Raw genomic sequence first — 56,965 nt, 5'->3', positions numbered from 1 at the left:
CGCCGTCAATCGCAGCAGTCGTGCCGCTATGTGATGACATCAATTTGACGTTGAGATTAGGGTAGCAAACGAAACTTCGAACGCTTTCCAGTGCTCTCATTGTTAGGAACACACCATATCCAGCGACGACGACAGGTCGACCGTTCGCTGCCATGCCTGCAGCCGATGCCATCATACCGAACTCAGCAATGCCCATTTGAAAGTATCGATTGGGGTACTTTTCATTAAACAAATAAGAATTGGTTGAATAGCCAATATCGGCCTCAAAAACGGCAAAATCTTGGTTTATCTCCCCGTACTCAACCATTCTTTCTGCAAAGGCTAATCGAGTAGGCTTAGAGGATTTGGTTACGTTAATCATTGAGTTTTCCTCGTGGTTATTACGCGACAAGCTCAGCACGAGCAGCGTGGAATTCTTGGTCACTAGGGGCCTTACCATGCCAATTGCGAACATCTTCCATAAAACTTACCCCTTTTCCTTTGACGGTGTTCGCCACGATACACGTGGGCTTGCCTTTAAAGGCGCGAGCAGAATCCAGAGCCTGCAAAATTTGTTCAATGTTGTGCCCATCAATTGTGATAACGTGCCAACCAAAAGAAAGAAACTTATCTTCAATGCTAAGCAATGGCATGATTTCGTCGCTTGTTCCGTCCATTTGCAGGTTGTTTTTATCAACAAAGTACACGAGGTTGTCGAGTTGATGTTTGGCTGCCGCCATCGTGGTTTCCCAAACCACACCCTCATTGAGTTCGCCATCACCAAGCACCGAGTAAACGCGGCGGCCGTCTTGCGCCATTTTGCCTTCCAGGGCCATACCTGTTGCTGCTGCGCAACCATGACCTAAAGAGCCGGTTGTAATATCAACGCCTGGGGTACTTTTCATATCGGGATGACCTTGCAACACGCTATTGATTTGTCTTAGTGTCGCGAGGTGTTCTTTGTCAAAGAAACCAAGTCGAGACAAGCAGGAATACCAAACAGGGCAGGCGTGGCCTTTGGATAAAACAAAGCGATCTCGGTTGCTCTTTCTTGGATTCATTGGGTCGAGATTCTGCATCTCATTAAAATACAAAGTTGTGACTATTTCTGCGGCTGAAAAAGAACCACCAATATGTCCTGATTGAGCTTTGTAAACCATGTCAAGAATATCAATGCGTACTTCTTTTGCTAATTGATAAAGTTCATGGACACTTAATTTGGGCATAAGTGTACCTCCTCTATTAGGATTAAAATTTAAATGTAATAATTAGTATGTGTCTAATTATCTAAAAAATGATAATTATCTAAGAACTCAATAAATTGTTTGGAAATTTGTTCCCAGTGTATCAAGTGCATTTCTCTTGCTTCATTTATATTTCTAGATTCCAAGTTGTCGATCAGCTTGTTGTGTTCAATGATCGAATCCCATGGTAGTGGTCTAAGCTTTATAACGATATCCTTGCATCGTTTATTTTGTTCGTTATATTTTCTAGCAGTTTCAATTAGTCTTGAGTTTTTAGTGAACTGAAATATTTGATCATGAAATGCAAAATCATGAATGGCCCATTGCTGTATATCATTTTGGTCCAGAGCTTCAGCCATTTTATAAGTATAGTCTCGTAATATATCTAACTGTTCACTTGTTAGCCCATTTGACATGCAGATATCGAGTGCTATTACTTCAAGATGAGCGATTAACTCGTAAAGCTCTTCTACGTCACGTCTTGACAAGGCGCATATCTTTAGGCCATGTCTAGGGTGCAATGTAATCAAACCATCTTGTTGTAACCGGAGCAGAGCTTCACGGACAGGCGTTCTACTAAAACCACAGATCTCGACCGCTTCATCAACGAGAAGTTGTTGATTTATTCGAAATTTGTTCTCAAGTATCATGCACTTAAGTTTATTATATGCCTGCTCAGATAACTTCATAATTTGCTTTTTCTCTCCTTGTGAATGCAAGTTAGTAATTGGTGTTAACTAATTTACTACCGCATCCAATAACAAATTTATTAAAACATCCGTTAATTGCTATTGAGTATAAAATAACCATCGTATCTCAAACGCGATCTGAGTCACGCAAATAGACTAAATATAATGTATTTCAATAAGCTATTAAGGTACAAAAAAAGAATATTATTTTTTTAAAAAAGGTAGTAAGTATTCAAGATTAGATTATAAATATACTTTTAAAGTTTAATAATGTACTTAAATAATTAAAAATAAGTTAATAAATTCTTTGTGACTAAACTCAAATATATAGTTGATAAAATGAAGTACCTTTTATTGTGTTTTGTAAGTTAAATTGATTTTTTCAATTTCGGAGGTCTATATGGTTATTGCAATAGGTTGTGATGATGCTGCGGTTAATTTAAAGGTGGAATTGTGCAAGCATTTAGAAATTCTTGGTTATAAATATATTGATTACAGTCAATCACCGTCAGGAGGTACGAATTTATATGCGGATGTTGCTGAGAGGGTTGCGCAAAAAATAGTAGATAATACCCATGAGCGCGGGATTATTATTTGTGGTACTGGAATCGGCGTATCAATTGTAGCAAATAAAGTTCCGGGCATTAGAGCTGCGCTTTGCCATGATGTTTTTTCCGCCACGCGGGCACGAAAAAGTAACGGTGCTCAAATTATTACAATGGGCGAGCGCGTTATTGGTGTTGAGTTGGCGAAAACGGTCCTTGATGCATGGCTGGAAGCTGAAGATATTGACGAGGCATCTAAACCCAAAGTTCAGCGGATCTGCGACATCGAAGCCGAATTGCTAGCACATTAACGTTTAAGGATCATCAAATGAGAAAGCCTAAGAAGTTAATTAATAATAGAAACGACGTTGCTAGGGAGCAGTTTGATGGCTTCATCGCAGCGACACAATTCGATCTTGAGCCGGTGGGTCACTATACCTGTGCAATAAGAAAATCGCCCATTGAGAACAAAGTCGCTGTGCTGACGGGAGGAGGCGCAGGTCATGAACCTATGTATGGCGGGTACGTTGGTGAAGGTTTAGCTGACGCCGTCGCCGTTGGTGATGTTTTTGCCGCGCCCACACCTGATGCCATCTTCGAAACCGCTAAGGCGTTGAACCCTGCCAACGGAGTCGTTTTTGTTTATGGAAACTATGCTGGCGACAATATGAACTTTGATATCGCCGCAGAGCTACTCGAAGATGAAGGGATAAACAGCCATACCATTCGTATTAACGACGATGTTATTTCTGCTTGCAAGGAAAACGAGCAAGAGAGAAGAGGCATCGCCGGCGCTTTGTTTGTATTAAAAATAGCAGGTGCATCAGCAACAAGAGGCGATAGCTTTGAGCATGTCGTTGCTATGACTGAAAAAGCAAGACAAAACACGAGTTCAATTGGTGTGGCATTGGGTCCTTGCGCTATACCTCGCAATGACGATTTTAATTTCCATATCGCAGACGATCAAATTGAAATTGGTATGGGGCTGCATGGTGAGCCGGGTGTGGGAAAGACACCGCTAGTATCCGCCGACACTGTTGTAACTCAAGTCATGGACACGCTTTTTACTGAAGCTGGTTTGGCCGAAGGTGATGAAGTGGCCTTACTTATCAACAATTTAGGAGCCTCCACTCAAATGGAGCTACTTATTGCTAATCGCGCTGTGCATCACTACTTATCGCAGCGTGGCGTGGCGGTGTTCGATAATCTAATTGGCAGTTACTGTACATCCTTGGAGATGTCAGGGTGGTCAATCTCAGTTTTAAAACTCGATTCGGAACTTAAAGCACTCTATCAAGCGCCTTGTCAATCACTCGCACTAAGGAGATAACGATGAACAGTGTTGAATTAAAACAAATGTTGAAGTACATGTCTCAGCAATTGGTGAAAAGTGAACCTTTGTTAACGCGTGTCGACCAAGCTATTGGTGATGGTGACCACGGGCTTGGCATTGAGCGTGGTTTTCAAAATACTTATGATTACCTTGAACAAGGTTTTGAAGCTAATGATGTTGGCACTGTGTTTTCAAAAGTTGGTACTAAGCTATTGACCACTATGGGCGGGGCATCTGGTGCCATCTTTGGTACCTTATTCCGTAATGGAGGCAAAGCGGTCGTTGGAGAAACGGAGCTCACAACGAAGGTCCTAGCGACGTTTTTAGCAGTAGGGTTGGCTGGCATAAAGCAAAGAGGAGGGGCGGATGAAGGCGCGAAAACTATGATAGACGCCCTTGCTCCTGCGGCGAGAAAAGCCCAAGAACTAAGTGATCTTCCTCTGGAACAGGCACTTCCCTCAATTGTACAGGCAGCGCAGCAAGGAGTTGAAGATACCAAAGATATGATCGCGACCACGGGCAAAGCAAAAACTCTTGGCGAACGCTCACTAGGTTATCCGGATCCGGGGGCTATCTCGATGTCTTTGATGTTGCAGTTTATGGATGACTACATCGAAGAGGGAGCCACCGTATGAAAAAAGTCTGGTTGGGCTCTAGCTGGAAAATGAACAAAACGGGCAAAGAGATCGAGCACTATTGTCGTGAGGTAAAACCGGCGCTGCTAACATCAGACTTGCCTATACAGACCTTTTTGATTCCACCATTTCCCTACGTGGAACAAGTGACGCGTTTCATGTCTGAAACACCTTGCCTTACCGGTGTACAAAACATCGGATGGGCAGAATGTGGGGCGTATACCGGAGAGGTGTCTGCAGCGATGGCCAAAGACATCGGTGCAACGCTGGTTGAGATCGGCCATTCGGAACGCCGTCAATGGTTTGGGGAAACCGACGATACCGTGAACCAAAAAGTGCGCTTGGCATTAAAGAGCGGACTTAAGCCACTTGTTTGTGTTGGTGACACGCTAGAAGAGAAACAGTGGGGCGTCTCTAAAGAGTCCATTATTCGTCAGGTTAAGATTGCGCTTTATCAAGTTTCAGGCGCGCAAGCGTCTAACCTTCTTATCGCCTATGAGCCCGTTTGGGCTATCGGTGATACGGGTATTCCAGCGACGACACAGCAAGCGGAGGAAGGCATTGCAGCAATAAGGTCAGCGTTAGTTGAACTTTATGGCAGCGAGTTGGCATCACAAATGGTGTTGCTCTATGGAGGCAGCGTTAATCAAGAAAACGCCCGTTCTCTCATTAATCAACCTAACATCGACGGGCTATTTGTTGGGCGGGCAGCATGGACACCAGAAGGGTACCTCGCACTGGTAACCATCGTGAGCGAGCAGGTAAAAGGAGAGGAATATGCATTATGATTTCTCTATTAGTACGGTGGCCTATGCGGGGTATGACCTTGATCAAGCTCTTGATTCGATAGCGAACATTGGGGTTAGAAACATTGAACTGGCCTTCATTCAAGGCGCAGTTTATGACTTACTTGAAGGTGACCTCTCACCTGAGATGGCTAAGCGGATTAGAGAACTGTTGGCAAACAAACAGATGAGATGTACATCACTGGCAGCACATTGTGAGTTGAATTTAGATAATTGCGCTGAGCGACTTCTTAAGCGTGTTCAGTTCTGCGCAGAATTACCGTGTCCAAGGCTTATCTTATACGCGCCCCGAGATGCGAGCTTGAGGCAATTCCAAGAGGCTGCAAAACAAGCATTTGATTTAGCGCGGCTATCAGGAATCAAGATACTACTCGAAAACGTCGGTGACACTCAGCCTTATGTGCTTAACGATGCAGATGATGGTAAATCGATTGTCGTAGAGTGGGGGGCGGAGGGGATGGGCATAAACTTTGACCCTGGTAACTTCCTATCTCATCGGCCCAATTTAGACGTGTTAGAGCATGCCGTTAAGAGCTTGGACTTTGCCGAGCATATTCATCTGAAAGATCTAACTCAACGCAATAACGTTTGGTGTTGTTGCGAGCTGGGTGAAGGCAGTGGAAGGTACAAAGAGCTTTTACAATTTGCCAAACAGCAGCAGAGCATTCCATTCTTTAGTATTGAATCGCCTTATGCGTTAGAGCGTTTGACTTGTGGGTCTACAAGACTCAAGTCTAAAGCCGACCTGTTATCGCTAAAGGAAATAGAAGCGAGGTTGTCTAAATCAGTGCGCTTTATTAAGCAGCAATTGTTATAAGTAGACTCTCAGTCGATTAGGAGGTAAGTACTGGGTTAAGCGCTGCTTAGCCCTCTTTGTTTAGTATTTGATAGCTGCCAATGTGTCAAATAGAGCCACACTTAAGAGTCGTTTGTACTCGCAGCATTAATTATGCGGACTGTTATAATCGATTAAAAAACGGGTCTCGGTGATATTTTTACCTTAGATCATAGATTAGCAGAGCTAAGCGCTACATGTCCGGATATGAAATGAACTATATTGAAGTCAAAAGTAATGACATCCCGTTGGATCTGCTCCTCGAAGCCGACCCTTCTGAAGCGAGCATCTTATCGTATCTGTCTGATTCATGGTGTTTTGTTGCATCTGATAACGGACGAATCATTGCGGCTTGTGTGGTGAAGCCGCAAAGTTGTACGCTTGCTGAAATCTATAACGTTTCCGTCTATCCAGTGTATCAAGGTCAGGGTGTTGGCTCTGAGCTGCTTGCGTTTGTGCTATCTCAGTTATCAAACAAAGGGATAAATCGCGTCGAGCTGGGCACGGGTACGTTTGGTTACCAGCTAACCTATTATCAGCGTCTTGGCTTTCGTGTTGAGTCTGTGGTTAAAGACTACTTTCTACGCCACTATTCCGAGCCTATTTATGAAAACGGTATCCAGCATCAAGATAGTCTTAGGCTCTATAAGTTACTTTAATGAAAAGCAGTATCAGGAAGTTAAGGCGGATTATTTCGTTTAATGGCAACTGCATTCGTTATGCACTAGGAAAGGAAAAGCAACATGGCAAACATTAGAAAAGCTCAACGATCGGATTTAGCGTCTATCCAACAATTAGCGAGAGACACGATTAATACCTGTTACCGCTCGTTTTTAGGTGACGAAGGGGTGGATTGGTTTATTAACAGTGGTGAGTCAGACAAAGAAGTTGAGAAACAATTATTGAATTGTGTCGTCTTAGAATCGAACGATACTGTCCAAGGCTATTGCGCGTTTGAACACGATTTTGTTCATATTCTGATGGTTTCGCCTCAAATTCAACGGTCAGGGTTTGGTGCTATGCTCCTTGGTTATGTGGAACACGAAATGTCTTTACTTGGCCACTCACACTACCGCCTTGAGACATTTCAGAACAATGAACAAGCCATCCAGTTCTATCTAAAAAATGGTTGGTCAATCGACAAAGAAGAGAAATACGAAGCGTTTGGGTTTGTGCGTAGTTACTTAAGCAAGCGCGCATAATAACGTTGTAAGCAGACAAGAGGCATTAACTTGGACAACTATTTTGAAAGCCCTTTTGTGGGCAAACCACTGAAGGATCAAGTGACGAACCCCAACATTATTGTGGGAGAGCACAGCTACTATTCCGGTTATTACCACAATCATAGCTTCGACGATTGCGCGCGCTATTTACTTGCAGATAGAACGGATATTGATAAGTTGATTATCGGAAGCTACTGCTCAATCGGCTCTGGTGCGGTGTTTATGATGGCGGGAAATCAAGGGCATCAAAATAATTGGGTAAGTACCTTTCCATTCTTTTATCAAGACAACGAAAATTCTGCTGACGCGAAAGATGGCTTTGAGCGTTCCGGTGATACCGTCATTGGTAATGATGTTTGGATTGGCACTGAAGCGATGATTATGAGTGGTGTGTCCGTTGGAGATGGGGCCATTATTGCGAGCCGCGCTGTCGTGACTAAAGATGTCGCACCATACTCAATTGTGGGCTCTAACCCCGCGAAGCACATACGTTACCGATTCACGGACGCTGAGATATCTCAACTTTTAGAGATGAAATGGTGGGCGTGGAGTGAAGAACAAATTAAGGGCGCAATGCGCTTAATGTGCTCTTCTAATATCGAGGGTCTTTATGATTACTGGAAAACGGTAGTGTGTGTACAACACTCGATTTAAACCATCAACCACCAGAGACTAACGACTAACGCTATTGCGAGTTTTTCACTTGAACAAACTTGCAGTAGTTGTTCACAACCCCGTCGATGTGTACCACGCCACAGTGAATGTTGTGGCTACGGTTACCCACCACCTGATACTCAACGACGGTTGCGTTATCGGCAACTCTCATCAGCAATACGCCATCCACGACCTTCCACTGTCCAACGAGACTTTTTTCAGAAAATAGGTTTTTTTCGGTCAATGTGCCGTTGGGTTTTAATTCGATGTGTGTGCTGGAGCCATCTTCATCAACCTTGACCCAAGACTGTAGATTGACCTCAAAACTCATGATTTTTTTACGGTTGTTAATCCACTGAGTGAATTCATCTTCCAATCTTTTAGGGAGGTCAGGTATGCCGTTTACTTCAAGCATGATGCCATGTTTTTCACGCCAAAATAGTTGAAAATAAAGTGATTTCATACGTAACTGCTCGTAGGAGAATTTAGGGGCTTCACTCTGAGGCTTTGATATAGCGTTGTCAATAGGTGACAAAAAGCAGCACCGAGAAAAGTGCTGCTTTGGAGGAGTGGTGTTACTGAATTAAATGAAAATAATGCCAATAACGCCTGGCCTTAAACGCGCGTTCGAACCGTTATTGGTTAAATAATAACGGTAATTGAGCATGGCAGCAGGCTTCATTGAGGCGAACCTGTGCTTGCTGAATATTAGTGCGCCATTGGTCATCTTTGGCCCACATCTCTATGACCAGTGGGACCACGCATTGTGTTGTTTTTAGCGTGTCAAAAATGGCATTGAAATCAACCTCACCCTCACCAATAACGAGATCTCGAAACTGGCCTTGATAAGTTGGGGTGACCTTATAGGTGTCTTTTAGGTGGATTTGTACAATATGCGGCACGCTCAAGGCAAGCTCAGTGCAAATGTCATAATTCCAGCCTGAAATGTTCCCCACGTCGGGGTAGGCGGTAAAATACGGAGAATTGATCTCCCTATTCAATATTTCAAATTTACTGAGTGAGTTGAGGTAGTCGGTATCCATAATCTCTACGGCCAGCATCACTCCAGCCCGTTCCGCCATCTTCGCCGCTAACTTCATTCCATCAATGAAGCGTTGGTGCGTTTCTTGGTTAGCCGGTTCATAGTAAACATCGTAACCCGCTAGTTGAATCGTTCGGATGCCCAATTTGTAGGCCAGCGTGATGGCTTTTTCCATGTGAACCGCCGCTTCTTGGCGAATGGCCGCGTCGGCGGAACCAAATGGAAACTTGCGATGCGCGCTTAAGCACATGGATTGCAACGGCAGAGCGTTGTCTTCACACAACCGCCTTAACTCATAGATGGTCTTATCATCCCAATCCAACCGGCTGCGTCTTTCATCGGACTCGTCCACAGAGATTTCTAGAAAATCAAAGCCTAGGCTTTTGGTTTCTTTGAGTTTCTGTTCCCATGAGAAATGATCGGGCAATGCCTTTTCATATAACCCCACACGGTGTCGTTGCAACATCTCAAACATGCAGTCTTCTCCTAGTTCCAGAAACGGTCGATTTGTGTGCGTAGCGCTTCAGCCGTTTCTTTGCCTTTGTCGCCAGCCAGTGCACGGCCTGCGATAAATGTCTTGGCTTTAATGCCTTCAAATAGGTACAAGTCTTCTGGCACAATGCCGCCGGTAATAGACAGCTCGATACCAAGCTCAGAGAGCTGACGCATTTTCACGAGGTCTTCTTCTGTCCAGCCTACGCCTGCCAATTCCGCATCACGAGAGCGGTGATAGATGGCCTGGCTAATGCCTAGGTCAACCCAAGCTTGTGCGTCTTGCATGGTCCAATTACCATAGATTTCAATCTGAATTTCACCATTCAGTTCATCCGCAACCTTCTTACAGGCGCCAATAGTGGCGATGTGTGCGGCCGCAGAGACAGTAATCCAGTCAGCACCAGCTTCGAAGGCCATTTTAGCGAGAATCGCGCCGCCATCCGTGGTTTTCATGTCACAGACTAAGATATGGTCTGGGTGGTTAGCTCGCAGTGTTTTGACCGAATTCATGCCTTCAGCAAATGCGAGAATGGTACCGACTTCGATGACGTCAACAAAGCTTTCGACGTTTTTCGCAACAGCGATAGCCGATTTAAGGTCTGTTTGGTCTAGGGCGATCTGGATCATTGGTTTAGTCATCTTACTTATCCTTTAATTTTTTCACGAATGAGACGGGCGAGTCCGTCATTGTTGTTATCAGTGAGGCAGGTTACTTGGGCGTTAGATTTGACCGTATCGTCGGCATTTTCCATCGCAACCCCAAGGCCTGCATACTTAAGCATTGAAATATCATTATGGTTATCACCGACAGCCATTACTTGTGAGGCGTCGTAACCCAGTTGTTCAACATAGTCTGCAAGACATGCGCCCTTATTATTGCCCTTGGCGGCGAAATCAATTCTATTTGACCAAGAGCGCTCACCATTAAAGCGCTGCTGTATCCAAGGGTGGTCGGAGAGGCGTTGCACTGAGCTTGGCTCTCCCTCGACGACAAACTTCCAGACATAATCCGTTTTCTCAACGAGCGCATTGAACGAGTCAATTTGGCGGATCTGAGGTTGCTTGTCTTTGGGGTATTGCTTCGCCCAGGCTTCCAGTGCTTGCATATAATGAATAGGGCTTTTCTTGCTGTACGTCATTTCATTAGTGACGTACATGACCAACGCCATTTGAAACTCAGTGGCCAGCTCAATAAATTGCAACGCGTCGTCTTTGCTTATTGCATGGTGTTCAAGGACCTGATCGGTGTGGTAGTCATACACGTAGGTTCCGTTGCAGCAAATGATGGGGGTGGTTAAACCGAGTTCATCATAATAAGGCTTTGCTGCAGTATGGTGGCGACCCGTCACGATGACGACATGACAGACCTTTTGCGCCTCGTGAATCGCGAGTTTAACCGCTGGGTGAATCGTGTGGTCATCGGTCAATACTGTGCCATCCAAGTCGAGAGCAAGGACTTTGCATTCAGGTTCTCCTGGATTCATAACGTCTCCTAGATTCTTAACGCCTTCTAGATGTATTCACGTCTTTTAGAGACATCGATTCAGCTAGTAATTCGGTTTGTTAGGTGTATTCGAGCGTGTTTCGGTTTGGTTACCCTTGGCCGTAATACGCGTTTTCACCGTGCTTTCGGAGATAATGCTTATCGGACAGCTCTGGCTGAATCTTGATGCCACTATTCAGTGAACGAGTGGCCAGCGCCATCGCCGCGACCTCTTCTAGTACAACGGCATTGTGTACCGCGTCAGTGGCGTTGGTTCCCCACGAAAACGGGGCATGCCCAGCGACGATAACACTTGGTATCGACATTGCTTTAATGCGGCGATTTTGAAACTCTTCAATGATGACAAGGCCGGTGTTTTTCTCGTATTCACCAGCAATCTCTTGGCTAGATAGATTGCGTGTACAAGGAATATCGCCATAAAAATAATCGGCGTGAGTTGTGCCGAGTGCCGGAATATCAATCCCAGCTTGCGCCCAAATGGTCGCGCTTCTTGAGTGCGTGTGTACCACGCCGCCAATTTGAGGAAAGGCATGGTATAACTCAATATGAGTGGCGGTATCACTCGATGGGTTTAATGCCCCTTCTAATGTGTTGCCTTCTAGGTCAATAACAACGATGTCTTCTACTGACATGTCATCGTATTCCACGCCAGATGGTTTAATCGCAATAACACCGAGTTCTCGGTCAATCTCTGACACATTTCCCCACGTGAAGGTGACTAAACCGTATTTTGGAAGCTGTAGGTTAGCGTCCAACACTCGTTGCTTTAATGCTTGATAGTGTGACATAACGTCTCCTTAATCTGCGGCTGCGAGCGCCGCATCAATCAACTGAGCCACATCATCGGCCGTTTTACAGGCGCGAAGTTTAGAAAAATCTTCGTCGAATTCGATAAGGTTCGCGACTTGCATGGTGCCTTCAATATGCTCGTCGGAGTCTTTGCCTGCTAAGGTAATCAATACGTCAACGGGATCGTCAACACCATCAAACGTAATGGGGGTTTCCAGTACTGTGAGTGCGAATCCTGTTTTAATGACGCCGTCTTCAGGGCGACAGTGTGGCAGTGCGAATGCATCGTGAATACAGATGTATGGGCCTTCGGTTTGTATCGCCGTGATGATGGCGTCGTAGTAACGTGCTTCTGCGATACCGGCTTTAACGAGGGCATCGGTCCCTAGCTTGATAGCGGCTTCCCAATCGTTGGCTTTTGCATTCAAGATGATGGAATTATTTTGAAGTAAAGATTCTTTTAAGTTCATTGCTTGCCTCACTTAGACAGAGTATTTATTGACTCGGAGACGGTGTCTCCGAGTCTTTTTTTATTATGGTTAGAACATGATCGTTAATCGTTATTTTGTAGCGTTTCGTATTGTCATTTATTTGTGGAAGTTGTTTTCAATAATTGAAACCAGCTCGTCACCAAAGGTTTTCACCATGATCATATTCTTCACGGCTAGTTGCTGTTTGCCTTCTGGTAGACCGGTAACCTTTTCTGCCAAAGCTACAGAGGTCACGATGATGTCAAACGAGCCTAGGTGTGATTTGTAATCGGTGATCGCGCTGTTGAAGGTCGAGCTCGGGATGCCTCTTTTATCTAGGTACTCTTTAATCTTTTTCGAACACATCATTGATGAGCCTTGACCAGAGCCGCAGCACACGAGGACACGAACGGGTTTTTGTGTCGCATTACCGCTGGCTTGTGGAGCGTCGGCGGTAGCGGTAGATTGAGCCGGTGCAGCGACCTCAATTTCGATGCCTTCAGGTGTAACCGCTGTGACGGTTTCCATCGCATCTTCTTCAGCACGTAGTGTTTTAGAAGCGAAATACATGTATACGCCAGACAGTGCCACGATAACGAAGAAGAACAAGCTAGAGCTAGAGATACCTTGCATGATAGGTGGGAAGATTAATGCCCAGTCAGCCATGCCCATCCAGCCGTTAAACTCAGTGCCAGATTGAGCGAAGATGTTGATTGCCCATGCTGAACCGACGACTTCGATAATCCCCATGACGAAACAAATCTTCATGACCGCTTTCCAGCCACCAAAGTGGTTAGCAAAGACACCAATGGTCGCGTTTGAGAAGAACATTGGGATAAAGCCTGGGATGATCATGATTGGCGCGTCAAACGCTAACATGGCTAGTACAGCGGTAAACTGACCAACTGCGCCCCACATGAAACCAAATACCATTGCGTTTGGTGAGTAGGCATAAATTGCTGCACAGTCAATCGCGAGTACTGCATTAGGGATCAGGCGTTGTGAAATACCGTTGAATGCTTCGGACAGCTCGGCAACGAACATACGCACGCCGGTGACGATAACTTGAATCGCAACCGCGAATTTCAAGCCAGTTTCAAAGATATAGATAAACCAGTGAGTTTTTCCTGCCATGTCTTGAAGATTATCAAGGCCAAAAGAAAGCAGAATAATACCGAAGAAACCCGTCATAACTAACGTTGTTGCTGCGATGCTATCGTGGAAAATGTGTAGCCATTTAGGCAGTTTCACATGGTCAACGCTGTCGTTTTTATCACCGAGTTTCGGTGCGACTTTGGTGGCAATCCAAGAAGCGAACTGTTGCTGGTGACCAATAGAGAAACCGGCACCGCCCGTGACTTCTTGGGTCGGCTTAAACATGATGTTGGACGAGATACCCCAGTACAATGCCATTAGGATTGCTGAGTAAATGATCGTTTCCCACATGCTTGCGCCAAGCACAAAGTAGAACACTGCAATCAGACCCGCTTGCTGGAACATAATGTGTCCCGTCAGCATGATGGTGCGAATGCCCGTATAGCGGCGGAAGGCCACCAGTAGAATATTCAGTCCAAGTGCGAGAAGAACGGCATAGCCTACCCATGAATAGTTGTCACCCATGGTCTCCATCGTTGCCATCATGGAGGTATACGGGTCAATAACTGAGCCCGTTAGTCCATGGATTTCGCTCATTTTTTCAATAACAGGTTTGAAGCCAGCGACCAGTGTACCCGCGCCGACTTGCACAATCATGAAACCAACGATGGTTTTGATTGAGCCAGAAATAATGGTTGTTGCGTCTCGTTTTAAAAGAATGTACCCAAGACAAGTAACGAGACCGAGTAGCAGTGGTGCCTTGGTCATTACTTGACTGTAAAAAATATAGAAGATGTCGTATAAGAACTCCATATCTTTACCCTTATATAATTTGTAGTTTTAATGATTTGTAGGATGTATTGCTATCTTGTTTTGCTCACGGGATAAACTTTAACAATCATAAGTAATCATTCAATGCTCATTTGTGACTATTTTGATTTATATCAATTATTGACGTTGTGAATGCGCTCAATTGGGGAGTTGATCACGATATTTTGTACATTTTCAATTAAAACAATGGCTTATAAAATTGTGTGATTCAGTTCTTATTTTATGTAGGGATAGGTTTGACAATCATAACGGTGATTATTAGAATCATAACAAATCACAAGCAATCACAAAGTTGTCACGGCAACCCAGAGAGTGATCGATATGAACGAATTACAAAGGCACAACAACATCTTGTCGCTGCTAGAAGATAAGCAGACGATTAATGTGGCGCATATTATTGATAGTTTTAACGTTTCTCCTGCGACCGCAAGGCGTGATATCGCCAAGTTAGATGAATTAGGTAAGCTAAGAAAGGTACGTAATGGCGCGGAGCGGGTTGAGAATAAAAAGAGAAAGTGGTCACCGCTGAATATCAACAGCACCGATTTTTATGAGGAAAAGTCCGCGATTGCGCAGGCTGCCGCCGACCTTTGTCATTCCGGCGACAGCGTAGTGATCAACTGTGGTTCTACCGCCTTCTTGCTTGGACAGCAGCTGTGCGGGAGTGATGTGCAGATTGTGACCAATTATTTTCCGTTGGCGAGTTACCTAATCAATGAAGATCATGACGATGTGATCATTATTGGTGGTCAATATAATAAGGCGCAAAACATCTTTTTGAACCCGGCCCCTAATTCTTTAGGTGGCTATGCTGGGAATTGGATGTTTACGTCAGGAAAAGGTCTTACAGAGGTCGGTTTGTACAAAGCGGATATGTTAACGGCCGTAGCAGAGCAACAAATGTTAGAGCAAATCGATAAACTGGTCGTTGTGGTTGATAGCTCGAAAGTAGGCCAGCGTACGGGCATGCTATTTTGTGAATCTAAGCATATTGATATCGTTATTACAGGAAAAGATGCGAACCCTGATGTGGTGAAATTAATAGAAGCTCAAGGAACGCAAGTTATTCTGGTATAAAATATAGAGCGCAATGCTCGATAAATAAATAATAAAAATAGCTTTAGTGCCTTAATTTAAAATAAGGTACTTGGCTCCCTGCATCCTAAATAAATTTAAATTTGTGAAATAAAAGGTATTATCATGAGCAATGTAAATGAAATCACTCGCGAGTCTTGGATCCTAAATACATTCCCAGAGTGGGGCACATGGTTAAATGAAGAAATTGAACAAACGGTTGTTCAACCGAATACATTTTCCATGTGGTGGCTTGGCTGTACTGGTATTTGGTTAAAATCTGAGGGCGGTGCGAACCTATCTATGGATTTCTGGTGTGGTACGGGTAAGAAAACACAAGCAGTTCAAAAAATGAAGAACCAACACCAAATGATGCGTATGGGCGGTGTTGAAGCATTACAACCTAACCTACGTACCGCGATTTTCCCACTTGACCCATTTGCGATTAAAGAAATTGATGCGGTGATGGCATCTCATGACCACGGCGATCACATTGATATCAATGTTGCTGCAGCGGTTCTACAAAACTGTGGTGACCATGTGAAATTCATTGGTCCTAAAGCCTGTGTCGACCTTTGGATGAAATGGGGCGTACCAGAAGATCGTTGTGTTATTGCTAAAGTGGGTGACGAGATTACGATTAAAGATGTGACGATTAAAGTACTCGATGCCTTTGACCGTACGGCGCTTGTTACACTGCCAGAAGGCACGTCATCTACGGATAAAGACATCTTAGATGGCATGGATGATCGCGCCGTTAACTACTTGGTAGAAACAACGGGTGGGTCTGTGTATCACTCTGGTGACTCTCACTACTCAAACTACTACGCTAAGCACGGTAATGACCATAAGATTGATGTCGCGTTGTTATCATTTGGTGAGAACCCACGTGGCGTGACGGACAAAATGACGTCTTCAGATATCTTACGTGCCGCAGAATCATTAGATTGTGAAGTGGTCGTGCCATTCCACCATGATATTTGGGCTAACTTCCAAAATGACCCACGTGAAATCGAAATGCTGTGGAACATGAAAAAAGAGCGTCTTCAATATGGTTTTGCGCCGTTCTTCTGGCAAGTCGGCGGTCGCTATACTTACCCAACCGATAAAGGTCGTATGCATTACCAACATTTCCGTGGCTTTGCTGACGTCTTTAAGAATGACCCAGAATTGCCATACCGAGCCTTCCTATAACAAGTAAGAAAGGGACGATTTATCGTCCCTTTTTATTGCGTGTTTTATTTTTTGAAGGCTAACTTTAGTCATTGAAAATTAGCCAATAAACTTCTTATTAATATGTTAGTTAACGGTGTTATTAAATTGAACTAACCCGTTTATTTCGTAGCCACATATTTATTATGATTTGGCTATGTTTATTACCGATGTAATTATCATGGAGGGTATGCCCTTATGCTGCTAAGAGAATTTAAAGCACACTTTGCTCGCGGTGATATTGATGGGGCCATTGCGATAAAATCTGAACATAATGACCATTACTATTTGTTGGTGGTCAGCAATAAATGGGGTGTTAATAGCTTTTTAGAAACAGGGAAAACACTCAAGCCTCGAATATTTAAAACTATCCACGCTCTGATGAATACTGTAGAGCATATTGGTCTCTCTCCCCGTCATGTTGAGGTGCAACATGGGTTATAAACTGATCGCGATTGATATTGATGGCACGCTACTGAATACTCAAGGTGCAATCACACCAGAAGTGCAGTCGTGCTTGTATGGTTTGCGTAAGCATTATCATGTGGTACTCGCGACAGGTCGTCATCATACGACCGTGCTGCCGTATTACCAGCAACTAGAACTTGATACGCCGATTATATGCTGTAATGGTTCATATCTATATTATCCCGAAACGAAAGAATATCAGTACAAGCGGCCTATCGCGATGGAGGACGTAGCGTTTTTCATTGAACATACCCAAACGCTTGATCTCATCGCCTATGTGGATGATCGCATTATTTTAAAGCACACTCATCCTGCGAATTACATCACTACGCTAGAGCAGTGGGCGCAGACATTGCCTATTTCTATTCGTCCTAAAATTGAGCGTGTTGATGACTTAAACGCAGCACTAACACAATCGAAACATGTTTGGACTTTTGTGACCGAAGGGGATTCAAGTGATATTGAAGCGCTGATCTCTCTGCCTCATCTACAACAGAACTTTTGCTACGAGCATTCTTGGTTCAATCGCATTGGTTTTAACAAGATTGGCAACAGCAAAGGCTACTTATTGTCACAATACCTTGTTCATAAGGGGATTCACCCTGATGAAGTACTTGCGATAGGAGATAATGATAATGATGTCTCTATGATTGATTTGGCGGGCATGGGGGTCGCGTTGAGCAACGCGACTCCAAAGTTAAAAGCGCGAGCGAATTACCTGACGCAAGGCAGTAATAACGATACGGGATTGCTTGAAGCCCTAGCATTACTATCGAAATAATTGGTATGAAGTAACGTTGAATAACAATCAGGGCTTGGCGTTGAAATCGTTATTTAAAAACCAAGAACCAAAAGCCAAAAGCACAGAAGCAAATAGTACAGAAGCAAAAAAGCCGAGACTACGATTCTCGGCTTTTTAGGTGCTTAGGGTATAATTTTAAGCGTGCTGGTTATAACCCAACATTAGTGTTCAAACCTTAAGCGTTTTTACCGTGATAGCTTACGACGCGTCGGGGTTGAGCGCGAGTACTTTATCGATATCCGCTGCGCTATGGCGCTCAGGGACTTGTTCCCATTCTTCGCCCCACGAGCGGTTTATGATACGCCCGCGTTGCACCGCTTCTCGGGCGTCAAGCATATTGGCCCAGCGCATAACATGACGGTAGCTCTCAACTTGTAAGAACTCAGCAGCATCATACAGTCGACCTAACACGACGGCGCCATACCATGGCCAAATTGCCATATCGGCAATGGTGTACTCTTCACCTGCCACAAAGGTATTGTTGGCCAGTTGCTTATCTAAAACGTCGAGTTGACGTTTTGCTTCCATGGCAAAACGATTAATTGGGTATTCAAATTTCTCATCGGCGTACGCGTAGAAATGGCCGAAACCGCCCCCCAAGAAGGGTGCTGAGCCTTGTGCCCAGAACAACCAATTGAGAGTTTGGGTACGTGCTGCCCCTTCTTTTGGTAAGAACTGACCAAATTTTTCAGCAAGATGGACAAGGATAGAGGCCGATTCAAAGACATTGATGTCTTCTGCTCCGGATTTATCAACCAGTGCGGGTATCTTCGAGTTAGGGTTAACGCCGACAAAGCCAGAAGAAAACTGATCACCTTCACCAATGTTAATAAGATAAGCATCGTATTCGGCTTCTTGGATCCCTAGCGCGATAAGCTCTTCTAAAAGAATCGTTACTTTTTGTCCATTAGGCGTACCTAATGAATAGAGCTGCAGTGGATGTTCACCAACGGGCAGAGTTTTCTCATGTGTTGAACCGGATACCGGACGATTGATGCTGGCCCATTTGTTTCCACCATCCGTATTGTCTACCCATACTTTTGGTGGTGTATATTTGTTGTCCATACTTACTCCTAAATTCAAACTAGAAAACTCTGCGCCTGCTTAATTTTTTTATTCCACCACAAGCATAATGAAAATGCGTCTGCCATGAACATTATAGAAGGCCAAGCACAAAGTGGGTTAGGGGCTGACCATCGCCCACTTATTCACATTCAACATGAGGTTCGGGTCATTGTCTAATCTTTCGAATAATTTTGTGGAAACAATGCTCGTTTAGTGACTTCGTCTTGCTCAGATTTAAATGCCACATCACTGCCAATGTTACGCGCTACTTCAACGGCTGGGCGGCTGTTAATATTTTCAAACCAACGTTGTAGGTGCGGATAAGGGGCTAGACCTTCTTCTCCTAATACAACGGCTGCTTTGTCGATCCAACCCCAGGCTGCGACATCGGCAATACTGTACTCTTCACCAACCAGGTATTCCTTACCTTCAAGGTGCTTATTGAGTACGTCGTAGTGGCGTTGAGCTTCTCGTAAGTAACGATTAATGGCGTACGGCAGCTTCTCAGGCGCGGCATGTCGAAAGTGCACGGATTGACCTGAAAATGGCCCAAGACCAGAGGCGATAAACATCATCCACGACAACAACTCACCTCGGTGTTCGGGCTTACCCGCGAGTAGACCGGTTTTCTCTGATAGATAAAGCAGTATCGCATTGGAATCAAAGACTCTAACGCCGTCATCTTCAAGTGCCGGTGCTTTTCCATTGGGATTGATGGCCAGGTACTCAGGTTGGTGTTGCTCTCCTTTGTATGTATCGACTGGGACGAGCTCGTAAGGAAGTCCAGTTTCGGCAAGATATAACGCGACTTTCATTGGGTTTGGGGTTTTGTGAAAATAGAACTTCAGCATGTCATTTTCCTTTGAATTGGGCCTGAAATTAAAAAAGTCGCGAGGGGTCATCTCCATGCGAACAACATTACTATAAGATCAATTGAACGACCGTTCAAGGCTAAGTTGAACAAATGTTCAATTTTATGAAAAACAAAAGGTATTGAACTTCTACTTAAGAAGAAAATAGGGGGGTATGCGTGAGTTGCAGGCAATGTGAACCATTGATTGCGGCGTAGATTGTGGTGTTGATTAGGGGTTATTTATTGATCTTATTGTGTTTTTTTAACGTTTCTATCATGTCGTAAAGCATCGCAATATCGGTATTACTCATCGACATCATCATGTCCATCATATGCAATACACTGGCCGGAACCGCCAGTTGCCCACCATGTTCACGATCGATCTCTTCTACGGGGAAAAACTGCAAGATACTGACGTCCATGGCTTTGCCAAGGCGAAATAAATCCAAGGTAGTAAATTGACTCTCTTGAGTTCGGTCCATTTTGCTATAAAACGAGGTTTTTCCAATGCCAGCTTTGTTGGCCAACTGATTTTTTGTTAACTGACTGTGTACCATATAGGTCTCAACACGTTCAATTAACATGGCTCGAAAGCGGTGCTCTTGTTCACCAAAAAACTCAAATCCTTTGGTTTCTAGTTGGGCCATATTATTAACTCACTCATTGCTTGTTTTCATATATTAAAAATAAGGATAAGACGGTTTTCAAATTATGAAAAGAAATAACCGTATGCTTACGCCTCAAGAATACGTTCATAGAAAGTAAGATAGAGGTTACAAATGAAAAGATACTCGTTGCGTCATAACCCTAAGCTGATGATGTTGGTAATAATGTCTATGCTCGCACTATCACCAGCCAGTATGGCCATCAATAGTCCAGAGGCAAGTGTCGCGAGTGGGCAAACGGAACAGTATGCCCGCGTGGTGGCGCGCGGAAAGTTGCTGAGCTTGACCAAATGGAAAGTCGAAGTCGATTTTGGGCAAGAAGTTGAAATAAGTATTCGCAATAAAGGCCTTCTTCGCGATGAGTCTGGTAATACGGTCTCCTTTAACTCGCCAATTGATGCCGTGAATTTCTTGAACTCAAAAGGTTGGGTATTAGTGTCTGCAAGTTCTTCTTCGGACCATTTTTCAGCGATATTAAAGCGTAGCGTGCAGTAAACAATATGAGAACGTCCACGGATTTCGCTATTAGCTCATTACCTTATTAGTTCATTACCTTACTGCCTAATGGCAATTAATGCGTTGAGCAGATCGCGTTTTGCACATCAGGCTTGATGCTTGCGCATGTGCTGACAAACTTTTCTAACGCGCTACTAGCGCCACTTCGTTTGTAGTAGATATAAAGAGGAAGCACCAGATTCACGTTGCTAATGGGGATACAAACACAGTTATTGTCTGCGATGAATTTGATGCATTGTGGGGCAATCGAAATCCCAAGTCCTGAAGACACGGATGTCACCAGATGCCTCATGTTTTCGGGGTGAAAAGTCACATTGGGCGTAAAGCCACTTTCTTGCGCTAAAGATAAAATATGCTCATACATCTCTATCCAGTCAGATCGTTGAAACAAAATAAACGATTCGCCTTCAAGATCAGACATCGAGAGTTCCGTTTGGTTAGCAAGCGGATGCTGCGCTGGCACGATAGCGACCATTTTGTCAGCGTATATTTCTTCTACCGAAAACAAATTCTCATCGAGTTTTGGTTGGCGCCGTGAAAAGGCGATATCGATTTTATCTTGTGTCAGCGCCTCAAATTGTTCTTGTCCGGTCATTTCATGAAGACTGGTCGTGACATCGGAATGATTGAGCAGAAATTGTCCGACAAGATTAGGTAAGAAAAAGGAACATGCCGTAGCTAAATAACCGACTTTAAGGTGATTTTTTTCTTCTTTTTGCGTGTTCTGAACCAGGGTTTTCACTCGTTTGTCATTGGCTAATATTGCTTGCGCCTCAGGCAGTAATACCGCACCAGCCTGAGTCAGTTCAACTTGATGAGTCGTACGTAAGAAGAGTTTTAAACCGAGCTCGCTTTCCAGTTCCGAGACATGCCTAGAAACCGTTGGCTGTACGCTATGCAGTTCTCTTGCCGCCGCCGAAAAGTTCTTATGCTTAGCGACTGACACGAAAGTTGTCAGTGTTTTTATGTCCATTTGTCTAGTCATTCTCATTATGTATTATTGTTATACAGTATTATCATTTCCAGCCATATGTAAGCGCGAGTATAGTGAAACTTGCATCAAGTCTCATACTTTTTAAGTAACGCCATCGCCGCATAACAGTGACCAATAAGGCGAGGTATGGCACGTACTCTACAACTACAGGATTGCACATGGATATCGATATTATCGTTGTACTCGTTTACTTTTTGTTTTTAATTAGTCTAGGCTGGGTTTTTCGCTCTGCTGCGTCGAATACCAGTGAATATTTCCGGGGTGGCGGCCGCATGCTTTGGTGGATGGTGGGTTCAAGCGCCTTCATGATGGCTTTGAGTGCGATGACCTTTACTGGGTTAATGGGCAAAGCACTGACGAGCGGTATGTCGGTTGCCATCGTCTTTTTTGCTAACGCGCTCGGTTATTTTTGTAACTACCTTTTCTTTGCCGCGAAAGCACGTCAAATGCGAGTGATCAGTCCTTTACAAGGGGTGAGAATGCGCTTGGGTAAAGTGAACGAACAAGTGTTCACATGGGCGAATGTACCTCTTAGCGTATTACAAGCCGCGATTTGGTTGAATGGCCTTGCGGTTTTTACCAGCGCAGTGGTAGGGGTGCCATTAGAGCAGACTATAATTGGCGCTGGTTTGGTGGTGTTATTTATGTCCCTAGTAGGCGGAAGTTGGGCGGTGATTGCCTCTGACTTTATGCAGATGATCATCATCACAGTCATGACATTTGTCGCGGCAATGGTGGCAATTTGGAAATCGGGTGGCGTGGGTAACCTGCTTGAGGTTGGTCTGCCAACCGAGCAATTGATCGGTGACGGATATAGCTACAGCTACCTATTTTTCGGTTGGTTTATTTGTATCTTTGTTAAACAGTTTTTTAGCACCAACAACATGGTCGACTCTTATCGTTTTATTGCATCTAAAGATACTAAGAATGCCCGAAAAGCCGCATTGCTTGCATGTTCTTTGATGATTCTAGGTCCACTGATTTGGTTCTTACCGGCTTGGTACGTTGCGGGTAATTACCCAGATGTAACCACATGGGGCTTGGATGGCTTAGGCGATAAAGTTGCTGATGCGACGTATTACATCTTTGTTAGCCGCGAAATGCCAGTGGGTATGGTCGGCTTAATGCTCGCGGCGATGTTTGCTGCCACCATGTCTTCTATGGATTCAGCTCTAAACCGTAACGCTGGCATCATCTTGAAAAGTGTTTACGAACCGTATTTTTGCAAAAACTTCTCTGAACAACACCTGATGATGGCCAGTAAAGTACTGACTGCTGTATTTGGTATTGTGATTATCATTACCGGTTTGTTTTTAACCTCTTTGAAAAACTTTGGTTTGTTTGACTTGATGATGCTTGTTGGGACATTGGTTGGTTTCCCTGTACTGATTCCTTCAATTATGTGTTTCTTCATTCGTAAAACGCCAGATTGGGCCGGTTGGGGCACGATCATGGTTGGTATGGGTGTATCGGCATTTATCGCCTTTGGTGTCACGCCACAGCTCATCGAATCAGTGTTAGGTCTAGATACACCACTGACTGCACGTGAATTTTCGGAGATGAAGTCGGTGACACTTGGGGTCATTGGTCACATGGGCATCACATTACCGTTCTTCGTATTGTCTCAATTCTTCTATAAAGAGCCATCACCAGAGCGCGCCGCAGAGATCAATAAGTTCTTTAGCAACGTTGATACTGAAGTGATTGTTGAAGAAAGCGAAAGCAGTATTTTAGCCGATAACAAACAACACGATATGCTTGGAAAAATGCTGTTGACGGCCTCAGTTTTCCTCGCCTCACTTGCCTTGGTTCCGAACCCAATGTGGGGGCGTTCATTGTTTATTATCGTGGCGGGAGTGGTGGGACTGATTGGCTTCATTTTACTTCGAACTAAGAAGCAAACCGAACAACCACAAGGCGTAAAGGCGACCGCTTAACACGTCATTGTTTTAAATTTAGATTTGAATAATTTTTTAAGGGACAGGGCAATTTTCCTGTCCCCGTTTGTGAGGATACTTATGTCGGTACAACAAAAATTTGGTGGTGAATTAACGGACGAAGAGTTCAGAAAATTCACACTTTATACGGCTAAGAGCAACAACTTTGAAGATGATACGGCGCGTGCCAGTATTCTAGGATTCGACGGTGACAATGTAAGAATTGCACCGGGCGCGATTGTAAGAATCAATGACAATCAGATTGGCAATCATTCTTACATTGGCTTGTATAGCTATATTAATGGCGACGTTGTTATTGGGGATCATGTATTGATCGGTCCTCATGTTTCGATTGTGGCAGGTAATCATCTTTATGACCCACAGACAGAGACGTTTGGGCTTAGGACGTGTCCTACAAAAGGCCAAGTCGTTATCAACAATGGGGTATGGTTGACCTCGGGTGTTGTGGTGACCCCTGGTGTCACTATTGGTAAATGCGCGCTGGTTTGCGCCAACGCAGTCGTCACCCAAGACGTCCAGCCTTACGCTATTGTCGCTGGTTCACCGGCTAAGCCAATTGGGGAAATAAACGCTGAAACGGGCGAATACATTTGGTTTGAAAAGGAGCGTAGTGATGCTGAATCTCGAGCGTAACCATGACTTTCAAGTCTTTCTTTCTCCACAAGATCAAACCACGAGCACGTTGAACCCGCCAAGTTTTAACTGGCCACAATCTGATTATCAACACACGTATACGATTGAACTAGAACACGTGGAGAAGCCTTTACAATGGCGTTGGAAAGACGTCCGCTCCCCATTTCGTCTGCCATTTTTGTTGGTCGAAGGCGGGTATAGATGGCGCCTATCAAAAGATACTGGTGCTTTATCGGAGTGGTTTACTTTCACTATTGATCAGGCGTCAACCAGTTATCTTCCACCTAGCGCTCAAGATATCTTTAAGCTGTGCGAGCATCGTGATCAGTTTTTAATGTATTTTGATGAAGATATTAACTCGGTTCGAATCGCGTCATGGACCGCCTTTGATAAGCTACAGGCGACAGCAGAAAAGGTTGATATCGACGCGGTAACCTACCCTGATCATTATCGACGAGGTAAAGAGGAAGGCAAACGTACTGCCATCGCTAACGTAAGGAACTGGATTGACCGAGATCTTGTGTCATTGACCTTGCTTTATAAGATTTGGGGTGACGAGCAAAGTGGCGACAAAGCAAGATGCTTGTTGTTGAAATTGGCGCAGTGGAGCCCTGAAGGACCCGCTTCTTTAGTACGCCCATTAACGTGGGGGGATGAGGTTGGTCTTTCCCTCGCTCGAAACTTATACCTTGCATACCACTGGCTAAGTCCACTAATGACTGACAGCGAAAAAGCATTTGTGCGCCCAATGTTGGTACGTATTGCTTTTCAAATGGAAGAACGCCTAGAACAAGATCAGTTTCAACAATTTCCTGGTCACTCTCATACATCGCGATTACCGTCGTACCTTGGTGTGGCTGCTATGGTGCTGCACAAGGAGTTCGATCAAGTTGTTTGTGAGCGTTGGTTAAACTACGCGCTAATGATATACCAAAGTGTATTACCGTTTTATGGTGGTGAAGATGGTAGTTGGGCTGAAGGGCCATTTTATTCTTCGTCTTATACTAAGTGGCATCACCCATTTTTCTTATCGATAGAACGTCTTAGTGGGTTTTCTTTCTATAACCATCCTTTCTATAAGAACTACAGCAAATTCGCTAAGGATTTTGTTGCAACAGACGACGTGATTCACCCATTTGGCGATGGCTTTTGGTGCAAGCGGGACGGCGCAGAATGGCCTGGATTTTTTGCTCAGAACCCACTGCGGATCTACGCTGATCGTTTCGGTGATACGAGAACGCGTGAAATGAGTTTAAAGTTGGAGCTAGACATAGAGACCTATGCATTGCATTTACTCGATGTGATTCCGACGGTCAGTCAGATCAACCATGCTAATCGACCATTAAACACGACGGATATTGACTTGGAATACGAAAAGAGTGTGCGTGGTCAATTTTATGGTTTTGCCGGTTTAGGTAAAATGATGAGCCCTAACATGAGTGTGTTCTACCGAGCGAGCCAGTTTGGTAATAGCTCTCACCGCCATGCCGATCAGGGTAATTTTGCTCTGATGGATAATGGATTGAATGTCTTAACACCAAGTGGTAGCTATGGCTATCGTTATGGTAGTGCACATCATAGTGAATGGACACAGACAACCCAAGCGCATAATTTGCCATTAATTGCGGGGGTCGGCCAAACTTTAGATGACGAAACGGCAACTGCGAAGGTGATCAATCAACAGTCTGGAACAGGGTGGAGTGTTGTACAACTCGATTTGTCCAATGCTTATGAAACAGTGAGTCGATTCATTCGAACCTTGGTATTTGTTGCTGATAAAGGTGTATTGGTCTGTGACACATTGGATTTGCATAAAGCGGCCGCTGTGCAATGGCGACTTCATAGTGCGTTATCAGGTGACTGTGTGGAGAATCAGATCCAACTAATGGGCAAAGGGTATCAATACGACATCAATATGTTGTCGCATGAAAGTGTGGCTCCACTGCTCTCTCACGGCTATGACATGGAGAGGTCCCACACCGACGTTGTGGTGTCTGATGCAAGTGAAGACATATGTCACGCGCAGTGGACGCTTGAATCAAAACAACAGCATCATGTATTAGCATGTTGCAGTAAAGAGGCCATCTCTACGTCACTTGATGTTTCGGGACGCATTCAGGTTCATGTTAATCAAGATACCCTTGAGCTGAATCACCAAACTCACGAGCTACGTGTTATGCAGCCATTTGAGAAAGTAGGGTAACCTCTGGCGCTCAAAGGTGGCAAAGTGCGCCAGTGCGTGAGCGACGGAGTACCGTAACCGTTGAGTTAATAACGCTTGTTTCAATGACGGGTTTCAATGAACAGAAAGCCCCAGACTCGTTCTAGGGTTTTCTGTTTTCTGGCATCCAATGTTCTTCATTGAAGCGATGTTGTTTGAGCCTTTCGACAACACTTTCTAACACCGGCCCTGAAGAATGGCTACGTGACACCAAGCAGCCCACAGCGGTGAGCCAACCGTTAAATTCATGCGCGACAGGCAATGAAACGAGCGTCTTTGTTTGCAGTTGGTTTTTAATCAGTAATTCAGGCACGACGGCCCATCCGATGCCCTGTTGTACCAAGTCGATCAAGGTCTGGTGCGTATTGGCGTACCAAAATGTTGAGCTGATCCCGTAGCTGAACCACAACTCTTTTTGTTGAATACTACGATGAACACACTGACGGTGTCTTTTCAAATCTGAGTCTTGCACGATAGGGAGCATCGCCAATTCATGTTGCGGTGATGCGATAGTGAGAAACTTAGCATGACCCACAACGAAAAAATCCATATCAACCTTTAATTCACCGTCAGAATAGACAATGCCAATTTGCGCTTTGCCCGAGCGAACGAGAGATTCCACATCAAAGGTTGAAGCGGTGATGACCTCAAAATGGGTAATAGGGAATTGATCGGCGAGAGGGGTCAAAATGTTAAAAAAATCATCGCTTATCAAGCTTTCGTCGACCGCAATCACGACTTCATGTTCGTACGCTTTGGTCAGTGATTCCGCTTTTTGGTCAAAATAGGTTTGTTGATTCAAAATCGAACGCGCGATCGGCAGCAGTGCTTGACCGCTGGTGGTTAAGGTTGGTGTGTTCTTATCACGATTAAACAAGTCTTGGTTGATGGCGATCTCCAGATTAGAAATCGCCTGGCTCACACCGGATTGCGCTCTTTTCAACTTACGAGCTGCGGCAGAAAAAGAGCCACTCTCACAGACGGTGACGAATACCTTGAGCTGTTCAAAGCTGTACATGTGGCGTCCTCTTGCGATATCAAAATATAAAGCTATCACTAAACGTGATGGTTGTTAACTTTTACTCTATGTACGCCCTGTCATAATTGCGCTTTCAGTTATTTAAGTAGGGTATCGGAGTAGAGAGATGAGAACACCAGAACGCATATTTCATTCAGTTTTGTTTGAAGCATTAGCCGTGACACTGTCCATTATTGGATTGTCATTATTTACTGATCATAACGTCGCCGCACTATCAGGAACAATGATAGTTATCGCGACGATAGCAATGTTCTGGAATTATTTGTTTAATCTGGGCTTTGATCGTGTTGTACTTGGAGAAAAGACACAGCGTTCATTGTCCTTGCGGGTTGTACACGTTATTGTTTTTGAAGCGGGTTTGTTGTTGTTCACGGTTCCGGTCATGGCCGCTATTCTCGGCGTCAGCTTATGGCAGGCATTTATTATGGATCTGGGTGTCACGATCTTCATAACGTTCTACGCTTTTACGTTTAATCTCATTTACGACCATCTAAGGGTTATTGTACTGCAACGCAGGTCAAAAAGTGTCAGTAAAGCAATCGCATAGTAAACGATGTTTATTGATATATTGAATGTTTAGATACGAATTCTATCAGGCCTTTAATACAGAATACCAAATGTATCGTGTATTAAAGGCCTGATATTGCTTGATGTGATAATAAAAGTGGTGATGGGCCCCAGCTTAAAGGTAGGTTAATCCGCAAGTACCCATGCCTAGTTTGTCGGTTAATGGGTCGCCACTAGTCTAAGGTTATCGAGTTGACTGATAGCTTGGCTCACGATAGAGTCTACCGTATTATCAATATCGACAATAATGACGTCTACTTCACCACTTGGTCTTTCTAGCGCTTCAAATTGGCTATTAATCATTTCTTCTTTAAAAAAATGCCCGTTTCTCTGCCGGATTCTCTCTATCACGATATCTTTAGTACCATCGAGAAATAAGAAATTAATGTGTTGATTACCCTCTCTAATACGATCACGATACGTCTTCTTTAATGCCGAGCAAACAATCACGCCGATTTCATTTTTACTTTCTAGGCTGTATGCCGCATCATTTATTCGCTCCAACCAAGGTGCGCGGTCTTCGTCATTCAACGGAGCACCAGAGGCCATTTTCACAATATTATTTCTAGGATGAAGATCGTCACCATCAATAAATTTTGCCCCTAAAGCCTGAGCAAGCTTTACACCGACAGTGCTTTTTCCTGACGCAGAAACGCCCATTACAATAATACTTTTTCCTGCCATAAGACTTCCTTAAGTGATTGCAGTGACCATTGAGGTGGACTGCAAAAGTTATAGTAGTTATGTTATTGGTAACATGTTACCCGTAACTGCAATTAAAGTGAACAGTCGAACACCAGGCCTGTTCATTTTAGAGCGCTTAATCACATTAATGGTTGGACAAAGTAACGAAAAAGTGACTGCAGACGAATAAAAAAGCGAACGTTGAGTTTCTATTCGTCTGAGTAAAATAGGGGATGAGAATTGATATGAAGGCCCATACTAAAACTATCTAGTGTTGGGCGGATTGCGCAGAGAAACAGCACTAGCTGATGAAGCTTTCACCTTTAGTGAGGGTGAATCCAAGGTCATAGACGTTCTGTTGGCTTCTTTTACCTTCGATACTGTCTAATAGGATATCAGCACTCTTTTCGCCCATTTCATAGCGAGGTGTGTAAATACTGGTTAATTTTGGTGAAATCGCTTGTCCAATATCTAAGGCATTGTATCCAATGACACTGGTCTTCTCAGGCACTGAAATCCCTTTTTCTAAACAAGCGAGAATGGTACCGATTGCGATATCATCATTGGTGCAAAAAACACCATCTAAATCTGGACAGTCTGCTAACGCCCGCTCAAGAAGGTCTCGCCCCAGTGTAAAACTGGAGTGTTTATGGGTTAGAAAGTGGTGTTTTTTTAAGCCAAATTCTAATATGGCTCTGTCATACCCTTCCATTCTCAACTTGGTTCTTCGGTCCAAACGAGCACCGAAATAAGCAACATTACGTTTACCGCTCGAAAGCATCGCTTTAACTGCAGTATAAGACGCGTGCTCATGATCGATACCAACGACCATGTCGATAGGGTTGTCAGTCAGTTCCATTGATTCGACGACGGGTATGTTGGCGGTTTTCAACATTTGTAGCGTTCGTTTGGTATGGGTGGTACCGGTTAAAATGATGCCATCAACGTGATAAGACAACATCATTGCAATTTTACGCTCTTCTATTTCATCGCTATAACCAAAATGAGATATCAGCACTTCATAGCCATGCTTGTTTGTTACCGACTCTATTCCTTGAGTAAAGTTTGCAAAAACTTGGTTCGATAATGAAGGCAGTAATACTCCAATTGCTTTACTCGAAGCCTTTGACAGCATTGAAGGTGCACGATTATGAATATAACCAATTTCTTCGATAGCATTCGCGATTTTGTTTCGAGTTTGTTCTGAAACTAACTCTGGGTTACGTAGAAACCGGCTAACAGTCATCTTTGTTACACCAACAAGGTCTGCTATGTCTTTCAAAGAAGGTCGAGTATTTTTCTTATTTATAACCATCTTAATGTACTCATTATTATTGGATAATTAATTGTTACTGTAACATTGCTTTTTTGTTCATTAAACCGTTATTTATACTAATTTCTGTGATTGCGTTTTAAAAATTTAAAATCAATTTGGAATATCACTATTAAAATGAGACGTGTGTCACTAAATAATGCCCTTACAAATACTATCAATAACATTAATTGTTTAACTTGCTGTTTTTAAAGGAAAGTATGACATTTGGTTAAATATTAGTGAGTTTTTATAAAAGGTAAAACTAAAACGATAAACAGCTTTAATGAGATATTAGTCACAGATGTGATGGGTTGACCTATGATCCAGAACACATTTTCACACAGTGATATTTGTATTATTTATCCTTTTAGATAGACTCATTACATCAAGAGTTACCAGTAACATGTTTCGGGTAACATTTTATATAACACGTAGCTCCAAAGGTAGCCATATGGATGTTTATTTCAAGGGTGTTGCATTAATTACTAAGATATTAGAAAAGCTGCTAGTTCTGATTATGTGGGTGATGGTTTTTGCCGTGGTGTGGCAAGTATTTACTCGATTCGTTATCAACTCACCATCAACGTTTACCGATGAGTTATCTCGTTACTTAATGATTTGGGTAGGTGTGCTTGGAGGGGCTTATGTTTACGCTCTAAAAAGGCACTTAGCAATAGAACTTCTTGTCACCAAGATATCACCGAAACAACAAGAAATATTAGCAATAACAGTAAGTTTGATTGTAATTTTGTTTTCTTCAATTGTATTGGTTTACGGTGGTAGTAGCGTCGTCAATACAACATTAGGATTTAATCAAGTATCGCCAAGTTTATACTTATTTGGCAGTAACTTGCCTATGGGATATGTCTATATGGCAGCCCCTATCTCTGGAGTTATTATTGTTATGTGTGCTGTTGCCGATATATTGCAAACAATTCAAAGGTTATTAACTCAAGGAGGTAAATAAGTCATGACTTTAATGGATATGTTATTTACAGAAAATTATTTGATGAACATGCCAGATCTAGTTTACGACATGTTACCTGTTGTGGTCTTATTCGGAACCTTGTTTGTATTCTTAGTGTTAGGCGTTCCTATTGCGTTCTCTATTGGTTTGTCGTCACTATTAACTGTTTTTCTTCATTTTTCTATTGATAAAGCGGCAATATTAACAAGTCAGCAATTGCTTGGCGGATTAGATAACTTTGGCTTGCTTGCGCTACCGTTCTTTATTTTTGCCGGCAATTTGATGAACTCTGGAGGCATTGCTAAGCGACTGATTAATTTCGCAATGTTGATAGGTGGAAAACTTCCAGGTTCTCTTTGTCATGTAAACGTTATTGCAAATATGATGTTTGGTTCTTTGTCCGGTTCGGCGACAGCTTCTGCTGCTGCAGTGGGTGGCTTGATGGGGCCAATGCAAGATGAAAAGAAATACCCTAAGGCGTTTTCAAGTGCGGTTAATATAGCATCATGTCCGTCGGGACTACTGATACCGCCTTCTAATGTTCTTATTTTATACGCTTTGGTTAGCACAAGTTCAGTTCAGTATTTGTTTCTAGCAGGTTACATTCCTGGCATTATCATGGGTTTGTGTGTCATGCTTGGTGTGTACTTCTTTGGCAAGCGCTTTGGTGTTCCAGCGGAAACTATTAAACTAGAACAACCCGTACTGAAAACGATTTTTGACGCTGTACCTAGCTTATTAATGCTTGTTATTATCATGGGTGGCATTGTTGGTGGTATTTTTACCGCGACAGAAGCCTCTGCAATTGCGGTAGTTTATAGTCTTGTTCTTGGCTTTGCTTATCGTGAAATTAAAGTAAAAGATTTATCGAATATTGTTGTTAACAGCGTCATCATTACTGCTATTGTTTTGTTCATGATAGCGACCTCAAGTGCAATGTCTTGGGCGATGGCTTACTCTGATATACCAACGTTTATTGCAAACTTTGTACTTAATTTTTCGGATAACCCGATTGCGATACTTATTTTAATTAACATTATATTTTTAATTGTTGGAACATTCATGGATATGTCTCCTGCAATATTAATCTTTACACCAATTATGCTTCCAATCGCGACATTTATTGGAATGGACCCAATCCACTTTGGCGTAATGATGGTATTTAATTTCTCTATCGGAATATGTACACCACCAGTAGGAACCGCGTTATTTGTTGGTTGTAGTGTTTCAGGTAGTAAATTGGGCGAAGTTGTCCCTAAGTTAATCCCGCTATATGCGCTGATTCTTTTAGGACTTACGGTCGTCGTTGCTTTCCCTAGTCTCTCGATGTGGTTACCGAGACTAGCTGGTTATAATGGATAAACTGGGATATTAATTATGAAAAAGACAATTTTAGCAGTAGCCGTTACTTTAATTTCTTCAACTTTAGCGTTTAACGCCTCGGCGCGTAACATGAAACTGGCACACGCTATGCCTCTAGACCATCCAGTACATCAGTCGTTGAGCTGGTTTGCTGAAGAAGTCACTGATAGAACGAAATTGCGCGTAAGAGTTTACCCTAATGCAACTTTAGGCCGTGAAGAGTCAACGCTACAAATGCTTCAAAATGGCACGCTAGCCTTTACGAAAGTAGGCGGAGGGCTTACCGCTTCTTTCTCTGAACAGTACTCAGTACTTTCATTGCCTTATTTATACAAAGATGAAGATGACTCGAAGCGAGTACTTCGTGGGCCAGTAGGTCAAGGTATTCTTGAGTCATCAGAGAAAGATGGCTTTATCGGACTCGCGTATTTATCGAGTGGTTCACGTGGCTTTTATTCTAACCATAAGATTGAAAAAGCGAGTGACTTGAAAAGCTTAAAGGTCCGAGTTCAAAACTCTCCAATTGATATCGATACGATGAGTAGTTTGGGAGCGAGTGCTGTTCCGATTTCTTCTACTGAGGTGTATTCAGCTCTACAACAAGGTGTTGTTGACGGCGCAGAAAATAATATCCCAACGTATTTTGCTAACCGCCACTATGAGGTTGCTAAGTACTTTGCTCTTGACCACCACACGATGATCCCAGATATCTTAGCGGTATCGACTGAAGTTTGGGGGCGATTGTCTGAAGAAGATCGTGCGACGATCCTTGAAATCTCAACAGAGGTTCTGGATGTTCATGATAAATACTGGGATGCCTACGTCGATCAAGCAACCGTCGAAATTGAGAAAAATGGTGGCGAAATCGTTCCTGCTGACGTCAACTCATTTAAAGAACAAGTTCAACCTGTGTACGAAAAATTTATCAAAGACAACCCAAAGCTAGCGTCGCTGCTTAACGATCTACAAAATTACTAAGGATTTAAGAAATGGGAAAATTAACAAACAAAAAAGTGTTTATCACAGGTGCTGAGCAAGGTATTGGATATTACACAGCAAAAACACTTATTGAATCGGGTTGTGACGTATTCATTCATTACTTTAGTGGCACGGAAGGACCAGAAAAACTGGTTGCGCTGGCGGAATCTTTAGGCCAACGTGCCGCATTCGGTTTTGCAAACTTAACGGATCGCACGGAAACGGAACAGTGTATTAACCAAGCTGTTGAGTTCTTGGGTGGAATTGACATCCTAGTTAATAACGTTGGTGGAATCATTGCAAGAAAATGGCTAGGCGAAATCGAGCAAGATTATTGGCAAACGGTCATTGACGTCAACATGACGACAATGCTTAACGTGACTCAAGCAGCATTGCCTCACCTGAAGAGTGCGGAAGAAGGCGCGAGTATTGTTAACCTTGCTTCACTTGCAGGTCGTTCGGGCGGACACTCTGGTTCATTAACTTATTCTATGACAAAGGGGGCAGTGCTGACATGGACTCGCTCTTTAGCGGCAGAGCTTGGTGAATTTGGCATCCGAGTGAATGCGGTAGCGCCAGGTTTGATCCTTGGCACTCGTTTCCACAACCAACATACAACGAAGGCATCGGCTGATGATACCGTCAAAGGCATCCCACTGGGCCGAGCTGGAACTTCAGAAGATGTTGCTCGTACGATTACGTTCTTGGCTTCTGAGTATGATGGCTTTATCTCGGGCGCTACGATTGACGTAAATGGCGGCGTTTACCGCATGTAACGTGGTTAGTGGTACTGATTCGTCAGTACCACTTTTAGGAGTAGTTATGCTTAAAACAAAAATTATTCACCCTGAGCTTTTGTGTCATTTAGCCAAGTGCGGCCACAAAACTAAAGTGTTGATCGCAGATTCAAACTATTCATTTGTGACCAATGCATCACCAAAGGCGAATGTTGTCTATTTAAACTTCGCGCCAGGAATGCTTCCAAGTACTGATGTTTTAGCGGGTGTCGTTGACATGTTGAACATCGAAAGTGCAGAAATGATGGCATGGCCGTCTGACTTCGATAATACGATTGTGGAACAATATCAATCCTATCTGCCTGCCGACACACCAATGTCTTTTTTAGAACGTTCAGATTTCTACTCTGCAGTAAAATCGGACGATACATTGTTGGTGATTGCAACCGGTGAGCAGAGACGATTTGCGAACATCTTACTGACCGTTGGGGCTGTATTTTAGTTCGAGCGTACACTGTGTCATGAGTTAATTAAGCACACCTAATCAAAACACGCCTAAGTTTACTTGGCGTGTTTTTCATTATGAGGTCGTTATTAGTCCACTGGATTCGATGGGGCATAGGAAAGAACGATAATCTTTTAATAGTTTTTGACTATCAAATTAATAAAATCAATTGATTTTTAATGGTTGTTTGTTTTGGATATAGTTGTTGTATTCCAACTAACAGGCATTCACCCATGACAAAAACACTACGATTTGCATCGATACACTTCACAATAGCGTTTAGCGTTGCGTATATTTTTACGGGTGAATTCATTCTAAGTAGCATGATTGCAATGCTAGAACCCGCTGTAAATACCGTCGCATTTTACTTCCATGAAAAAGCATGGGGAAAATACCTGTTCTTACAACAGCTAAGCAAAAATGCCCGAGTCAAAACGGCGTCGTTTGCCGCGGTGCACTACAGTGTCGCTTTCCTTGTCGTCTATGCATTAACTGGGGATATGTTAGCGGGAGGAGCTGTTGCCTTGTTAGAGCCTGCCATTAATACGCTTGCTTATTTTTTCCATGAAAAATCTTGGAATCGACGTACTGAGAATCAAGCCATTGCATCACATTGTGTAGCGGTATGATTGATTAGGTCGCCATACTCAATCTTAGAGTCGTTTGTAGGTTTCAGGCCGTGGGCGTTTGCTTGTCGTGCGTACAATGAGATTAAATAGCCAGAGCGTCGCCTCTGGCTATTGTATTTTTACTGTTCGTGATTATGTATTGGCTTGAGCCTCGTTATTCATCGTCTTGGGCGTAATAGGCTCAGTAATCTCTGTATCTTGAGAGGAGATATCAGCGGGATCTCCTGGCACAACGACCGATTCAGTTTGTGGCTTTTCTAATACATCATTGTTACTCATCGTAGCAGAGCGCTGTGTTTGTAGTTCAATGATTTGGTTTTCTAGTGTCTGTTTCTCTGCAGATAAGGCGTTGGATTGGGCAGTAAACGTTTCAATGTCTTGCTGCCAGTCTTGTTTTACTTGACTAAGCTCAACGGTGAGCGCTTGCCACTTCTCTTGATCGCTTTGCTGGTTGCTCATCATTGAATGTTCTATTTGTTTGGCATGATCAATGAGCGTTTGGTTTCTATAATCTCCAGCGGCTGAGGCAACGGCAATATTTCGTAGTACATCTTCTAGATTCAAAATATAGCGTTCGTACTGCTTTTCTGGCAATGCTTTCAGGTCTCTTACCTGTTGAGCAATTTTGTCAGCACGTTGCAGAGCAAATGTAACGGCATCAGAACGAATTTGTATTTCTTCGTGATTACGCGGAGAAGATTGAATAAAGGCTTCGGCTTTATTCAGAGCGGCTTCAGAGCGAGCCATGACTAAAGGCGCATCAATAAAGTAACGTTGTTTTTTTTGATTGCTGAATTGCTGAAGAGACTCGCCCAAATAATGTTTGGTGACAGATTTAGCTTCGAGTTGATGCTGATTTTTTTCTAGAGAAACTAACCTTTCATTATCTATTTCTACGTTATTAGCCACGTAATCGACGGTTTTTTTGAGTTGCTGCTCGACGCGTTTGAACTCGGATGGGAAAAGTGTATCGGCTTTGGCTGTTTTCAAATATTGTCGGTTCTCAAATGAAATGGCCATCACTGATAATACACGTTGTTTTGTTTCTAATGCATTACGGTGCGCCGTTTCAAAAGCGTCTAATGATTCTGTCATTTCTTGTCCGTACGTTTGGCTAGAAAAAAGATCGGAATCATTGATTTGCTTTGGGTCATGTTCAAATTCTGAATAAGCTTCCTGAGCGGTATTTAACGATTTACCCATTGAGGCATAAGCTTTGGCCGCAAACCACTCCAGTTCCTCATCTTTGTATTGAGCGGAGGCTGTGTTTAGTTGTGCTTTGAGCTTATCAAACAGCTCCAGCTGAATGTTGGTTGTTGCAGTGTGTTGTGGTTCATCTGACGAAGTGGACGCACAGCCGAATAGACTGGTTGCCAATGCAAGGCAGGCCAGCGTCTTGATACGTTGTTGCATTATCTATCCTTAGAATTATTATTGATGTTATTTGCTCGTGCTGTTGGTGATAGCGAGCCAAGGTATTGTATAGATACCCATTAGTTTTATAAATATATGTTGAAATTATTTTTCATGTTATATCGAGTCAATCACCAAATACTACTTATATATATGACTTATCATTCATTCGGTTGTTGTTTTGATTGTGATGTATTTATTTTTGTTATGGCGGATTGTGTCTTCGGGTATTTATAAATCAATTTAATGCTGAGGCGTATTTGGGAGTTAAATCGAACGATGTCTTTATGCTCCAATACAGACTTTATTCGTTAGTATGTAATTTAACTTTTGAAGAACAGTTGGTGACGTGGAGATAAATATTGGAATTAAAGCGTTAAGTAAACAAAAAAGCTAGCAAGGGTAAGCTTGCTAGCTTTTGGTAAATAGGTGACGCCAATATATTCGGTTACTGATCGTATTGGCTACCGATACTCTCAAAATCCTAAATCATCAGGAGCGGATAGTTTTATAGACCTTTATTCCTAAAGTGCCTATAGGATTGCCCCTATTAATCACTATGTTGATACAGCGTGATCATTAATTACGGTCTTTCACCTGCAGTAAGACGCTTTTCAATGTCTGCGACTACGTTAGGTAGATCGGCAATGGTGTCGATTAGGTAGTGCGGAGAGGCTTGGCCAAGTTTCGTGCGAGCACGAGCGCGAGCGGCGTCTAATGTGGCGTTATCCGCGGCTTGATATTCCTCGAACGTCAAGCCCGCTTCATTGCCTGATAGCAACAAACCAACCGTCCACATACCCGCATTATGCCCCTCTTCGATACCTGGAGCGGCATCGTCGACCTTGATACAAGCACCGACGGCGCTGACCTCAAGTTCGATCATGTTTTTGAGCGCCATAAACGGTGCTGGGCGACCACCTTGAGGGAGATCATCTGTCGCCACCACATAGTCAGGTTCATACCCGTAGTCTTTGGCTGCGGGGACAAGCACATCCATGACTTCTCTCGGGTAACCAGAACAAGAGCCGATCTTGATACCTTTTTCCTTGAGTCCGTTGACGATGTCAATCGCATTAAGGATTGGCTCGGCATGGTCTGCGACCTTAGCTTTTTGCAGTGGCATAAACGCGGCGTAAATTGCGTCAATATCGTTGTTCGTCATTGAGCGCCCGAATTGCTTGTTCCAGCGTGCATCGACAGCAGGCAAAAGACCGACAGCTTTAATGTGGTCCCATTTGCCAATGCCCATCGGCTCACGAGCTTCAGCAAGCGTAATATCAAAGTCAAAGCCTTGTCTGAACGCTTCCACAAAGATACTGGTTGGTGCAAACGAACCGAAATCGACAATGGTGCCCGCCCAGTCAAAAACAATGGCTTGAATCGGTGATGGCGTGGCGGTGTTTGGTGTTGCTAAAGAGTGATTAGACATAATTGAAATCCTTGCATACGGTTGCGATGGCGTGTTCGAAAATATCGAGTGCTTTTGTTAATTCTTCACGAGTGATGATGAGCGGTGGGCTCAACTGTATAACGTTACCTTGCGAGACTTTAAAGCTCAGCCCTTGATTGAGGCATTGATACAACACAGATTCTGCCTCGTCGTAGGCACGCTGTTTGGTCACATGGTTAGTGACTAACTCAACGCCCCACAACAAGCCTATTCCTCGTACATCACCGATCACCGAATAGGTTGCTTTCATTTGCGCTAAGCGAGCTTGAACAAACTCACTGTCTGCGCGTGTTTTCTCTAGTAATTGCTCTTGTTCGATGGCTTCCATAGTGGCGAGCGCTGCGGCGCAGCCAATCGGGCTTTTTTCATGTGTGTAGTGACCTAATGAAATATCAGCAGCCGTATTGTATTGCTCCTTGGTCACCATGGCGGCGATGGGGACGAGTCCGCCACCCAACCCTTTGCCGATACACAAAATATCCGGTTCGATATCAAAGGCTTGATACGTAAACCATTCTCCACTTCGTCCCATGCCATTTGGGATATCATCGATGATGAGCATGACATTATGTTTGTCGCAGATTTCACGGATACGTTGCCAATAAGCCTTACTTGGCACCTGAACGTCGGTATTACGAACGCCTTCAGCGATAAAGGCACCAATGCCGCCTTCCTTTTCGATGACATATTCGAGGTAGTCGGCGTAATGCACATCGCTTCCGTCTTGAGAGGGCAGTGCACCTCGGTATGACACCGCGGGTGGAATACGTTCAACCCCAGCCATTAACGGTCCCATGCCTTCCCGAAAACACGCTTCGCCACCAACGGATATGGCATCGAGTGACGCGCCATGGAATGAATCCCACAGCGACACAACTTTATGGCTGCCAGTGATATACCGAGCCAGTTTGAGCGCCATTCCCACGACTGACGTGCCGCCAGGTGCAAATAACACGCGATCTAGGTCGCCTCCACAAATCTCGGTGAGTTTTTCCGCGCATCTCACCGCCGTATCATTAGTAAAGCGACGTGGAGAAAAGGGCAAAGCTTGCATTTGTTCTGTGACGCGTTTAATAACATGGGGGTGACCGTAACCAAGTTGGTGCACGTTATTTCCATGAAAGTCCATGTAGCGTTTACCACGCGTGTCTTGGAGGTAAATGCCTTCCGCAGCTTCCAGTGAATCTAAGCAAGGCGTGGACATAGATTGATGCAAAAACACATCCGCATCACGCTTGAGCAAGGCTTGTGTTGCGTCATCTTGAATCTGATTATTCCATTCGTGGCGCGCTGGCGTGTTATTCACGTCGCCTTCGCTGCGTAAATGAGAAGATAGAACGCTCATTACACCTGCTCCCAGTAGATGGCGGTTTTCACCGCCGTAATCAGTCGTTTTATATCGTTTGGGTATACATCGCCAATGTTGCCGATTCGGAAGCAGTTTGCATTGGACACCTTGCCCGGATAAATCACAAAACCTTGTGCTTTAAGGCGGTTGTAGAATTCTTTGAACTGATAGTCGCTGTGTTCTGGTGAGTAGAACGACGTAATGATAGGTGAGTGCAAATCATCGTTAAGTAACGTTCTAAACCCTAATGAGCGCATTCCCTCAACGAGTGTTTTCTGGTTCGTTTGATAACGTTGATGGCGAGCGGCGATACCACCTTCGTCGTGCAACTCCTGCAGGGCTTGGTAGAACGCGCGTACCGTATGAGTCGGTGAGGTAAAGCGCCATTTACCGTGGTTATTCTCCATACATTGCCATTGGTCATAAAGATCTAACGTAAGAGAACGCGCTTGCCCTTGACATTTTTCTAGCTCGCTTTGTTTAGCGATAACAAAACCAAACCCCGGAACGCCTTGGATACATTTGTTTGCCGAACTGATCATGAAATCTACGCCCAGCTCTGCAATATCCATTGGAATGCCACCAAAGCTCGACATGGCATCCAGAATGACGATCTTGTCATGTTGTTTCGCTAACTTGACGACGGCGTCAATGGGGTTAAGCATGCCCGTGGTGGTTTCGCAGTGTACAATCGCGACGTGAGTAATCGAAGAGTCGTCAACAAGCGCTTGCTGAATGGCTTCAATGCTTGGCTGGTGAACTTCTCCCGGTGCAATGACACTGACAGGAATTGATAAATATTCCGCTATCTGTGCCATGCGAGCGCCATAAGCGCCGTTGTCGACAACGAGTAATTTAGCATTTTTTCCTAATGCACTGCCTATTGTCGCCTCGACGGATGCGGTGCCGCTGCCTTGCATGAGTACGCTGGTATAGCCTGCACTGCTTGTGGCGAGCGCGGTTAGTGTGGTTCGAATGACTTCTACGATGTCTTTATTGTAATCATCATCCCATGTACACCAGTCTTTCAGCATGGCTTGACGAACGGTCTCTGAGGTAGAAAGTGGTCCAGGTGTTAACAACAAGTATTCGTTTTTCATTACAGGGCCTTTATTGGACTATACCAGGAAGTTGTCATCACTCTACCAATCGTAATCCGTGCACGTAAAGCGTGAAAATTAGATTTAATAAAAGTTTCACAGTTCATTTCGTCGCAAATAGGTCCATTTTCTGTTTTTGCCAATCGTATTCAAATTGCCATTTTTCGTTCATTTAATCGTCATAAATGAGAATTACCTTGTATACACAAACTGGTACATACCAATAAATTAATCTTACTAAGTATTTAGGCACTCATCATTATTGTGAATATCAAGGTGGCCGGTGTGCTGATAAACCAAACTGGAGATGGACATGAAAAACCGTTTTATGAAAGGGACACTAGCGACATTGGTTTCTTTGTTAGCAACCAATGCTTTTGCCGCAACGGAAGTGACGGTGTATACCGCTTTTGAAACGGACATCCTTGCTAAATACAAGAACGCATTTGAGAAAGAAAACCCAGATATCACGATCAACTGGGTTCGAGATTCTACGGGTATCATGACGGCAAAATTACTCGCAGAGAAAAACAATGTCCGTGCTGAAGTGGTGTGGGGGCTTGCGGGCTCATCAATGGCGCTACTTAAAGAAGAGGGCATTCTTCAGCCCTATACGCCAAAGGGGTTGGAAGATTTAAACGCGAGCTTAAATGACCCTCAGTCAAGCCAAGCTTGGTTTGGTAATGATGCGTTCTTTAATGCAGTCTGCTTTAATGAAGTCGTCGCGAAACAACTGAACCTACCGAAACCACAATCATGGGAAGATTTGACTAAGCCTGTGTACAAAGGCCATATCGCCATGCCAAACCCGGCTTCATCGGGTACAGGTTACATGCAAGTGTCTGCATGGCTGCAAAACATGGGCGACGACCAAGCCTGGAACTACATGCAAAAGCTAGACAATAACATTGCCCACTACACGCACTCGGGGTCAAAGCCTTGTGTGCAGGCCGGAATGGGCGAAGTAGCTATTGGTATCTCCATGGCTAGCCGTGGCGCGAAGCTGAAAACGCAAGGTGCACCATTAGATGTGATTGTGCCTGCTGGTATTGGTTGGGAATCAGAAGCGGTGGGTCTTGTGAAAGAATCGGACGCGGCAAAACGCGTGGTTGATTGGTCTGTCTCAAAGGCTGCCAATGAATTGTATATCGAGATGTACCCAGTCGTTGGCCACAAAGACGTGAAAGCGACAGCAAGTAATTTCCCAAATGTCCAAGAAGTGATGGCTGACATGGACTTTGGTAAAATGGGCACCGATCGTGCAGACGTGTTGGAGACTTGGTCGCAAAAATTTGACGCAAAATCAGAACCAAAATCGTAAATTATCAGAATGAGTCCTGTTCGACATAGGGATTCAAATACGTAAATAGAAAGGAAGGCATACGCCTTCCTTTTACTATTTATTGCATTCTTCCTGCAAACAATGAAACTGAAACCAACCTGATATAAAATTGTCATTCCAATGAAATATTGCCTGCCTAATATTGGTATATACCATTTGGAGAGTAAGTGATGACAGTATCCAAACCCTATTTAGACATTCAAAATGTTGTAAAACAATTTGGCCAGTTCACGGCATTGAAAGAGATCTCATTATCGATTAGTCGTGGTGAATTCGTGTGTTTTCTTGGGCCATCTGGCTGTGGCAAAACGACGTTATTACGTGCGATTGCGGGTCTGGATCTTCCTACCTCTGGACGTATTTGCCAAGACGATAAAGAGACGACATTTCTACCGCCTGAGAAACGTGACTTTGGCATTGTCTTTCAATCCTATGCGTTGTTTCCAAACCTTACGGTGCAAGAAAATATTGCCGTAGGACTAAAAAACCAAGGCTTATCTAACAAAGAAGCGTTAGAAAAAGTCGAACATTGGTTAGAGATGATAGGACTGCCTACCTCTGGTAATAAGTTTCCCAACCAACTGTCAGGTGGCCAGCAACAACGAGTGGCGCTGGCTCGTGCACTGGCGCTGTCTCCTGGGTTGTTACTTCTCGATGAGCCATTATCAGCACTTGACGCGAAAGTGCGTACTCACCTTCGCGATGAAATTTGCCAGATGCAACGTCGCTTAGGCATCACCACTATCATGGTGACGCACGACCAAGAAGAAGCCTTGTCGATGGCCGATCGTATTGTTGTCATGAATCACGGCGTGATAGAACAAGTAGGGACACCGCAAGACATCTATGAAGCACCGGCTACACGTTTTGTCGCCGACTTTGTTGGCAGCATGAATTTTATTGAGGCCTCAGTGGCGTCTAGCCAATCATTGCGGGTGGCTGAATCGATGTTACCTCTTCCTGAACTTGAGAACATGACACTAAACCAAGGTGACATCTTTGAGTTGGCTGTTCGCCCAGAGAACATTCAATTTGTTGAGCGTGCGAGCAACGCTATTCCGGTGCGGATCCTAGCTAAAGAATTTCAAGGTGCGTTTTACCGAGTTGAAGTTGCTATGCAAAATGCGCCATTAGCTACGCCCCTTTATATTGATGTTCCTGTAAAAGAAGTGAAGCGCTTTAATCTACGCCGTAACGACATTCGTTATATTGAGTTTGGTGCGAGTGGCTTGCGTGGGTATTTACCTGAGAGCCACGTATTTAAGTCGGTATCTGGCGGTAGTGCTGTTAGTCACGCTTCTAGTCAAGCGGCATAGGGGAACGACATGTACGCAACTTCGACGCTCTCTATCGGCGATACGATGAAAAGACGCGCGGCGGAAATGAGCGCAAAAATGAGTAAAGACAATTGGATTCTTTTGGGTTTGTTGTCATTTATCTTTGTTTCAATGCTGCTGTTTATCATTATGCCGTTGTGGGCGATGATGAAAAAAAGTGTTCAAAATAGCGATGGCGAGTTTGTCGGTATTGATAACTTTTCTACTTATTTTGCCACAGATAGCCTGTGGGTCTCGTTAACGAATACGTTTACGGTGGGATTGATTGTCACCCTCGTCGTTGGGGTGCTTGCTTTTGGCTATGCTTACGCTTTGACCCGAACGTGTATGCCATTTAAAGGGTTATTTCGTTTTATTGGCTCGGCACCTATCCTTGCTCCTTCGTTGCTGCCTGCGATCAGTTTGATCTATTTGTTTGGCAACCAAGGTGTTGCTAAGGATCTATTGCAAGGTCACTCGGTATATGGCGTGATAGGTATTTCTTTGGGTTTGATTTTTTGGACCTTTCCCCATGCATTGATGATATTGACAACGTCTTTACGCACCTCTGATGCTCGTCTTTACGAAGCCGCGAGGGCGCTGAATACGTCTCCAATTAAAACTTTTTTTATGGTGACGCTGCCTGCCGCAAAGTATGGGTTGATCAGTACGTTAATTGTGGTGTTCACACTGGTAGTGTGTGATTTCGGCGTCCCTAAAGTGATAGGTGGAAGCTACAATGTACTGGCCACGGATATCTTCAAGCAAGTGGTTGGACAACAAAACTTCTCTATGGGCGCGGTGACGAGTATCTTACTGTTATTACCCGCAATATTGGCTTTTGCTGTGGATCGTTGGGTGCAAAAAAAGCAAAAGAGTATGCTTGATTCACGTTCCGTACCGTATCAACCAGAACCCAATAAACTACGTGATAACATCAGTTTGATTTACTGTGTTGTGATTTCTTTTGCGGTGATTACTGTGCTGGGAATGGCGGTGTATGGATCGCTGGTCACCTTTTGGCCTTGGAACAAGGCATTAACACTAAATAATTATAACTTCGCTGAAATGAGCACCTATGGATGGACGCCTTATTTCAATTCATTAAAGCTGGGCTTATGGACGGCGATTGTTGGTTCAGTGGTGATTTTTCTTGGCGCTTACGGCATTGAGAAGGGGCGCGCCTTTTCTCCGTTGCGTCAGTTGATGCAAATGATGAGTGTTATTCCAATGGCTGTACCGGGTTTGGTGCTTGGTTTAGGTTATATTTTCTATTTTAATGACGCAAATAATCCGCTTGGAGTGCTTTATGGCACGATGGCGTTCTTGGTCATCAACACGGTCGTTCACTATTATACGGTAGGACATATGACGGCGTTGACCGCACTAAAGCAACTACCAACCGAAATTGAAGCAACGGCCGCTTCCGTTAAGTTGCCGCAATATAAGTTGTTTTTTAAAGTGACGTTACCGTGTTGTCTACCAGCGGTATTAGATATCGCCATATATTTATTTATCAATGCTTTAACAACGACTTCCGCAGTAGTATTCTTGTATTCAACTCAAACGATTCCTGCGTCCGTATCGGTTTTGAATATGGATGATGCCGGTCAGACAGGCTCGGCAGCTGCCATGGCGGTGATGATTATGCTTTCCGCTGCGGCCGCGAAACTCCTACATATGCTGGTGGGTAAGTTGCTCGAAGGGAAGACCCAAGCATGGCGAGCTCGATAATGATGGTTGTGCTGTTAAACACCGATAAGCGATATGTCGCCTATAAGAATTAAGGATACTAAGTGCAATACGTAAAAATAAAAGATGCGCTGGTTGAGCAAATAGAGTCGGGTATGTTAACGCCTAGACAAAAACTGCCAGCGGAAAGAAAGCTCGCAGAGTCGTTTGATACGACTAGGGTTACGTTACGTGAAGCGTTATCGTTGCTTGAAGCTGAGGGACGAATATTTAGAGAAGATCGTCGAGGTTGGTTTATTTCTCCGGAGCCATTGAAATACGATCCAACCCAAACGCTTAACTTTACTAATATGGCACAGAGCCAAGGCCGTCATCCAAAGACGAGCTTGGTGTCGGCTAAAGCGATGATGGCGACGAAGAAAGCGGCTGAGCTGTTGGTACTTCCTCCTTTCTCCGATATTTATCGTGTGGATCGAGTTCGTTATTTAGAGGATAGGCCAGTGGTATTCGTGACGAATTACATTCGCACAGAGCAATTTCCCAACCTGTTAGAGCATGATTTATCCCAGTCCTTAACAGATATATATCGAGAAAAATATGGGGTTGAATATAGCAAAGTGAAGTATCGCGTGAGCACAACTTCGCTGTTAGGAGAAATGGCACAAGCATTGCGAGCAACCTCAGGAACGCCTGCCATGATGGTCGAAAGAATCAACTATAACCAACACGGTGAGTTGATAGATTGTGATATCGAATATTGGCGCCATGATGCGATAAGTATTGAGTCTGTCGCTCAGCTTACTCGTTGATATTGGCTTGCCAGTCATTACATTCGATGTAAATGCTTAACGCTCATGCCGACAGTAATATCGGATGTGCTAAGTGCTAAGTGCTAAGTGCTAAATACTAAGTGCTTAATAAGCGGATGTTTCTATCATCCGCTTTTTCTTTTAAGGGATTCAAGTGGCTCTTTACGCAATGATTCTGGTGATCGGCTCGGCGCTACTGCACGCAGGCTGGAATGTGCTCGGAAAATCCAATGGCGGCTCTGGGTATTCGTTTACGTTAGGGGCAGCATTGGCCCCACTGGTTTTACTCTCTCCTTATTTGATATGGTGCCTTACCGTCATTGGGTTTGAAAATATCTCAATGCATTTTTGGGGGCTACTATTGCTAAGTGCGATTGGCCAGGTCATTTATCTGGTTGGTCTTCTTAAGGCATACAGTCTTGGGGACATTGGTGTGATGTATCCCATTGCACGAGCATTACCAGTACTTATGGTCGGACTTGGAACCGTAGCGATCGGGCAGACGCTCAGTGTCAATGCTTGGCTTGGCTTCGCGGTACTGACGATTGGATGCATGATTATACCGATGCGGCACTTCCGAGACCTTAGGCTTAGCTCATATGCGAATGTTGGTGTCTTTTGGGCTTGTATTGCCGCTGTTGGCACCACTATTTACTCTATCGTTGATAAACAAGCCTTAAGCTGGTTACAACACGAAACAACAGGGCTATCACAGCATCAGATTGCGATTTTTTACTTAGGGATCCAATTTGCTGCGATTGCATTGGTTCTGATCAGTTGGATACTTATTACCAAACAGCGCCATGAGCTAAGGTTGACTTGGCAGCATCGTCACCGTTCCGCCATTGCTGGAATTATGATGGCACTGACTTACGGAATGGTTTTGTTTGCGATGACGATGGTTGATAACGTGAGTTATGTGGTGGCCTTACGGCAGGTGAGCATTATATTTGGCGTTGTAATGGGTATCTGGTTCCTAAAAGAACGATGGTTTTATACGCGCGGCGTTGGTGTGTCGCTTGTACTAGCTGGGTTGATAGTCGCGCTGGCATAGTTTCACAGGATTGATAGTTTCACGGTATCGATATAGTTTTACAGTATCGATATAGGGGCTTAGGGTTTTAACTGAAGTCAGGTGATCATCAACTAGGCTCAATAGGCGATGGTTGCTAAAGCCCAATACTCACATATTGGGCTTGTAGGGGGTATTAACACTTTTACTTTTGTACGACCCGTGTCTCTTCGCTCGAAACCGAAATTTGGACAGAGCTGACGGTTTGCCCGTTGATCAATTTTTTCGTAGCGGTGACCGACTGACCATCTACGATTAACGATGCGTAGTCACCATAGAACCACGCCTCCCAAAGCAATGGTAATGTTGAATCATTGGTGAATGTTGTTTGATTGACACCATCGTGGCGAACGGTTACCTCATGCGTACCTACAGGGAGTTGTGTCACTTCCAACCAATCAATATCACCGGTTAAGTGCGATGCTGTTATTATTTTATTGTTTCCCGCATCGGGCTTAATCCCCATCAAGCCTTCAATGGTATTCGAGATAAAGGTAAACGAAATTTCAGGGTAGTCACCATTGGTGCCTTGCGTTGGTCGTTCATGCGGCTCATCTTTGATATCCATAATGTATTGCATCTCGCGCGCTGCTCAGCGATACAGATCGAACCATACTGGATGTTTCACTGACGGTAGGGTTTAACTCCAGTAGTCGGTTTTATGAGACATTTCAAACTTATATTGGCGTGACGCCAACGCAGTATCGAAAGTTAGCGAGGGAAGATCATCGGTGGAGTAATCATGGCAGTAGCCCGTTATATGATTTGGAAAAAGGAGCATGTGATGGAAAACGTCCATTAGGGGTTATGGGAGCTTAATGGATGAACGGGAATGAGTCGTTGACAGTTTTAATGATAAAAATGATAGATAAAACACAGAGACGAGTGCTTTGTTCGTCGTATAAAGAGCCGAGATCGTTTTGTCGTAAATATTCAATAAATCTTTCGGAAATAAGTACATAATGGACGCTCACTCGCAACGTATAGATAGTAATTGAGAACACCAATGATTAGACCTTATGGCAATAATGACAGCGACACTGTATTAGCGATTTGGCTACAAGCGTCCATCAAAGCGCATGATTTTGTACCACCTGAGTTCTGGGTATCTCAAGTCGATGTTATGCGTGATACTTATTTACCGGTTTCAATGGTGTATGTGTATGAATGGGCGGATGAAGTCGTTGGTTTTTATGCACTGTATGAAGATACATTAGCGGCTATTTTTGTCGCGCCAGAAAAGCAGGGTCAAGGTATAGGAAAGCAGTTAATAAACCACGCAAAACAACAAAGTTTGCCACTGACTCTGAACGTTTATAAGGCCAATAACGCCAGTGTTCAGTTTTATTTATCGCAGGGATTTATTGTAGTCAGCGAGCAAGAAGATGAGCACACTGGGCACCCGGAATATTCAATGCGGTTCACCGCCTAATATTATTCGCCTAAAGAGCAAAATACCAGTTGATGGTGTTGTTAATGATAAAGGATAGATCAGGTTCAGGCCATCAAATGTTACTGGGTTTGCCTTACACTGGAATAGCGACTAAAAATGGTGCTATCGCCATTGGTTAGGTAGAACATACGACGATTAGAGGTAAGGGATGACGTTTGATTTTGATGAAGTGATAGAGCGTGTCGGCACCCACTCCGCGAAATGGGATGAAATGGAGTCGATTTTTGGGGTGTCCGCTGATAATGGCTTACCCATGTGGGTGGCAGATATGGACTTTAAGGCCCCATCGCAAGTCAATGAGGCATTGCTCGCCGCCGCCCAAAACGGCGTAAATGGCTATTATGGTGATGATAAACAGTATCAACAGGCCGTGACGGGTTGGATGCAACGTCGTCATCAATGGACTGTTGAACCTGAGTGGGTGGTAACGTGTGCTGGTTTGGTACAAGGAACCGCACTTTGTGTGCAAGCGTATAGTGAGCCTAACGATGGCGTGATCTTGTTTACGCCGGTATATCATGCATTTTCTCGGGTGATTAAGGCCAATGGCCGCCGCGTGGTGGAAAGTGAATTGGTTCAGCGTGATGGTCAATACCATATGGATTTAGATGCGTTAGAGCGGCAACTCACTGGCGATGAAAAAATGGTCGTGATGTGCTCACCGCATAATCCAGGCGGGCGCGTTTGGACAAGACAAGAGATCCAAGCATTAGCGACGTTTTGTCAACAACATAGCCTAGTGTTGGTGGTGGATGAGATCCATCATGATTTGGTATACGCAGGCTCGAAGCATACGGCCGCGCCTTTAGCCGCGCCTGAGGCGATCGACAACATGGTAATTTTGGCGGCAACGACCAAGACATTCAACATTGCCTCAGCGCTGACAGGCGCTGCTATTATTCCTAATAAAACGCTTCGAAATCAATACCAAACCGTGTTGAACGCCGCGGGTATTGGACCGAATAGAATTGGCATGTTGATGGCCATTTCTGCCTACGAACACGGTGAACCTTGGCTTGATGCGCTGCTGACCTATCTGGATGAAAATCGTAGGATATTCGATGAGGGTGTACATGCTATTGCTGGTGTGAGGTCAATGAAACTAGAGGCCACGTATTTGTCTTGGGTAGACTTCTCTGGAACTGGGTTGTCGCCACAAGATGTGATACAGCGTGTTCAAACGGTTGCCAACATTGCCGCGAGTCACGGCGAGAGTTTTGGCTCGGGAGGGGAGTCTTTTCTTCGTTTTAATCTAGCAATGCCAAGGTCACTCGTTGAAGAAGCCGTGGCGCGTTTACAAGCTGCTTTTTCTTAGAGTGATTTATCCGTAATTCGAGCAGGATATGGACCCGATACCCTGCTTTATAGATGAGGCTACGCCTGTATCCTTCGTGGCCTCATCCATTCTTTTACTGACGGCAATGTTGATATTAAGAGCCGCTACAGTTGCTTTTCAATTGGCAATACGCCACTAAACCATGCACCGAAGCGTAGCCACAGACTGGCATCGGGCTCGCTGGTGAGCTGCTCACCCGTCGCGTGATCAGTCCAAATGATATCGCCATCTTTTATGGCGACTTGATACGCCGTGTCTGGCAGCTCGTTCAAGATATCGTGGTAAGCTTTGAGTGCATACTCAGGTTGTTCGATAACAACGCCCATTTCAGTATTGAGGTATGCTGAGCGAGGATCCCAATTCATTGAACCGACAAACAGTTTCTTTTTATCAATGATCATTGCTTTGGTATGCAAGCTAGAGCGACTGCTGCCCGTTAGGCTCCAGTTCTTCTTGATTTCAGCGTACGATTTGACTTCCCATAGCTGTACACCGCCTTTTACCAGAGCTTCTCGGTATTTGGCATACCAGCCATGAACTGCGAACACATCATTGGATGCTAATGAATTCGTCACAATGATGACCTCAAGACCATCGCTTGCGGCTTTCACCAGTTCTTCTGTTCCTTTTTGGGTTGGAACAAAGTAGGGAGAAATTAAGACCAACGATGTTTTACCTTCCAATACTACCGCCCCAAGGCTATCGATGAGGGTGCTTTGTTTGCTGTCGGGTTTGTCGGGTAAGTCATAGAGAAGCTTGCCTTCTCCCCAGTAAAGAGAAAGCTTGCCGTTGATCATGTCGTCATACATGGGCAACTGAGAAAAGTCGTAAATACCACCGTTAAATTTATCTCGTAATCCAATTTCGTCCACCCATCGATCAATATCGTTATCGGTGTAATGGGTGTCTATTTCGGTTAGCCATTCAACGGGAATACTGTAATCGCTGTTCCAATATAAATCGAATTGGCGAGCGACCTGCCGGACGGTTTTGCCAACCAATAACAAATCAAGGTCGGAAAACTCAACAGGGGATTCAATAGAAAAATATTCGTTACCGACATTACGCCCTCCAACAATGCTCGTGACACCGTCTACCGTAAATGACTTATTGTGCATGCGATGGTTTAAGCGTTCAAAATCACTCATCATGGCAAGGCTACGTGCAGTTCTTAAGTGATGAGGGTTGAACATTCGAACTTCTATGTTGGGGTGGCTGCTAAATCGAACGAGGTCATTGTCATCATATTTTTGCATGTCATCAAGCAGCACCCTGACTCGGACTCCGCGTTCTGCCGCTTCAAATAATCGCCAGGCGATGAGATTGCCCGCTTCATCGTCTCGAAAAATATAGTACTGCACATCAATGCTAGATTGAGCGGTTTCAATCATTGCCAGTCGAGCAAGCAGCGCATCGTGACCTCGATTTAAGGGATAAAAGCCGGTCTCTTCATCAAAAGAATGCAAAGGGACGTGCCTTTGAAAATAATCATCCAGTTTGGTGGCTTGGTCGTTAACGATGTTGTATGACGCCGTTTTATCGTAACGGCTCGGATCGATGCTCGATGATACACACCCTGTTAGCATAAGGATGAGTAATACGGACAAGATGTTTTTAATAGATAAAAATAAGTGCATGATTTAAGTGTTGAATACAGTTAAGGACGGATTTTTTTTAAAGAGTGTAGACACTTATGCCCGAAAAATCACGAGATGATTGTGATTTTAACACACTCTTTTCTCAAGAGTTTTTCTAGGGTACTGTACGCTAGGTAAGTTGCATAGTAAGGGCTTATAACGGTTTATTTTCAGGTTGGCTTTTTAGATATTAGAGTGGATGAGCGTGGCTTCAAATACAAAAAAATATACGTTGTGTGGTGTGCTAGCCATTTTATTGTGGAGTTGCTTGCTGGCGTTAACTCGAAATATTGCCGAGTTATTTGGTCCAATTGGCGGCGCTGCAATGATGTATAGCGTCAGTGCGATAGCATTAGTATTAGTGATGGGCTTTCCTCGTTTGAAAGATTTTTCTCTCAAATATCTCTTGATAGGGGGAAGCTTGTTTGTCTGCTATGAGATTTTCTTAGCGTTGTCTCTTGGTATGGCAAACGATCGACATCAAGCAATGGAAATGGCGGTCATCAATTATTTGTGGCCGGCTTTGACCGTACTCTTTGCGGTTATCAGAAGTCATCGTAAGGTCAGCGCCTTGGTGTACCCGAGCGTGATACTCGCGTTTGTAGGTGTAGTATGGTGCATTTCGGGTGATGAGGGGTTGTCACTCGAGCGTATTGTTGAAAATATCGCCTCGAATCCAGCCACGTATTTCATGGCATTTACTGCGGCTTTTATTTGGGCAATCTACTGCAACATTACGCCAGTAATGAGCCAAGGAAAAAATGCGATTGTGTTGTTTTTTATCGCAACCGCCGTCACGCTATGGGTCCAATATGCGCTGAGTAATGAGCAAGGTATGACGTTTTCTACGTCCTCTGTGATGATATTGATTGTGTCGGGTCTTGTGATGGGCGCAGGCTACGCGCTATGGAATTATGCCATCATAGGGGGAAACATGATGCTTTTGGCGACGTTTTCGTATTTTACGCCAGTGCTATCGACTATTTTCTCGTCGTTTTATCTTTCGGTGGTGTTGGGTGCCTCGTTTTGGCAAGGCGTCACGATGGTGACAATCGGATCGTTGCTGTGTTATTGGGCAACGAAAGAGAAACCAGCACAAGAAAGCCAGACTCAGTCTTGATGTCTCTAGCTCGCGAAAAGTCGGGTGGTAGACTAACGTAATACGGTAACCAATAGAGTGAGTTATCATACACAAGGAGTGGTTCGTGTTCGCTTTTATCCTGCGTTTGGTTGTAACGACGGCGCTCGTCCTTTCGCTTGTCCCGCCTGTCAATGCGGCTCGAAAACCGTGGTTGGTGAGTTATAACCAAGATGCGGTGACCTTGTATAAACGAGAGCACAAGGACGGATTGGTAGAGATACGGGTGCATGCCGATGTCACAACAACATTCAGTGCTTTCCTGCGGTTATTTGAAGACACAGAACATGTGCCTAATTGGTTACACAATGTTGACCAGACCAAAGTCTTATCGCAGATATCGGCCAATGAGAACATTGTTTACACGACATTTCTAGCGCCATGGCCAGCACTTGATCGAGATATGGTGACGTATTCACGTTACTATCAACAAGACAATCGCTTGATACTTGAGATAAAAGATGCATCTGATTACTTGGTGGAACAGCAAGGTTTTGTGCGTATTACTCAAGTAAAGTCTCGATGGGAGTTAACGAAGCTGGAGGACGGCAACGTATTTATCATGTACACAGCTTTTGCTGATCCCGGTGGTGCATTACCTGATTGGTTGGTGAATCAACTGGCCATTGACGGAGCCATTGAAACCTTTAAAGGATTGAAAAGAGAAATACAGCATTACCAGCATCTCTCTCATCCACACGTGACCGACTAGGCATTGCTGGTTGCAATACGCTTACGAGAACGTGCTGTACTGCTCTGCTTTTGCTGCGCATGTTTACGCTTGGCTTTTTCTTTAGTTAGGTCGGTGAATGCTTCTTTCAACATGACGGCAGGTACTTTGATAAAGTAAGCGGACATCAAGATCATCATCATTGGGTCGGCGTACACGCTGTATCCTGACCATGGAGTTTGTTCGACAAACCATGCCACAATAAAACCTGCCGTGACCGCGACACTCAACATCGTATCCATTTGCCACTGTTTTGACTCAGCATCGATTAAATTGGAAGACAAGGCTTTGTTTTTTTTCTCGATATACCACCAAGCGTAACCACAACCCACGACATTCAACACACCAAATATGGTTGCGATTGAGGTGTCGATAGGACGGCCGCCCGAAAACAGAGAAGAGACTGCTGAGTATAAGGACACCGAGACAATAAACAGGATGACGGATGCCTTGATAGCGATAACGATGGCTTCAACACGATTGCGACCCACCAATGACAGCACACTGTTGCTGTTTTTTAATTGGTTTGCTGCTGCCAGTGACAATAATGTTAACAGCAAGCTGACTAACGAATAGACACCATCAAAGGCAATGACAAGAGAGCCCATAACGATCCCTACTGCGAGTCCGCCACCTGCAAATACTGTTGCAATAAGGGCTGAGACTGTCAAAGTTCGAGTTTCGTTATTTCCGTTGTTCGGGCGCATACCATTTACCTTATTTAGTTTCTAAGTCCATTGTTTGCTCTATGTGATGTTATTTCAAACAATAGTTAAACATTAAGGAGTGGTGGTTAAACGGTTTTAATTTTATTCTGTTTTAAATCAAGTAGATAAGTTGTAATTTGGGGTGTCATTAATTTTGACACTCACTGATGGGTAAGGCGACGCTATTAAATGTATTAGATATGGGCAGGGGCACTAATGAACTGAATTATTCATTCTGGCGCTGAGGTTGATCTCGGGATAACTAAATCGGAATAGAGTGAGGTGAGAGGGCGCGCCACACCGCATTTTCTGTGCTATTTAATGGAGAGTATGACGATGAAAAAGGGTTAGAACGCGAACAAATAGTCACTGATTTGGTCTGCGGTCCAAATCATCGCGGGGTGTTCCGACATCCCTGCGGCGGTAAACATACAAAAATCTTCTTGTGTGAGTCCGTAAGTATGTTTAATAACAGAGAGCTCTTGTTCTCTAAGATACTGACGAATAAGAGGCTCTGGTAACACCCCCCACGCTCCCTCAGAAATAATGGTTCTGAGCATATATTCAAAGCTCGAAAAGCCGATGTATTTCAGAGAAAAGGGTAGCAATTCAGGGTTTGCTTTTTCATTGAGATAGGCCAATGACACCTGCATAGAATCACGAAGCACTTCGTCAGAGACTCTTGGAAGCTTGGACAGTTTGTGGTCGGAACGACAAACGGACATCATGCGAATCTTACCTAAGGGTTGGTAAACAATTCTCGGATCATCAATACGTTCATAATCCACACCAAAAGCAAAGTCGACTTGCCCCTTCTCGACAAGTGCCGATAGATCACCGGACGACGCCAACACAACGTTAAACGAAATGGCTGGAAAATTCTGATTGACTTGAACAGTGATATCTTGCCAAAGCGTGTCTGGAAGTGAGTCGTCATGGGCGATCCACACTTCAGTAGCAAACTCACCTGAAACCTGACTGCAGGTTTTACGAATTCGAGCCGATGTGATCAGTAAGTTTTCGCAGTCTTTATAAATAGCCTTACCTGTTTCAGACAACGCGACATTGTTACCGGTGCGAACAAATAACTCGGTGCCCAAATCTTTTTCTAATGCTTTGATGGCCATGCTTAGCTTGGTGCGATTACAGTCAATTTGACGGGCAGCAGCAGAAACCGAGCCGGTTTCTGCAACCGCACAAAACGCTTCAATTTGAGTAAAATTCATAGTCATCCAATGATAAAATTATGGCAACAAAGGTAGGTTAAAATCATAGCACGCACAACAAAGATTACGAAGATAACACTAGGAATTGACGGGCATTCTGGTTTAATCTAGGGCCAGTTATTAAGGAATTAAAATCAGTGCTTATTCTATAAGCGTTACTGATGAATTATGGAGTGAACTATGTCAAACGATTGGGATGAGTACGCAGCGACATGGGAGCATGATGAAGCGACGGCCATTTTTGCTCAATCTTGTTTTGAACAACTGACGGACATTACCTCACTGACCCGTAAAACGGTGCTGGATTTTGGTTGTGGTACAGGGCTATTGAGCCAGTTAATGTCGCCTCACGCCAAGCAAATCATTGCGCTTGATGGCTCTGAATCTATGATTGAAGAGCTGGATAAAAAAGCACTGAATAACGTAGAGCCCGTCGTTGATCTGTTGACTCGTGGTTTAGTGGCGCAACATCCCGCATTTAGAAACCAGTTTGATCTTGTCGTGGCGTCTTCCGTGTGCGGATTCATAGATAACCTGCAGGAAACGGCAAATATTATCTATACATTACTTGATGAATACGGCTTGTTTATTCAATGGGACTGGGCTGTGGAGAGTGATGATGCGGCCTACGGTATGACGACGCATCGTGCAGAAACTGTCTTGTTAAATGCTGGTTTTGAAAGTGTCACCGTTTCCGTTCCTTTTGAAATTGATACTGGTAAAGGCGTGCGTCCTGTGTTGATGGCGGTTGCGCGTAAGTAGCCCTCTTTACTTGTCTCTGGTTATCACGGTATGGCAATTGACGTTAATCATTAGCCAACCCTGTGATCAGGCTCGACACCTGGTAATGAAAAAACCAACTATCTAATTCATCAATAGATGGTGCCCCGTGCGCCATCTTTTCTTGATAAGATACACCTCAAACTTTATGGAGTGTATCAATGCGACTATTTCCTACCTCTTTCATTCAAGCTACTTGGCTTTTATTGTCTGTGCTTTTCTCTTCTGTCGTACTCGCAGAAACACCGGCCGTTACTCACACAGAGCCTTTAAACACAACCAGTTCGGCCTCTGCTATGACGCTGAAAACGGATAAGAACGATGCTATTCGCATGATTGAAAATGCGGCAGAAAAAATCGATAAATTTGACTCTACTGAACATTGGGATTCTGTAAAGCGATTAACGGGTGTAGCAAAAGCGATCCTTATTTTTCCTGCTGGTGGTCAGGTTGGTTTCTTACTGGGCGCTCAATGGGGGGAGGGGATACTCATGACCCGGCATGGTCAACAATGGAGTGAACCAATTTTCGTTGAGTTTAATAGTGCGATGTTTGGCTTATTGGTTGGCGCTCAAAAAATTGGCGGCATTGGTGTTCTTTTATCAGACGACGTTATTGATGATCTGGTCGCCAGTCCCATCAAAGTCGGAGGTACGGCGGATTTAACGGTTGGTTCTGGCATAAGTGGTAAAGTGATTGGCGGCACGAGTGGTATTTCTGCCATGATGGTTTCTGAGAATACAGGGCTCTACTTTGGCGGTAGCATTGATACCTTTCAACTAAAGCTAAATGCATCGCTGAATCGAGCTATGTATGGGGAAGGCGCTGATCTGTCGGCTGTGCTTAATCGCTTTGAGAGTGAACAAGGGTATGCCCAAACACTCCGTAAACGATTAGAAGGCATTGCCTATCGCTCGGTATACCAGTAATCAGACGCCATTAGCATTAGCATTAGCATTAGCATGACGGAGTCAATCGATATGCTAATGGGCCCGCTGCC

Annotated in this window: 58 protein-coding genes and 3 pseudogenes (1 of these 61 only partly in view); 35 read left to right on the top strand and 26 right to left on the bottom strand. The window is 44.1% G+C overall.

Annotated features, from left to right (window positions below; genetic code table 11):
• The 3 genes in view from ACE1OE_RS09380 to ACE1OE_RS09370 are tightly spaced (at most 53 nt apart) and all read right to left on the bottom strand, a layout consistent with a single transcriptional unit that may run on beyond the window.
• Window positions 1–361, bottom strand: partial view of a transketolase family protein gene (locus tag ACE1OE_RS09380; protein ID WP_449210836.1) — the 5' portion only. The gene continues 605 nt to the left of window position 1, outside the view; the window shows 361 of its 966 coding nt (coding positions 1–361); the start codon lies at window positions 359–361; the stop codon falls past the left edge of the window.
• Between the two features lie 19 nt (window positions 362–380).
• A complete protein-coding gene (locus tag ACE1OE_RS09375) occupies window positions 381–1,205 on the bottom strand; it encodes a transketolase (RefSeq protein ID WP_449210835.1) in 825 nt (274 codons plus the stop codon).
• A 53-nt stretch (window positions 1,206–1,258) separates the two neighbouring features.
• A complete protein-coding gene (locus tag ACE1OE_RS09370; protein WP_102468049.1) occupies window positions 1,259–1,912 on the bottom strand; it encodes a GntR family transcriptional regulator in 654 nt (217 codons plus the stop codon).
• A gap of 400 nt (window positions 1,913–2,312) precedes the next feature.
• Here ACE1OE_RS09370 and ACE1OE_RS09365 point away from each other — a divergent pair, with 400 nt between their 5' ends.
• The 8 genes from ACE1OE_RS09365 to catB all read left to right on the top strand — a co-directional run bounded on the left by ACE1OE_RS09365 (window position 2,313) and on the right by catB (window position 7,943).
• Complete coding sequence (locus ACE1OE_RS09365) at window positions 2,313–2,768, top strand: RpiB/LacA/LacB family sugar-phosphate isomerase (protein WP_449210834.1); 456 nt, start codon at window positions 2,313–2,315, stop codon at window positions 2,766–2,768.
• A gap of 17 nt (window positions 2,769–2,785) precedes the next feature.
• Complete coding sequence (locus ACE1OE_RS09360) at window positions 2,786–3,787, top strand: dihydroxyacetone kinase subunit DhaK (protein ID WP_372061579.1); 1,002 nt, start codon at window positions 2,786–2,788, stop codon at window positions 3,785–3,787.
• Window positions 3,788–3,789: 2 nt separating this feature from the next.
• Complete coding sequence (gene dhaL / locus ACE1OE_RS09355) at window positions 3,790–4,425, top strand: dihydroxyacetone kinase subunit DhaL (protein ID WP_102468046.1); 636 nt, start codon at window positions 3,790–3,792, stop codon at window positions 4,423–4,425.
• Window positions 4,422–5,213 carry a triose-phosphate isomerase gene (locus ACE1OE_RS09350; protein WP_372061578.1) on the top strand — a complete coding sequence of 264 codons (792 nt, stop codon included), beginning with the start codon at window positions 4,422–4,424 and terminating at the stop codon, window positions 5,211–5,213. The genes dhaL and ACE1OE_RS09350 overlap by 4 nt, the downstream gene beginning before the upstream one ends.
• Window positions 5,203–6,048 (top strand): sugar phosphate isomerase/epimerase family protein, encoded by an 846-nt coding sequence (locus tag ACE1OE_RS09345; RefSeq protein WP_449210833.1) that lies wholly within the window; start codon window positions 5,203–5,205, stop codon window positions 6,046–6,048. The genes ACE1OE_RS09350 and ACE1OE_RS09345 overlap by 11 nt, the downstream gene beginning before the upstream one ends.
• Before the next feature lie 230 nt (window positions 6,049–6,278).
• Entirely contained in the window at window positions 6,279–6,725 is a 447-nt protein-coding gene (locus ACE1OE_RS09340; protein ID WP_449210832.1) for a GNAT family N-acetyltransferase, read from the top strand.
• An 84-nt stretch (window positions 6,726–6,809) separates the two neighbouring features.
• A complete protein-coding gene (locus tag ACE1OE_RS09335; protein ID WP_449210831.1) occupies window positions 6,810–7,268 on the top strand; it encodes an N-acetyltransferase family protein in 459 nt (152 codons plus the stop codon).
• A 30-nt stretch (window positions 7,269–7,298) separates the two neighbouring features.
• Window positions 7,299–7,943, top strand: a complete 645-nt coding sequence (gene catB, locus ACE1OE_RS09330) for a type B chloramphenicol O-acetyltransferase (RefSeq protein ID WP_449210830.1) — start codon at window positions 7,299–7,301, stop codon at window positions 7,941–7,943.
• Window positions 7,944–7,974: 31 nt separating this feature from the next.
• On the opposite strand, the gene ACE1OE_RS09325 is transcribed toward catB, so the two are convergent.
• The 7 genes from ACE1OE_RS09325 to ACE1OE_RS09295 all read right to left on the bottom strand — a co-directional run bounded on the left by ACE1OE_RS09325 (window position 7,975) and on the right by ACE1OE_RS09295 (window position 14,151).
• Window positions 7,975–8,406: a hypothetical protein gene (locus ACE1OE_RS09325; RefSeq protein ID WP_449210829.1), complete on the bottom strand. Its 432-nt coding sequence runs from the start codon at window positions 8,404–8,406 to the stop codon at window positions 7,975–7,977.
• Between the two features lie 172 nt (window positions 8,407–8,578).
• Window positions 8,579–9,460 (bottom strand): L-ribulose-5-phosphate 3-epimerase, encoded by an 882-nt coding sequence (locus ACE1OE_RS09320; RefSeq protein ID WP_372061572.1) that lies wholly within the window; start codon window positions 9,458–9,460, stop codon window positions 8,579–8,581.
• An 11-nt stretch (window positions 9,461–9,471) separates the two neighbouring features.
• Entirely contained in the window at window positions 9,472–10,119 is a 648-nt protein-coding gene (locus ACE1OE_RS09315) for a 3-keto-L-gulonate-6-phosphate decarboxylase UlaD (protein WP_372061571.1), read from the bottom strand.
• Between the two features lie 5 nt (window positions 10,120–10,124).
• Window positions 10,125–10,964, bottom strand: coding sequence for a Cof-type HAD-IIB family hydrolase (locus ACE1OE_RS09310; protein ID WP_449210828.1), 840 nt, complete (start codon window positions 10,962–10,964; stop codon window positions 10,125–10,127).
• A 109-nt stretch (window positions 10,965–11,073) separates the two neighbouring features.
• Window positions 11,074–11,772 carry an L-ribulose-5-phosphate 4-epimerase gene (locus ACE1OE_RS09305; RefSeq protein WP_372061569.1) on the bottom strand — a complete coding sequence of 233 codons (699 nt, stop codon included), beginning with the start codon at window positions 11,770–11,772 and terminating at the stop codon, window positions 11,074–11,076.
• Window positions 11,773–11,781: 9 nt separating this feature from the next.
• Window positions 11,782–12,243, bottom strand: a complete 462-nt coding sequence (locus tag ACE1OE_RS09300) for a PTS sugar transporter subunit IIA (protein WP_449210827.1) — start codon at window positions 12,241–12,243, stop codon at window positions 11,782–11,784.
• A gap of 117 nt (window positions 12,244–12,360) precedes the next feature.
• Entirely contained in the window at window positions 12,361–14,151 is a 1,791-nt protein-coding gene (locus ACE1OE_RS09295; protein WP_449210826.1) for a PTS ascorbate-specific subunit IIBC, read from the bottom strand.
• Between the two features lie 339 nt (window positions 14,152–14,490).
• On the opposite strand from ACE1OE_RS09295, the gene ulaR reads away from it, so the two are divergent.
• The 4 genes from ulaR (at window position 14,491) to ACE1OE_RS09275 (ending at window position 17,704) form a co-directional block, all read left to right on the top strand.
• Window positions 14,491–15,246: an HTH-type transcriptional regulator UlaR gene (gene ulaR, locus ACE1OE_RS09290; RefSeq protein WP_449210825.1), complete on the top strand. Its 756-nt coding sequence runs from the start codon at window positions 14,491–14,493 to the stop codon at window positions 15,244–15,246.
• Window positions 15,247–15,369: 123 nt separating this feature from the next.
• The gene (gene ulaG / locus ACE1OE_RS09285; protein WP_102468033.1) at window positions 15,370–16,437 is read left to right on the top strand and encodes an L-ascorbate 6-phosphate lactonase; all 1,068 of its coding nucleotides are present in this window, start codon (window positions 15,370–15,372) and stop codon (window positions 16,435–16,437) included.
• A 216-nt stretch (window positions 16,438–16,653) separates the two neighbouring features.
• Window positions 16,654–16,899 (top strand): hypothetical protein, encoded by a 246-nt coding sequence (locus tag ACE1OE_RS09280; protein ID WP_102468032.1) that lies wholly within the window; start codon window positions 16,654–16,656, stop codon window positions 16,897–16,899.
• Window positions 16,889–17,704, top strand: coding sequence for a Cof-type HAD-IIB family hydrolase (locus ACE1OE_RS09275; protein ID WP_449210824.1), 816 nt, complete (start codon window positions 16,889–16,891; stop codon window positions 17,702–17,704). The genes ACE1OE_RS09280 and ACE1OE_RS09275 overlap by 11 nt, the downstream gene beginning before the upstream one ends.
• Before the next feature lie 219 nt (window positions 17,705–17,923).
• Here the strand turns inward: ACE1OE_RS09275 and yghU are convergent, their stop codons facing one another.
• The 3 genes from yghU to ACE1OE_RS09260 form a co-directional block, all read right to left on the bottom strand.
• Window positions 17,924–18,790, bottom strand: a complete 867-nt coding sequence (gene yghU, locus ACE1OE_RS09270) for a glutathione-dependent disulfide-bond oxidoreductase (protein WP_449210823.1) — start codon at window positions 18,788–18,790, stop codon at window positions 17,924–17,926.
• 173 nt (window positions 18,791–18,963) lie between these two features.
• Window positions 18,964–19,641, bottom strand: a complete 678-nt coding sequence (locus ACE1OE_RS09265; protein WP_372061562.1) for a glutathione S-transferase family protein — start codon at window positions 19,639–19,641, stop codon at window positions 18,964–18,966.
• A 238-nt stretch (window positions 19,642–19,879) separates the two neighbouring features.
• Complete coding sequence (locus tag ACE1OE_RS09260) at window positions 19,880–20,290, bottom strand: XRE family transcriptional regulator (RefSeq protein ID WP_449210822.1); 411 nt, start codon at window positions 20,288–20,290, stop codon at window positions 19,880–19,882.
• A 132-nt stretch (window positions 20,291–20,422) separates the two neighbouring features.
• On the opposite strand from ACE1OE_RS09260, the gene ACE1OE_RS09255 reads away from it, so the two are divergent.
• Complete coding sequence (locus ACE1OE_RS09255; RefSeq protein ID WP_449210821.1) at window positions 20,423–20,803, top strand: hypothetical protein; 381 nt, start codon at window positions 20,423–20,425, stop codon at window positions 20,801–20,803.
• A gap of 76 nt (window positions 20,804–20,879) precedes the next feature.
• Here ACE1OE_RS09255 and ACE1OE_RS09250 read toward each other — a convergent pair whose 3' ends face one another.
• Window positions 20,880–21,797, bottom strand: a complete 918-nt coding sequence (locus ACE1OE_RS09250) for a LysR family transcriptional regulator (protein WP_449210820.1) — start codon at window positions 21,795–21,797, stop codon at window positions 20,880–20,882.
• 179 nt (window positions 21,798–21,976) lie between these two features.
• On the opposite strand from ACE1OE_RS09250, the gene ACE1OE_RS09245 reads away from it, so the two are divergent.
• The 3 genes from ACE1OE_RS09245 to ACE1OE_RS09235 all read left to right on the top strand — a co-directional run bounded on the left by ACE1OE_RS09245 (window position 21,977) and on the right by ACE1OE_RS09235 (window position 26,612).
• Window positions 21,977–23,755, top strand: a complete 1,779-nt coding sequence (locus ACE1OE_RS09245) for a sodium:solute symporter family transporter (protein WP_449210819.1) — start codon at window positions 21,977–21,979, stop codon at window positions 23,753–23,755.
• 81 nt (window positions 23,756–23,836) lie between these two features.
• Window positions 23,837–24,409, top strand: a complete 573-nt coding sequence (locus ACE1OE_RS09240; protein ID WP_102468024.1) for an acyltransferase — start codon at window positions 23,837–23,839, stop codon at window positions 24,407–24,409.
• Complete coding sequence (locus ACE1OE_RS09235; RefSeq protein ID WP_449210818.1) at window positions 24,390–26,612, top strand: heparinase II/III domain-containing protein; 2,223 nt, start codon at window positions 24,390–24,392, stop codon at window positions 26,610–26,612. The genes ACE1OE_RS09240 and ACE1OE_RS09235 overlap by 20 nt, the downstream gene beginning before the upstream one ends.
• A gap of 121 nt (window positions 26,613–26,733) precedes the next feature.
• Here ACE1OE_RS09235 and ACE1OE_RS09230 read toward each other — a convergent pair whose 3' ends face one another.
• Entirely contained in the window at window positions 26,734–27,648 is a 915-nt protein-coding gene (locus tag ACE1OE_RS09230; RefSeq protein ID WP_449210817.1) for a LysR family transcriptional regulator, read from the bottom strand.
• A gap of 127 nt (window positions 27,649–27,775) precedes the next feature.
• On the opposite strand from ACE1OE_RS09230, the gene ACE1OE_RS09225 reads away from it, so the two are divergent.
• Complete coding sequence (locus ACE1OE_RS09225) at window positions 27,776–28,216, top strand: PACE efflux transporter (protein WP_449210816.1); 441 nt, start codon at window positions 27,776–27,778, stop codon at window positions 28,214–28,216.
• Window positions 28,217–28,395: 179 nt separating this feature from the next.
• On the opposite strand, the gene ACE1OE_RS09220 is transcribed toward ACE1OE_RS09225, so the two are convergent.
• Complete coding sequence (locus tag ACE1OE_RS09220; RefSeq protein ID WP_449210815.1) at window positions 28,396–28,920, bottom strand: gluconokinase; 525 nt, start codon at window positions 28,918–28,920, stop codon at window positions 28,396–28,398.
• A gap of 301 nt (window positions 28,921–29,221) precedes the next feature.
• On the bottom strand, window positions 29,222–30,235 hold the full coding sequence (locus ACE1OE_RS09215) for a substrate-binding domain-containing protein (RefSeq protein ID WP_372061549.1): 1,014 nt from the start codon (window positions 30,233–30,235) through the stop codon (window positions 29,222–29,224).
• Between the two features lie 451 nt (window positions 30,236–30,686).
• On the opposite strand from ACE1OE_RS09215, the gene ACE1OE_RS09210 reads away from it, so the two are divergent.
• The 6 genes from ACE1OE_RS09210 to ACE1OE_RS09185 all read left to right on the top strand — a co-directional run bounded on the left by ACE1OE_RS09210 (window position 30,687) and on the right by ACE1OE_RS09185 (window position 35,413).
• Window positions 30,687–31,202, top strand: a complete 516-nt coding sequence (locus tag ACE1OE_RS09210; protein ID WP_241903081.1) for a TRAP transporter small permease — start codon at window positions 30,687–30,689, stop codon at window positions 31,200–31,202.
• 48 nt (window positions 31,203–31,250) lie between these two features.
• Window positions 31,251–32,564 (top strand): TRAP transporter large permease, encoded by a 1,314-nt coding sequence (locus ACE1OE_RS09205; protein WP_449210915.1) that lies wholly within the window; start codon window positions 31,251–31,253, stop codon window positions 32,562–32,564.
• Between the two features lie 15 nt (window positions 32,565–32,579).
• Window positions 32,580–33,542 carry a TRAP transporter substrate-binding protein gene (locus ACE1OE_RS09200; RefSeq protein WP_372061548.1) on the top strand — a complete coding sequence of 321 codons (963 nt, stop codon included), beginning with the start codon at window positions 32,580–32,582 and terminating at the stop codon, window positions 33,540–33,542.
• A gap of 11 nt (window positions 33,543–33,553) precedes the next feature.
• Window positions 33,554–34,318: an SDR family NAD(P)-dependent oxidoreductase gene (locus ACE1OE_RS09195; protein ID WP_102468016.1), complete on the top strand. Its 765-nt coding sequence runs from the start codon at window positions 33,554–33,556 to the stop codon at window positions 34,316–34,318.
• A gap of 46 nt (window positions 34,319–34,364) precedes the next feature.
• The gene (locus ACE1OE_RS09190; protein ID WP_102468015.1) at window positions 34,365–34,781 is read left to right on the top strand and encodes an RbsD/FucU domain-containing protein; all 417 of its coding nucleotides are present in this window, start codon (window positions 34,365–34,367) and stop codon (window positions 34,779–34,781) included.
• A gap of 236 nt (window positions 34,782–35,017) precedes the next feature.
• Window positions 35,018–35,413 (top strand): DUF2061 domain-containing protein, encoded by a 396-nt coding sequence (locus ACE1OE_RS09185; protein WP_449210814.1) that lies wholly within the window; start codon window positions 35,018–35,020, stop codon window positions 35,411–35,413.
• A gap of 132 nt (window positions 35,414–35,545) precedes the next feature.
• Here ACE1OE_RS09185 and ACE1OE_RS09180 read toward each other — a convergent pair whose 3' ends face one another.
• The 4 genes from ACE1OE_RS09180 to phnW form a co-directional block, all read right to left on the bottom strand.
• Window positions 35,546–36,826, bottom strand: coding sequence for a hypothetical protein (locus ACE1OE_RS09180; protein ID WP_449210813.1), 1,281 nt, complete (start codon window positions 36,824–36,826; stop codon window positions 35,546–35,548).
• Window positions 36,827–37,409: 583 nt separating this feature from the next.
• Window positions 37,410–38,258, bottom strand: coding sequence for a phosphonoacetaldehyde hydrolase (phnX, locus tag ACE1OE_RS09175; RefSeq protein ID WP_449210812.1), 849 nt, complete (start codon window positions 38,256–38,258; stop codon window positions 37,410–37,412).
• Window positions 38,251–39,624, bottom strand: a complete 1,374-nt coding sequence (locus ACE1OE_RS09170; RefSeq protein ID WP_102468010.1) for an aspartate aminotransferase family protein — start codon at window positions 39,622–39,624, stop codon at window positions 38,251–38,253. Before ACE1OE_RS09170 ends, phnX begins: the two co-directional genes overlap by 8 nt.
• Window positions 39,624–40,727 carry a 2-aminoethylphosphonate--pyruvate transaminase gene (gene phnW / locus ACE1OE_RS09165; RefSeq protein WP_449210811.1) on the bottom strand — a complete coding sequence of 368 codons (1,104 nt, stop codon included), beginning with the start codon at window positions 40,725–40,727 and terminating at the stop codon, window positions 39,624–39,626. The genes ACE1OE_RS09170 and phnW overlap by 1 nt, the downstream gene beginning before the upstream one ends.
• A 313-nt stretch (window positions 40,728–41,040) precedes the next feature.
• Here phnW and ACE1OE_RS09160 point away from each other — a divergent pair, with 313 nt between their 5' ends.
• The 5 genes from ACE1OE_RS09160 to ACE1OE_RS09140 all read left to right on the top strand — a co-directional run bounded on the left by ACE1OE_RS09160 (window position 41,041) and on the right by ACE1OE_RS09140 (window position 46,940).
• Window positions 41,041–42,048 (top strand): putative 2-aminoethylphosphonate ABC transporter substrate-binding protein, encoded by a 1,008-nt coding sequence (locus ACE1OE_RS09160; RefSeq protein ID WP_449210810.1) that lies wholly within the window; start codon window positions 41,041–41,043, stop codon window positions 42,046–42,048.
• A gap of 191 nt (window positions 42,049–42,239) precedes the next feature.
• Entirely contained in the window at window positions 42,240–43,385 is a 1,146-nt protein-coding gene (locus ACE1OE_RS09155) for a putative 2-aminoethylphosphonate ABC transporter ATP-binding protein (protein ID WP_449210809.1), read from the top strand.
• Window positions 43,386–43,430: 45 nt separating this feature from the next.
• Window positions 43,431–45,119, top strand: a complete 1,689-nt coding sequence (locus ACE1OE_RS09150) for a putative 2-aminoethylphosphonate ABC transporter permease subunit (RefSeq protein ID WP_449210914.1) — start codon at window positions 43,431–43,433, stop codon at window positions 45,117–45,119.
• A gap of 62 nt (window positions 45,120–45,181) precedes the next feature.
• Window positions 45,182–45,886, top strand: coding sequence for a phosphonate utilization transcriptional regulator PhnR (gene phnR / locus ACE1OE_RS09145; RefSeq protein ID WP_449210808.1), 705 nt, complete (start codon window positions 45,182–45,184; stop codon window positions 45,884–45,886).
• A gap of 154 nt (window positions 45,887–46,040) precedes the next feature.
• Entirely contained in the window at window positions 46,041–46,940 is a 900-nt protein-coding gene (locus ACE1OE_RS09140) for a multidrug transporter (protein ID WP_449210807.1), read from the top strand.
• A gap of 163 nt (window positions 46,941–47,103) precedes the next feature.
• Here the strand turns inward: ACE1OE_RS09140 and ACE1OE_RS09135 are convergent.
• Window positions 47,104–47,538: pseudogene (locus ACE1OE_RS09135) on the bottom strand (hypothetical protein); the annotation flags it as partial.
• Between ACE1OE_RS09135 and ACE1OE_RS09130 the strand changes: the two are divergent.
• From ACE1OE_RS09130 to ACE1OE_RS09120, 3 genes and pseudogenes are all read left to right on the top strand, one after another.
• Window positions 47,538–47,777, top strand: a pseudogene (locus ACE1OE_RS09130) (AraC family transcriptional regulator); the annotation flags it as partial. The pseudogenes ACE1OE_RS09135 and ACE1OE_RS09130 overlap by 1 nt on opposite strands.
• A 187-nt stretch (window positions 47,778–47,964) precedes the next feature.
• The gene (locus ACE1OE_RS09125; protein ID WP_449210806.1) at window positions 47,965–48,390 is read left to right on the top strand and encodes a GNAT family N-acetyltransferase; all 426 of its coding nucleotides are present in this window, start codon (window positions 47,965–47,967) and stop codon (window positions 48,388–48,390) included.
• 169 nt (window positions 48,391–48,559) lie between these two features.
• A complete protein-coding gene (locus ACE1OE_RS09120) occupies window positions 48,560–49,726 on the top strand; it encodes a MalY/PatB family protein (RefSeq protein WP_449210805.1) in 1,167 nt (388 codons plus the stop codon).
• Window positions 49,727–49,851: 125 nt separating this feature from the next.
• Here the strand turns inward: ACE1OE_RS09120 and ACE1OE_RS09115 are convergent, their stop codons facing one another.
• Window positions 49,852–51,384 carry a phospholipase D family protein gene (locus ACE1OE_RS09115; protein WP_449210804.1) on the bottom strand — a complete coding sequence of 511 codons (1,533 nt, stop codon included), beginning with the start codon at window positions 51,382–51,384 and terminating at the stop codon, window positions 49,852–49,854.
• Between the two features lie 205 nt (window positions 51,385–51,589).
• Between ACE1OE_RS09115 and yddG the strand changes: the two genes are divergently transcribed.
• Entirely contained in the window at window positions 51,590–52,504 is a 915-nt protein-coding gene (gene yddG / locus ACE1OE_RS09110) for an aromatic amino acid DMT transporter YddG (RefSeq protein WP_449210803.1), read from the top strand.
• Between the two features lie 85 nt (window positions 52,505–52,589).
• A complete protein-coding gene (locus ACE1OE_RS09105; protein WP_449210802.1) occupies window positions 52,590–53,234 on the top strand; it encodes an START domain-containing protein in 645 nt (214 codons plus the stop codon).
• Here the strand turns inward: ACE1OE_RS09105 and ACE1OE_RS09100 are convergent.
• Window positions 53,231–53,959 carry a cation transporter gene (locus ACE1OE_RS09100; protein WP_449210801.1) on the bottom strand — a complete coding sequence of 243 codons (729 nt, stop codon included), beginning with the start codon at window positions 53,957–53,959 and terminating at the stop codon, window positions 53,231–53,233. The two genes, ACE1OE_RS09105 and ACE1OE_RS09100, sit on opposite strands and share 4 nt — an antisense overlap.
• A 347-nt stretch (window positions 53,960–54,306) precedes the next feature.
• Window positions 54,307–55,185 (bottom strand): LysR family transcriptional regulator, encoded by an 879-nt coding sequence (locus ACE1OE_RS09095; protein ID WP_449210800.1) that lies wholly within the window; start codon window positions 55,183–55,185, stop codon window positions 54,307–54,309.
• Between the two features lie 180 nt (window positions 55,186–55,365).
• On the opposite strand from ACE1OE_RS09095, the pseudogene ACE1OE_RS09090 reads away from it, so the two are divergent.
• Window positions 55,366–55,788, top strand: a pseudogene (locus ACE1OE_RS09090) (class I SAM-dependent DNA methyltransferase); the annotation flags it as partial.
• Between the two features lie 23 nt (window positions 55,789–55,811).
• On the opposite strand, the gene ACE1OE_RS09085 reads toward ACE1OE_RS09090, so the two are convergent.
• Window positions 55,812–55,895, bottom strand: a complete 84-nt coding sequence (locus ACE1OE_RS09085; RefSeq protein ID WP_372061581.1) for a hypothetical protein — start codon at window positions 55,893–55,895, stop codon at window positions 55,812–55,814.
• 231 nt (window positions 55,896–56,126) lie between these two features.
• On the opposite strand from ACE1OE_RS09085, the gene ACE1OE_RS09080 reads away from it, so the two are divergent.
• Window positions 56,127–56,894 (top strand): lipid-binding SYLF domain-containing protein, encoded by a 768-nt coding sequence (locus ACE1OE_RS09080; protein WP_449210799.1) that lies wholly within the window; start codon window positions 56,127–56,129, stop codon window positions 56,892–56,894.
• The last annotated feature ends 71 nt before the right edge of the window (window positions 56,895–56,965 follow it).

The sequence above is a fragment of the Vibrio sp. E150_011 genome (assembly GCF_053544015.1).
Note: the sequence above shows the minus strand (reverse complement) of the source record. Positions and strands in the feature narration are given on the sequence as shown.

Coding starts and splice junctions, on each gene's coding strand:
- ACE1OE_RS09100 (WP_449210801.1), bottom strand. CDS start 53,959: ATGCGCCCGAACAACGGAAATAACGAAACTCGAACTTTGACAGTCTCA.
- ACE1OE_RS09365 (WP_449210834.1), top strand. CDS start 2,313: ATGGTTATTGCAATAGGTTGTGATGATGCTGCGGTTAATTTAAAGGTG.
- phnW (WP_449210811.1), bottom strand. CDS start 40,727: ATGAAAAACGAATACTTGTTGTTAACACCTGGACCACTTTCTACCTCA.
- ACE1OE_RS09275 (WP_449210824.1), top strand. CDS start 16,889: ATGGGTTATAAACTGATCGCGATTGATATTGATGGCACGCTACTGAAT.
- ACE1OE_RS09350 (WP_372061578.1), top strand. CDS start 4,422: ATGAAAAAAGTCTGGTTGGGCTCTAGCTGGAAAATGAACAAAACGGGC.
- ulaR (WP_449210825.1), top strand. CDS start 14,491: ATGAACGAATTACAAAGGCACAACAACATCTTGTCGCTGCTAGAAGAT.
- ACE1OE_RS09250 (WP_449210820.1), bottom strand. CDS start 21,797: ATGGACATAAAAACACTGACAACTTTCGTGTCAGTCGCTAAGCATAAG.
- ACE1OE_RS09235 (WP_449210818.1), top strand. CDS start 24,390: ATGCTGAATCTCGAGCGTAACCATGACTTTCAAGTCTTTCTTTCTCCA.
- ACE1OE_RS09245 (WP_449210819.1), top strand. CDS start 21,977: ATGGATATCGATATTATCGTTGTACTCGTTTACTTTTTGTTTTTAATT.
- yghU (WP_449210823.1), bottom strand. CDS start 18,790: ATGGACAACAAATATACACCACCAAAAGTATGGGTAGACAATACGGAT.
- ACE1OE_RS09215 (WP_372061549.1), bottom strand. CDS start 30,235: ATGGTTATAAATAAGAAAAATACTCGACCTTCTTTGAAAGACATAGCA.
- ACE1OE_RS09360 (WP_372061579.1), top strand. CDS start 2,786: ATGAGAAAGCCTAAGAAGTTAATTAATAATAGAAACGACGTTGCTAGG.
- ACE1OE_RS09160 (WP_449210810.1), top strand. CDS start 41,041: ATGAAAAACCGTTTTATGAAAGGGACACTAGCGACATTGGTTTCTTTG.
- ACE1OE_RS09260 (WP_449210822.1), bottom strand. CDS start 20,290: ATGGCCCAACTAGAAACCAAAGGATTTGAGTTTTTTGGTGAACAAGAG.
- ACE1OE_RS09335 (WP_449210831.1), top strand. CDS start 6,810: ATGGCAAACATTAGAAAAGCTCAACGATCGGATTTAGCGTCTATCCAA.
- ACE1OE_RS09095 (WP_449210800.1), bottom strand. CDS start 55,185: ATGAATTTTACTCAAATTGAAGCGTTTTGTGCGGTTGCAGAAACCGGC.
- ACE1OE_RS09230 (WP_449210817.1), bottom strand. CDS start 27,648: ATGTACAGCTTTGAACAGCTCAAGGTATTCGTCACCGTCTGTGAGAGT.
- ACE1OE_RS09255 (WP_449210821.1), top strand. CDS start 20,423: ATGAAAAGATACTCGTTGCGTCATAACCCTAAGCTGATGATGTTGGTA.
- ulaG (WP_102468033.1), top strand. CDS start 15,370: ATGAGCAATGTAAATGAAATCACTCGCGAGTCTTGGATCCTAAATACA.
- ACE1OE_RS09125 (WP_449210806.1), top strand. CDS start 47,965: ATGATTAGACCTTATGGCAATAATGACAGCGACACTGTATTAGCGATT.
- ACE1OE_RS09150 (WP_449210914.1), top strand. CDS start 43,431: ATGAAAAGACGCGCGGCGGAAATGAGCGCAAAAATGAGTAAAGACAAT.
- ACE1OE_RS09375 (WP_449210835.1), bottom strand. CDS start 1,205: ATGCCCAAATTAAGTGTCCATGAACTTTATCAATTAGCAAAAGAAGTA.
- ACE1OE_RS09325 (WP_449210829.1), bottom strand. CDS start 8,406: ATGAAATCACTTTATTTTCAACTATTTTGGCGTGAAAAACATGGCATC.
- ACE1OE_RS09205 (WP_449210915.1), top strand. CDS start 31,251: ATGCCAGATCTAGTTTACGACATGTTACCTGTTGTGGTCTTATTCGGA.
- ACE1OE_RS09195 (WP_102468016.1), top strand. CDS start 33,554: ATGGGAAAATTAACAAACAAAAAAGTGTTTATCACAGGTGCTGAGCAA.
- ACE1OE_RS09265 (WP_372061562.1), bottom strand. CDS start 19,641: ATGCTGAAGTTCTATTTTCACAAAACCCCAAACCCAATGAAAGTCGCG.
- ACE1OE_RS09115 (WP_449210804.1), bottom strand. CDS start 51,384: ATGCACTTATTTTTATCTATTAAAAACATCTTGTCCGTATTACTCATC.
- ACE1OE_RS09340 (WP_449210832.1), top strand. CDS start 6,279: ATGAACTATATTGAAGTCAAAAGTAATGACATCCCGTTGGATCTGCTC.
- ACE1OE_RS09320 (WP_372061572.1), bottom strand. CDS start 9,460: ATGTTTGAGATGTTGCAACGACACCGTGTGGGGTTATATGAAAAGGCA.
- ACE1OE_RS09300 (WP_449210827.1), bottom strand. CDS start 12,243: ATGAACTTAAAAGAATCTTTACTTCAAAATAATTCCATCATCTTGAAT.
- ACE1OE_RS09120 (WP_449210805.1), top strand. CDS start 48,560: ATGACGTTTGATTTTGATGAAGTGATAGAGCGTGTCGGCACCCACTCC.
- ACE1OE_RS09170 (WP_102468010.1), bottom strand. CDS start 39,624: ATGAGCGTTCTATCTTCTCATTTACGCAGCGAAGGCGACGTGAATAAC.
- ACE1OE_RS09345 (WP_449210833.1), top strand. CDS start 5,203: ATGCATTATGATTTCTCTATTAGTACGGTGGCCTATGCGGGGTATGAC.
- ACE1OE_RS09295 (WP_449210826.1), bottom strand. CDS start 14,151: ATGGAGTTCTTATACGACATCTTCTATATTTTTTACAGTCAAGTAATG.
- ACE1OE_RS09310 (WP_449210828.1), bottom strand. CDS start 10,964: ATGAATCCAGGAGAACCTGAATGCAAAGTCCTTGCTCTCGACTTGGAT.
- ACE1OE_RS09370 (WP_102468049.1), bottom strand. CDS start 1,912: ATGAAGTTATCTGAGCAGGCATATAATAAACTTAAGTGCATGATACTT.
- ACE1OE_RS09220 (WP_449210815.1), bottom strand. CDS start 28,920: ATGGCAGGAAAAAGTATTATTGTAATGGGCGTTTCTGCGTCAGGAAAA.
- ACE1OE_RS09185 (WP_449210814.1), top strand. CDS start 35,018: ATGACAAAAACACTACGATTTGCATCGATACACTTCACAATAGCGTTT.
- ACE1OE_RS09080 (WP_449210799.1), top strand. CDS start 56,127: ATGCGACTATTTCCTACCTCTTTCATTCAAGCTACTTGGCTTTTATTG.
- ACE1OE_RS09225 (WP_449210816.1), top strand. CDS start 27,776: ATGAGAACACCAGAACGCATATTTCATTCAGTTTTGTTTGAAGCATTA.
- dhaL (WP_102468046.1), top strand. CDS start 3,790: ATGAACAGTGTTGAATTAAAACAAATGTTGAAGTACATGTCTCAGCAA.
- ACE1OE_RS09240 (WP_102468024.1), top strand. CDS start 23,837: ATGTCGGTACAACAAAAATTTGGTGGTGAATTAACGGACGAAGAGTTC.
- ACE1OE_RS09305 (WP_372061569.1), bottom strand. CDS start 11,772: ATGTCACACTATCAAGCATTAAAGCAACGAGTGTTGGACGCTAACCTA.
- ACE1OE_RS09315 (WP_372061571.1), bottom strand. CDS start 10,119: ATGACTAAACCAATGATCCAGATCGCCCTAGACCAAACAGACCTTAAA.
- ACE1OE_RS09180 (WP_449210813.1), bottom strand. CDS start 36,826: ATGCAACAACGTATCAAGACGCTGGCCTGCCTTGCATTGGCAACCAGT.
- ACE1OE_RS09155 (WP_449210809.1), top strand. CDS start 42,240: ATGACAGTATCCAAACCCTATTTAGACATTCAAAATGTTGTAAAACAA.
- phnX (WP_449210812.1), bottom strand. CDS start 38,258: ATGTCTAATCACTCTTTAGCAACACCAAACACCGCCACGCCATCACCG.
- ACE1OE_RS09280 (WP_102468032.1), top strand. CDS start 16,654: ATGCTGCTAAGAGAATTTAAAGCACACTTTGCTCGCGGTGATATTGAT.
- ACE1OE_RS09200 (WP_372061548.1), top strand. CDS start 32,580: ATGAAAAAGACAATTTTAGCAGTAGCCGTTACTTTAATTTCTTCAACT.
- ACE1OE_RS09190 (WP_102468015.1), top strand. CDS start 34,365: ATGCTTAAAACAAAAATTATTCACCCTGAGCTTTTGTGTCATTTAGCC.
- ACE1OE_RS09210 (WP_241903081.1), top strand. CDS start 30,687: ATGGATGTTTATTTCAAGGGTGTTGCATTAATTACTAAGATATTAGAA.